This is a genomic window from Ochrobactrum sp. Q0168 (genome assembly GCF_016427605.1).
Taxonomy (GTDB): Bacteria; Pseudomonadota; Alphaproteobacteria; order Rhizobiales; family Rhizobiaceae; genus Brucella.
In genome coordinates this window covers 1-57227 of record NZ_JAELXQ010000010.1, presented here as the reverse complement: position 1 = coordinate 57227, position 57227 = coordinate 1, and the positions used below count along the sequence as shown (strand labels likewise).

The following is a 57227-nucleotide window of genomic DNA, read 5'->3' as shown; positions in this document are numbered from 1 at the left end:
ATAGGTATAGCCTGCACAGGTATTGTAGGTGCGGATGGATGGGCGCGACAACCCGCCCAGCAGCTGGTGGATGGGTTGTCCGGTGACCTTGCCAAAAATATCCCAAAGCGCGATGTCGATGGCGGAAGCGGCGCGAATTTCCACGCCGGAAGACCGAAAGCCGACATAGGGCTCCAGCAGAAGTTTGGAGATCCGGTCGATCTCCAGCGGGTTCTGGCCGATCAGTTGCGGAGCGATTTCACTATGGATATAGGCCGCCACGGCATTCGCGCCGCGAAAGGTCTCGCCCAGACCCACGATGCCTTCATCAGTGTGGACATGGACCCACAAGATGTTGTTCAGGTGCGGCAACTGCACGGTTTCGACAGCCGTGATCTTCATCATAGGCTCCTGTTCAGTCTGTCACGCTAATGCGCGGCTGGTTGACGGTTGCGCGCAACAATTTGCGTGGGGTTGACGAAGCGCAGTGCCAGGAGAAGCCATACCAGCGAAGTCACCATATAGATCACGGCCATGGCGTCGATGGATTGGACGGAGCGAACACCTGCTGCGAACACTGAATAATAGAGTGCCACTACGAGCGTTTGCGATGTTGGACCCGCGGTCAGGAAGGTCAGTTCAAACATGGCGACCGTCCGCACCAGAACCAGAAGCATGGCGGCGAGAACACCGGGCAGCAACATCGGCAGGAGCACATGGATGAAGAGTTTGAATGTCCCAGCTCCGAAGACCCGCGCCGCCGCTTCGACCTTGGGGTCGATCTGCTCAATGAACGGGATCATAACGAGAATGACAAAAGGTACGGTCGGCACCAGATTGGCAAGAACCACACCCCAGAATGTTCCACCGACACCGAATTTATAGAGAACGGTTGCAAGCGGTATCCCGAAGGTTATCGGTGGTACGAGTAAAGGCAGAAGGAAGATCAGCAATACGAATTTCTTGCCGGGGAAATCGCGTCGCGCCATGGCGTAGGCAGCGGTTACGCCGAGAATGCCAGATAGGATGACAACGGCAAAGACCACCTGAAACGTCACCAGCAAGACCTGATCAAGCTGGAACTCAGCCCAGGCCGCCGCGTACCATCGTGTGGTGAAGGCATCCGGCAACCATGTGCCAAGCCAGCGTGTGCCGAAACTTGACACGACGACCGCAGTAATAACCGCCAGAACGTTGAGGACAAAGAAGCCGGTCAGAAGCCAGACGGCAGTGATCCAGAGTTTTGAGAGAAGGGATGTATCGCGAACCATGTTTTATCCCTTCCCGCCAGCCGTTGAGCCACGATAGAAAAGTGAACGGCCGCCAAGAAGTGCGCCGACGACGAGTAACTGTACCGCTGCCATGATCATGGCAATCGAAGACGCCATAGAGTCGTCATATTGCTCGAACGCGGCCTGCGCCGCGGCAATGGATATGACGCGCGTGGGGCCGGATGGAGCGCCCAAAAGCACGGCGGACGGGAAAACAGCGAAAGCCTGAACGAAGGTGAGGCAGGCTGCGACGACCAGTCCAGGCACCAGCAAAGGCAACATCACATATCGAAAGCGCTGCCAGCTATTGGCTCCATGGGTGGCAGCAGCCCTCTCCAGCGCTGGATCAATGCCGGTGATGTAGGAAAGCGTCAGCAGAAACGTGAATGGAAAGACGGTGATGACGAGTGAGGTGAACACACCCCAGTAATTATTTGTAAGCTTCAACGGGCTATCGATCAGGCCGATGAAAATCAGTGTGCGACTGAACCAGCCTTGTGGACCAAGATAGTTGAGAAGGCCTTCTGCAATCAGAACTGTGCCAAGCGTGATAGGCAGGACAAGAATTGTCGTCAGCAACCGCTGACGCCGCATCAGACGAACGCGCATAGCGATGGGCACGGCGAATAAAACGCTGATAATTGTAACCGGTACGGCCAGCCAGAGGGTCGCGCCGATGGTTTTGTAAAGAAATGGATCGGAGAAGAACTTGGCGTAGTTGGCCAGCGCTCCACCTCCATCCAGCGGATTGAACGACAACACCAGCCCATAGAGAAACGGGTAGATGAAGACACCCACCACAAATAGCAGCGCTGGAAGGATCAGCAGGGTCACACCGTCGAAACCGCTATTGGCGAGCCTTTGTCGCAGATTGGGCGTCAATGGCGCATCGGTGTATCGCTCTTGAGCTATATCAACCATGCCTCAACCCTCCGCCGGAAAGACGAGCGCATTGGCCGCATCAATGCCGAGCGCGATCTGGCTGCCGGGTTCCACACCTTTCGGGCCGTGAAAGATCAATTCCAGACCGCTTTGCGTGCGTGCTGTGCCGACATATTCACGGCCGCGATACTCGATGGTTTCGACAATTGCCTGTAGAGTGTTTTGTTGGACTGAGCCTAAAACGACATCATCACCACGTGCCATTAATACGGCTTCGTCGCCAGTTTTTAGGGCGCCAACTGCACGTCCCGTCAACTCGCTACCAGCGACGTCAATGGTTGCTTGACCATTTTCAATGCGCATCACCCTACCGGGGAGGGCGTTTCTAAATCCCATGAATGCTGCGACATCTCTGTAGAGCGGCGCTTCATAAAGCTCGTGGGGTCTGCCGACCTGACGGATCTCGCCGTCGTGCAACACTACAATGCGATCTGCGAGCGAAAGGGCTTCGTCCTGATCGTGGGTGACGTAGATTGTGGTGGAACCGAGTTGATTGTGGATGCGGCGAATTTCGGCGCGCATTTCAAGGCGCAGTTTGGCGTCGAGATTGGATAGCGGCTCATCCATCAAAACCAAAGGAGGTTCGATCACGATTGCGCGGGCGATAGCCACGCGCTGCTGCTGGCCGCCTGAGAGTTGCCCAGGGAGCTTTTCTTCCTGTCCCTGCAAGCGCACCAAGGCCAGTGCCGCACGTGCGCGCTTTTCTATCTCGCTTCTGGCCAGTCCGCGCATTTTAAGGCCGAAGCCGACATTTTGCAGGACATTCATATGCGGAAACAGCGCATAGTTCTGAAAGACCATGCCAAAGCCGCGATCCTCCGGTTTCAACTGGTCGACGCGACGGTTATCGATATAAATGCCGCCGCCCGTCGTACCAAGAAGACCGGCAATACAATTAAGGGCCGTTGATTTTCCGCAACCGGAAGGGCCCAGAAGTGCGATAAATTCGCCTTTCCGGATGGTGAGGTTGATTTCCCTCAGCGCATTGAAAGTTCCGAATGAACGGCTCATCCGGTCTAGCCGGAGTTCTTGAAAGGACATTGACGCAAACACCATGATTGGTTTGACGATCATGGACCCTTCCGGACGAGCCGATGTGGCTCGGCCGGAAATGCCCGTTTAAGAGCGCATCCCGAAAAGTGTGAAATGGTTTTCGGAGAAGATGCGCGTTAAAACGAAGGCTTAGCTCGCCGCGACCTCTTCATCCCAACGACGAAAAGCGGCTACAAGCGCCTCCGGTTCAAGCGGCAATTCAATCGGATTTTTGGCGATCCACTCGGCATATTCAGGGCGCCCGAACTCCGCGATGATGTTCTGGCTTTCCTTCGGCGCCATCTCGATGGTGACGTCTTTCACCGCAGGCCCCGGATAGAAATAACCGGCATCGTAAGAGTATGCCTGCTGGTCCGGCTTCAGTGCGAATTTGATGAATTCCATCAGGACGGCGACTTTCTCTTCGGAAACGCCCTTTGGGATTGCAAAATAATGCGCATCGCAAACCCAATGGAAGCCCTCAAGCTTGCTGACACCCATTTCCTTCGGTACGACGCCCAGTGCGCGCGGATTGATATCCCAGCCGGTGGTTGTCACCGTCATATCGCGGGTGCCTTCGCCGAGCTCCTTCATCAGAGCTCCGGTGCCTGCCGGATAATATTCGATGTTCTTGTGCAGTTCCTTAAGATAGGCCCAGGTTTTGTCCCAGCCCTTTATCGGATCTTTTGGATTGCTGTCGCCGAGAAGATAGGGCAGCCCCATCAGGAACGTACGGCCGGGGCCAGAATTGGCAGGACGTGCATAAATGAATTTCTTCGGGTTTTCCTTCGTCCAAGCCAGAAGCTCTTCGACGGTTTTTGGCGCTGCCTTGACCTTGTCGGGGTGATACTCAAGAAGCGGTCCCGACGGGTAATAGGACACCACCACGCCTTTGCCCTTCGACATTTCCTGCATGCGCCATGCGGGCTCAAGATAGATCTCCTGGAGCTTGGGCAGGCCGTTTTCCGGCAAGGCGATGATATCGGTCCAGATATCATCGGCAAGTCCTGCCGAAAGCGCGTCAGGGCCGACAATGACCAGATCGATATCGATGCGGTTGGCGCGCTGCTGGGCCTTGATCTTGCCCGGCAGTTCAGGTGCTGGCGCTTTGTTGAAAGTAAAGCGCGAAACGAGTGCCTTTTGTTCGGATGCAAAATTATCAAAAATCGGTTGGGTCAAAGCGAGATTGCCCGCAGCATCGATAACATTTAGCGCTACAGGCGATGACGGCAGCTTTGCCGATTGAGCCCAAACACCTTTCGGCAGCATGATGCCCATGCCCGTTGCAATCCCGGCCCCCGCGATGAATGTACGACGTGAAATTCCCTTATTCATGTTCTCCTCCATCTTTGGTTCTGCGGCGCGCCCATCTTCTCCCTGTCAGGACGCCCTGATTTCATTTGTCAGACTAAGCCATCCGTCTCCCAACCCGCGACGATCTGCTGAAGTGTTTCGCGGTCATGCTTCTCAAGTTGCGGCAGGCCCGGAAGCCGGACTTTACCCACGGCAAGTCCCTGAATTTGCAGGGCTTCCTTGACGACCGTCACATTGGCGCCATTGCGGTATTTTGTGCGCATGGTTTCGAATTCGGCGATGCTTTCGACAAGCAAACGCGCGCGATCATAATCGCCTGCTTCCAGTGCATTCCAGACGGCAAGCGAACGCTCCGGCGCAACATTGACCAGTCCGGACGTGAAACCGCGACCGCCGAGCGCATAGAAGGGCAGGGCCCAGCTTTCCGCGAGGCCGCAAATCCAGGTCGCGTCCGTGCCCTTCGTCGCCCGGCAGCATTCAAAGAACAGCATCGTGTTTTGCGATGCGAATTTTACCCCCGCGACTTTTGGATGGGTGGCAAGCCGGACCATTTCATCAAACGGGATCAGATCAGAGCGGATATAGGCGACGATAGGTAGATCAATCGCTTCAGCAATCGCGATAAAATAATCAACCTGCGCATGGGGGGCTGCAAAGGGATCGAGCGGATGATGAATCATCACGCCGTCAGCACCGGCGGCGCTTGCCGCTTTCGCTACTTTTATGGCTTCCCGCACTGAACGACCAGCAGCGGCTGTGACCGCTGCCTTTCCGGCGGCAGCTTCAGTCGCTATCGATTGCAGGCGAATAACTTCGTCTTCGGTCAGGCTGTAGAACTCTCCAGTGTTACCACCGCTGACGATATTATGAACGCCCGCATCTGCGATGCGCGAGACAATTTTCGCCGTCAACACGGGGTCGATTTCGCCCTTTGCATCATAAGCGGTTGCATGCACGCCCGAAATGCCGCGAAGCACCTGGCGGTAGCCTGCTAGATCCATTGTTTCCTCCCAATAGACTGGTCAGAAGACCAGCTCGATATGCGTCTCCCCTGCCTTCACGATGTGCTCTCGCATCAACCGTTCGGCCAAATCCCCATTTCTTTTGGTTATCGCCAGCATGATGGCCTCATGCTCGCCGAAGGACTGCCGGCGAACATCGTCGCGTGACAGCACGGTCACGCGGGCTGCGTGGTCATACATGCGTTGCGCGTTTTGCAGCCGGCGCAGATATTCACAACCGGATGCTTCATGTATGCCGTCGTGAAATTTCTCGTTCAGTTCAATTAGTTCGTCGACATCGCCGGTTTCCACCGCCGCGCGCATTTCTTCAATGGTGGCGCGAAGGAATTCAAAGGCTTCCTCGCTTCCGTGTTTTGCAGCCTGTCGTGCAATGATGCTTTCCAGTGCTGCGCGCGCCAGCATCATTTCTTCCGCCTGTCGTTCGTTGAAGCAGACAAACGTGCCACGACGCGATTCAGTCCTGACCAGACCTTCGCCCTCAAGTTGCCTTAGCGCTTCCTTGAGCGGGCTGGTGCTGATGCCCAGATCGGCAGCTAGCTGGCGTTCGTTCAGTTTTTCACCGGATTTCAGACGGCCGGAAATAATCGCTTCCCGCAAACTGTCATGCACATGATCTCTGAGATTTCTCAGCTTAATCGGCTTGAGAGCTAACGCCTGCGAATCCAAAGTTCAAATCTCCCTGAAACTCCTCGGTGAAAGGCATAGCTGCTCATTTCGTGATATGTCAATATCTGATGTATCAGATTTTAAGTGACTGCGAACGATTAGCGATTGTCATGCACGCTGGCTTGCCATCCGCTGCACGGCCGAGCAGTGAATTGTTAGAAGTCTGATGATGTTGAAAATAAAAATGGCGCCGTGGCGCCATTAAAACAAGCCCGCCATAGGGCGATGTGGTTTTGGATTATTCGGTCAGTGCCAGACGCCGGCGAAGTCGCGCTGCTCTGCCGCCATTGACGTTTGCCGACAGCTTCTGAAATGCGTCGAGATAATTATCCTTGGTGCGAAGAATATGCGCGGTCAGTATCGTGGAGAGCTGGTCGCGCTTATTATCGGCAAAAAGGCTGATCATATGCGCATGATCCTTATAGGACCGATCCGGTTCACCTTCGGCGCGAATGGCGAGATGTGTTCTCAACGACGCCACGCGGCCTAGAATAAGATCATAGGCGTTTTTCAGATAGCGATTGCCGCAATGATGGAAGAAGGCGAGGTGAAATGCCGTATCAGCGCGGCCATAAGCCTGCATATCGCTGCTTTCAATGGCCTCGGTCATTGCCTGCAACTGTTTCTGCAGCTCACTGACCGCCAATGGCAGCGATTGTTGCGGCGTTAATGCAATAGCCTGCTTTTCCAGCCCAACGCGATAGTCGCAAAGTTCGGCAATGTCTTCGAGCGTCGGCGTGAAGACATAGGTGCCGGATTTCGGTACAATGATTACCAGCCCCTCCATCTGCAACAGATTGAGCGCTTCGCGAACAGGTGTCCGGCTGACTTCAAATGCCGAGGCCAAAGTGTCTTCGGAGAGGTTTTCCCCGAAATCAAGCTCGGCGTCGACAATGGCCGCACGAATTTTATCAGCGATCATCGGGACAAGACTCTTGCGGGGGGGCGTTTTCGGCTTTGTCATGCCAGCACACGGTCTCCTCAAAGAATTTCCGGCAGCGAATTTTTGATCGCTGCCGGTAATGTGGTCTAGTCGCGTTTAGCTTTCAAGCTCATGCAGAGGAAGAAGCTAATGATCGGAAATATTGCAAGTACCAGAAGCGAGATCGAAAAACTATCGGTCGCAGTTTTAACCCAGCCGACAATATAGGGACCAGTAAAACCACCGATCTGGGCAAAGCCATTGATAGCAGCCAATCCGCCAGCCGCTGCGGCGCCGGTGAGGAACTGCGTAGGCAAAGTCCAGAAAACGCCAAGGTAGGACCAGAGGAAGAAGGCGCAGATGCAGAGAAGCAACAGGCCCAGATAAGGGTTAGGTGCAAGCGCACTGGCCGCCAGGAACAGGCCGCCGAACAGGCCGGAGATAGCCGTGTGAATCTTGCGTTCGCCCGTGCGGTCGGAACTGCGCGAAATGAAGACGAGCCCGAATGCTGCGAAAATGAATGGCACGGCCGAGACGAAGCCAGACTGCAGGGTCGTCAGACCGAAGGTCTTCACGATCTGCGGTAGCCACATGATCACACCATAAACCGCGATGCCGTTGAACATGTAAACCAGCGTGAGAAGCCATACCCGGAAATCGCTGAAGATTTCGCGCAGGCTGTGTCGCGTGTCGGGCTGGGTGTTCTTCTCGTCTTCAGCAAGCTGTTCAAGAAGCCAGGCACGTTCGTCCGCCGTCAGCCATTTGCTGTCCTTTTGCGGTGAATCGACTAGATAGAAGAAGGTGATGACACCAAGAACGATGGCAGGAAGTCCTTCAAGAATGAACATTGCTTGCCAGCCATGCAGGCCGAACAGACCTTCGCCTGCATCGATCAGCCAACCGGAAATGGGGGCTCCGATAACAATCGAGAGCACGGTTGCGGCCATGAAGAGAGCCGTTGCGCGGCCGCGTTCTTTGGCAGGAAACCAGTAGGTCAGATAGAGGAGTACGCCTGGCGCAAAGCCCGCTTCGGCAACGCCGAGCAGAAAACGCAGGATATAGAAGGAGGTTGGTCCCTGTACGAAGGCCATAGCGCAGGAGACAATACCCCAGGTGACCATGATACGGGCGATCCATATCCGCGGACCGACTTTGTGCAGGATCATGTTGCTGGGGATTTCAAAAGCCAGATAGCCGATGAAGAAAATCCCCGCACCAAGACCGAACATGTATGGGGTCAGGCCGATGTCGTCATTCATGTGCAGCGCGGCGAAGCCGATATTCACGCGATCCAGATAGTTCACGATGAAGCAGATGAAGCAGAAAAGGACGATGCGCATATTGAGTTTGCGGATCGTTCGGTCGCGTAGACTTGTATTCAAATGAGCGCCGTCAGCACGGATTGCATCCGCCATGACATTCCTCCCTAAGCTTTGATGTCGCCCTCCGCGACACCTTTCGTCGCGTACCTATAGACCGGAAAGGAAGTACGCACAAGTGGCATACATAAACTAGAACCCTAGTTGACAATCGGACTTATCTGGTCATTCTTGCCGCCGACTGAAACATGACGCCATTTGTGGCGGGAGGGTTTAAATGCAGCAAACTCAATTGGCAATCGCCAGCTCGGGCTATTTCGTCGCCCGGACCGTTCTTGTCACTGGAGGCGCTTCGGGAATCGGACGAGCCGTTACCGACAAGCTGGTGGGGCTCGGTGCGAAAGTTGCGGTGTGGGACATCAATGCCGAGCGACTCGCTGAATGTCAGGCCATTCATGGCGACCGCGTATTGACCTCAACGGTCAATGTTGCAGAACAGTCGTCGGTTGAAGCTGCCATGGAAGCGCTTGTAATGTCGTTTGGTGGCATTGATCACCTTTTGAACAATGCCGGCATCATCGGACAGCGCATGACTGTCGAGGATATGAACGAGCCGGAACTCGACCGTGTTCTCAGCGTCAATCTGAAGAGCGCTTTTTATGTTTCCAGCGCGTTCATTCGCGCTCCTTCCAGTCGTGATGACCGCTCCGTTGTCAATTTGTCTTCTATTGCTGCGCGCACGGGTGGCATGGTCGGCAATATCGTTTATGCAACGACCAAAGGCGCAATCGCGTCTTTCACGGTCGCACTTGCCAAGGAACTTGCACCGAAGGCGCGTGTTAATGCGCTGGCTCCCGGCGTCATCAATACGGAAATTCAGCAGGATGTTTTTGCTGATCCGGCCAATATCGAAGCGATGGCCAATATGATCCCGCTGAAGCGGCTTGGCACTGCGGCTGAAGTTGCTGATGCTGCTGTTTGGCTCCTCTCCGGAGAGGCGTCCTATATCACCGGTGTCGTTGTGGATGTTTCTGGCGGCCGCTGAACAGGGAGGACATGATGAAAAACACAGCTGAAAAACTGAGAGCTGGCATTGAGTCCGGCCGTTTGCTTCAGGCGCCCGGCGCAGCCGATGCATTGACGGCACGACTGGTCGAGATGGCGCAATTTCCCGCCATTTATATGACCGGTTTCGGAGCGACGGCCTCGCGGTTGGGCTTGCCGGATATTGGTTTGCTGTCGCAAACCGAAATGACGACGCATGCGCGGGACATGGTTCGGGCGGTTGATATCCCGGTTATTGCCGACGCTGATACCGGTTATGGCGGTCCCGCCAATATCTGGCGAACGGTCGAGGAGTATATCCAGGCTGGTGTGGCTGCAATCCATCTTGAAGACCAGCAATTGCCGAAGAGATGCGGCCAGCGCTCTGGCGTCCGCGTTATCCCTGCGGAGGAAAACATACGCCGTCTGCGCTGTGCTGTCGAAGCGCGTGGTCAGCTCCCAATGCTGTTGATTGCACGGACGGATGCGATCCAGAGCGAGGGCATCGATGAGGCCATTCGCCGCGCAAAGCTCTATCAGGATGCGGGCGCCGATCTCGTGTTTGTCGACGGCATCAAGAAAATTGCCGACGTTGAGGCTGTTTCCAGGGGCGTGCAGGGTCCAAAAGTTGTCAGCATCGTCGACGGCAACGATACCACCGCGCTGACGGCAAAAGACCTGGAAGAGCTTGGCTTCAATGTCGCCTTCTATGCGCTTTCTGCTCTGTTCTCAGCGGTAAAAGCTGTTCGGGACACGCTTGATGTGTTGAAGGCGGAAGGCACTCCCCATAGCCGTGCAGAAGCCATGGTGACATATGGGGAATTCAGCGCGGTAACGGGACTAGCCGACTACGACGCTCTGGACGACCGCTACGGCTGGCCTGAACACAAGTAAATTAAGGTTGAGAGATTTTCCCGCCGGTCGCCGTTATCGCAACCGACGGGAAAAAGATTTACTAGCAAAGAATGCGACAAGCGACGGATTAAAAGGCCGGACCGGGTGTTGATGCTATAATGTAGCAGACATGGGAGGTCGTCATGATCCGCGCACTCTCTATTTCAGTGTTACTCTTCCTTTCGCCAGTATCGTCGCTGGCCGGTAGTCTGGAAGCCGTCAACGGACATTATACGATCCAGCATTCATCGGTGATCGGTTTTCGTGTCGGTCAGGTTGGCGGTGGCGGGCTGGCGGGTTCTTTCGCCGAATTTGCCGGTGAGTTTAATCTCAATGCTCAAAATCTGGCAAAGTCGTCTGTGTCCTTCACGCTCAAGCCCGCGAGTGTCGACGCGAAACAGACCCGCATCAGCGATTTTCTCAGATCTTCAGCGGTCTTTGATATTGAGCATTATCCGGTTCTCGTATTTCGATCGACAAAGATCACACAGACCGGGCCTCTGAACGCCCGGATCGATGGTGTTTTGACCGCCCGCGGCAAGTCACATGGCGAAACATTCTTTGCGTCCATGGTTGGTCACGATGAGAAGACCGTTACCTTTCATGTAACCGGCAAGGTTTTGCGGTCACCCTATGGAATGGATGTCGGCACACCGATCTATTCCAATGTGGTCGATTTCGAAATGGAACTGCTGGGTGCAAAATAATATTCGGTCATAGGGATTAAATTCATTCTTGCGGTGTTCTTCAAGACGGAGACTAAGACCAACCCGTAGAGGAGGACTATCATGATTAAAGTGACAGCGTTTTTGACAACTGCCGCTCTTGTCATCAGCATACCATTGGCCGCCCATAGCGAAGATTATGCTTCTGGTGCCGTCAAGACGATGAAAACAGCGAAGGGCGACGTTCTGACCGACGCCAAGGGAATGACCCTTTATGTGTTTGACAAGGACAATAAGGGGGCATCCAATTGTTACAATGACTGCGCGAAGAAATGGCCGCCTCTGGAGGCTTCCAAGGATGCAAAAATGGATTCCGAGTTCAGTCTCGTCACGCGCAAGGATGGCACGAAACAGTGGGCACATAAAGAAAAGCCGCTATACCTTTGGCAGGGCGACAAAAAACCCGGCGATGTGTCTGGTGACGGAGTCGGCGGTATCTGGCACATAGCCAAGGATTGAGTGCAGGAGCGGTTCGGGAATGTCGCGCTTTTTGGAGGAAATTGAGGAATGTGTTCCAGCGCTCAGGCGTTATGCCCGAGCGCTGACACATGACATCGATTGGGCCGACGATCTGGTGCAGGATTGTCTGGAGCGCGCAATTCGCAAAAGCAGTTTGTGGAAGCCGTCTGGTCCATTGCGCGCATGGCTTTTCCGCATCCTCGTAAACCTGTGGCGCAACGAGTTGCGTCACAGGCGCCGGGCTCCGGACAATGCGCCATTATCGAGTGTCATGGTCGAGCCACAGGTTCCAAGTGCATCTCCATCCCGGCTTGCTTTCGCTGAAACCGCCCGCGCAATACAAACACTGCCGTCCGAACAGCGCGAGGCACTTTTATTGGTCGCCGTCGAAGGTATGAGTTACACCGAGGCAGCTTCAGTGTTGGAGATTCCGCTTGGTACTTTGATGTCACGTCTGGGGCGAGCTCGCGCGACATTGCGCAGTCTTACAGAGGAGAACGGTTCGCATTTGAGGGCCTTGAAATGAAAAGCAAGTTGATCAGTGACGCTGAGCTACAGGCCTATGTCGATGGGCTGCTTTCGGATGAACGCCGCCAGGCGATAGATGCAGAGCTATCCGCTAATCCCCAACTGGCCTCCGAGATGGCAGCCTGGCAGCGACAGAATGAAACTTTGCAAGCGCTCTATGGCCATGTCGCTGAGGAGCCCGTACCAGCACGACTGAACCCGATGGCCATCAAAAGCGAAATTCGCGCGGCACGACTGGGTTCGTGGCGTATGGCCGCCGCGGCAGTGGTGTTGATCGCCGTAGGAGCAGGGGCCGGATGGTTTGGCCGCGGTGTTCTTGAGACCACACCATCGTCTTCGATGCCAATCGTGACGGAGGCAATGGCTGCCCACAACCTTTATACGAGTGAAGTCGTGCATCCGGTTGAGGTGAAAGCGGAGCAGGAGCAACATTTGTCGGCTTGGCTTTCCAAGCGACTGGAGCGTACTCTCGTCATCCCTGATCTGCGAACGGAAGGGCTTTCTTTGGTTGGCGGTCGACTGTTACCAGCCAATGGCGGGCCAGCGGCGCAATTGATGTATGAAGACACGAGCGGTAAGCGCGTGACCCTTTTTATTGTTCCATCTGACGAGAAAAAGGAAACATCGTTGCGTTATCTGACGCAGGGTAATCTGGAGGCGCTCATCTGGAGCGATAATACTCTCGATTGCGCACTTGTTGGCGACTTACCGCGCTCTCGCCTTCAGCAAATTGCCATGAGCGCCTACAAGCAGTTTGAGTGACCATCGAGCTGGTTCCGGGAGGGTGTTATGTGGCGCAACACACAGGCCGCTTATGGCTACGTCGCAAGGATACTGCACTGGTTGATCGCTCTGTTGATCGCCGGGCAGATCGGTCTCGGGTTCCTCACGCAGACTATGGCGAATAATCCGCTGATCCAGTTTTCGCTTTACCAATGGCATAAATCGCTGGGGTTTTTAATCCTAGGTCTAGCTCTGCTCCGGATGGTTTGGTTTGCCGCGAATTCCCATCCTTCGCCCAGTCCCGGTGTCAATCAGCTTGAATGGCGTGTTGCCAAAGCTGTTCACAGGCTTCTGCTGGTAATGACCATCTTGGTGCCCGTTACCGGCTGGGCAATTGTGTCGACTTCGCCGCTTGGTATCCCCAGCTATGTCTTTGACCTTTTCGTCATGCCCAATATGCCGCTGCCCGTGTCAGATGCCGATGAAGCACTCTGGTCTTGGCTACATTTAATATGCGTATACGTCATTATTGGACTAGTTGCGCTGCATGCAGGCGCAGCGCTTTATCATCATTTCATCCGGCGCGATGAAACACTGCGAAGAATGATCAAGCTTCCGTACTTCTCAAGGAAGGTCCTTTAAAGCCATTCGCAGCAGTGGAAGAAAGCGGGACATACCTCCAAAACGAAAACAGGTGACCTACGTTTGCGCAGGTCACCTGTTTGGTAGGTTCGGGGCAGGGGTTGTCCCGATGTGTGTTTGTTACGCCTTGCCGAGACGCTTGCGCAATTCGGTGTTTTCGGAGCGAAGCTTTGCAGCCAGTTCCTTGCGCAGCTTCAGGTTTTCAGCTTCGAGTGCTACAAGCGCCTTCAGATCGTCGCTCGTCGGTGATGCCTTTGCGGCTGCCGGAGCTGCGGTCTTTCCTGCAGCGTTCTTCCAGTTGTAATAGGTCTGCTCGCTGACTTCAGCATGCTGCAATGCAGCCTTCAGCGTGGTCTTGCCGCCCTTGGTGGCCTTTTCAACCGAAGCAAGAATGGAGGCGCGTTCAGCTGGCGTATATTTCTTCACCTTGCGGCCAGCCGGGGCTGCTACGGCTGCAACAACCTTGGCGGCCTTGGGTGCAGCTTTTGCTTTGGGAGCCTTGGCGGCNCCTGCAGCGTTCTTCCAGTTGTAATAGGTCTGCTCGCTGACTTCAGCATGCTGCAATGCAGCCTTCAGCGTGGTCTTGCCGCCCTTGGTGGCCTTTTCAACCGAAGCAAGAATGGAGGCGCGTTCAGCTGGCGTATATTTCTTCACCTTGCGGCCAGCCGGGGCTGCTACGGCTGCAACAACCTTGGCGGCCTTGGGTGCAGCTTTTGCTTTGGGAGCCTTGGCGGCCTTTACAGCCGGCTTGGCGGCCGCAGCTTTAGGCTCAGCCTTCTTGCGCGGTGCGCGGGTTTTCGGCTTGGCGCTCACAGGCTCTGCTGCTGCGGTCTGGTTTGCTTCTACAATGGTTTCATCAGCCATGTTCAGTTTCTCCTGAATTGATACTCGGGTCAGCTTTCCGGTTGCCGAATATATGGGACAATGCTTAATGCAACTATAAGTGCCATTACTTTGACAATTTGTGAAGAGATGCCCTCACATAAGGATGATGAGACGATCTATTATGAAGCAGGATTGATTGTTGAAAACTGAGGTTTAAATCTGTAGGTAGAGCACAGCACCTGTCGGGGCACCTCCACGGAATTTGATTGAGAAAGCTATTTTCGGATGAAGAATCCAATCCGCAATGTTGTCGTTGAATATAAGAACCGGCGTGCGCGCAAGAGCGGCAATGCGCTTTGGGGCAACCTTGATCTGAAGTCGATTGCACGGGAAGTGGAAGAGGATGCCAAGGCGCCAATATCTGCCGATCAGGTAACACCTGCCGTCTCCCCGATAGACAATGAGCCAGCCGCACTTGTCCACGCGCCAACGCCACGGATAGAAGCCAAGACTGAGCCCAAGATTCTCGTTGTCGATATGGCAGAACCTGTCGCCACAAAAGTGAGCATAGCCTCGCCAGAACCGGAAGTGCCTGCCGCAGTTGAAGCCAAGGTTTCTCCCGTCCCTGCCAAGAAAAAAACCAATGCTCCCCGTCGCTTGAAGCCGATTGCTGACAAGCCGGTGAAAGCCAAGCCAGTTTCCAAAGCCTCAGCTGACATATTGGATGAACTGGCTGCGCTTGAAGCAGAGAATGCCACGCTAAAACGGCAACTGGCCCAAAAGCTCAACACCGAAAATCAACAAATGCGGAAAATGCTTATCCGCATTGAGACCCAGATCAAACTCTAATCGCATTTATGACATGGTTTTTGGCTATCTGCCGAGAACCGGTGATGGGCATGTTTTCTCTAGTCGGTCGGCTTTCCTCAAAGCTCCGGCTATCGCTGCCATAAGGGCGATGGCGAGGCCATAGACCAACAGTGTTGTTTGCAGGCTGAGATAAGGCATGGCGATGCCAGCCACAACAACAGGCATGCCAAAAGCAAAGTAGCTGAGTGTAAAGATCGAGGCGAAAACCTCACCTCGGTCGCTGACTGGTGTTATTGGCACGATGCTCCGTAAACTTGCATAAAAACACGTTCCAAAGCCTGTTCCCGCGATGAAAAGTGCGATCAGATAGACGGCGATGTTGGATGAAAGAATACCAACGAGGGTGAAGATCGTTCCAACGGCGAGGCTGCCCGTGCCGTATAGCATAATGTTTCGCGGCGCGAACTTGCGCGCGACATAACTTGCGATCGCTCCCCCAATGGACAAGAGTGTGATGACGCTTGCTTGAGCAAGGTAGTCGTGGAAGCTGAAAATCTTGGACATGATAAGCGGCCCAAGCGCGAGGTAAAAGCCGCCGGTGGCCCATGCTGCAACGATCGCAGGTGCGCATTTCCAGAACATGTTCCTTACGCTTGATGGTAGTCCCAAGCGCGGTCGCAATGAGCTGAGGATTCCGCGATGCCGCGGCGAACTTTCGGGCAAGGTCCATATTAAGCCAGCCAGAACCAGACTGGTAAAGATAAGCCCGCCAAAAGCGTAGGTTCGCGGTTCTTCGAACATATCCATGATAAGGCCAGCTATCACTGCCCCGGCGGCCAATCCAAGAAGTGGCACAACGGAGTTGCAGATGGCAGCGATGCCGGGGAATCGGCTCGGTTCAAAATCGACCACAGTTGCCGAGGATGCCGTTATCAAAAGTCCGCAGGCGATACCTTGAACACATCTTGCAACCAACAATCCTGCAAGGCTTGTAGCTGTCATGAAATCGAAGGCGGATAGGGCGAGAAGTAGGAAGCCGATGTAAAGAACCGGACGTCGACCGATATAGTCAGAGCTTGCGCCAGCGATCAGTAGAGTGGTGAGTAAAGCGCCAGCATAGATGGCGAAAATACCCGTCATTGCAGCGGGCGAAAACCCAATCTCCTGCTGCAGCGCGGGATAAAAGGGAGAGGGCAAGCTTGCACTGGCCATCATGATAAATTGGCTGAGCAAAGCAATCGCGAAGCCGGATCGTTCGCTTCTTGAGATGTGAGTTTGATCGTTAGACATGGCGCTACCTGATGCAACCGCCGTGAAGCGGCTGGCCAATTGTTCGATATTATTCGAACTATTTTCTACTATGAGAACGATGATGGTTCAACTATATTCGAACCATGACGAAAGAAGTCCTATCTCACCCGGTTGATTTACCTCATCCGGATCGCGAGGAAATCGCGCTGGCTCAGGTGCTTTTTGCGCTTAGTGATCCGTCGCGCCTTGAAATTGTTCGGCAATTGAATGACGGACCACTGGAGATGGCGCGCTGCAATATGGGCGATCCGAATCTACCGAAATCGACGCGTTCGCATTTGATGAAGGTGTTGCGTGAAAGTGGTGTGGTCTGGAACAAGCCAAACGGTCGTGGCCGTTTACTGTCTTTGAGGCGAGAAGAACTCGACCAGCGTTTCCCGGGCCTTCTCGATGCAGTGCTCAATGCTGCAAGGACGTGAGCCGATGTGAATATCGGCTCACTGTTTCGTCCAAAGTCGCAGGCGGGTGGCGGCCTCTTCAGGCCGACGTCTTTTCGATGTTCAGGAACGAGCCATTGAATGCAATCTCGCTGAGCGGCTTGCGCGGGCTTGGAACTTCACGCTTTTGCAGGATTTCCGACAGCGTGGACTTATCGGCAATGCGGCCTATCGCTGCAATGGCTTCAATGGCGACATCGTCAGGTATAGCAAGCTCTGTCCGCGTGCGGTCGTGATCGAAGCCAGCCATCGCATGTGCATGCCAGCCCGATAAGGTCGCCTGGTAAGCAATCGCCGCCCAAGCTGCACCCGTATCGAAAGAGTGGGTTGAGGAGGGCTGCGCTTCGGTAGCGTTGGGCGCGGTGAACGTCTTCAGAGAGGCAAGCACGACGAGTGCAGACGCATTCTGCGCCCAACTGCGATTGAAATCGTTGAGAAGCGAGAGAAGGCTTTCCCACTGCGGTGTGTCGCAGCGGGCATAAATGAAGCGCCATGGCTGAGCATTATAGGCAGAAGGCGCCCACCGGCCAGCTTCGAGGATCGCTAGTAAACTAGCCTCGCTGATTGGCTCGGCAGTAAAGGCTCTCGGCGACCAGCGCTGAAGAAACAAGGGCTCGATCTGATGATCTGCCGTGCGTGAATTAGCGGTAAGTCCCATGATCTGATCTCCGGCTAAAAGACGCTTTTTAGTCGAGGAGAGCGATCATTCGAAGGTCGGTTTTTCCATTAAAGGCGATAAATGTAGAAAAGGTCGTCTTATCGAAACCAAAGCTTAGAGCGGGCGGCGTAAGGGTAAGAAGTTACTGGAATTGCTGAGATAGACGCTCTTTATACGGTGGTATCAAAGCGCCCCATGGCGGGGTGGCAGCTCATCATTCAGATAAAAATTGCCGATATGGTGATATTTCCATCGCACTGGATCATGCAGGGAATGGGTTCTCGCATTGCGCCAGAACCGGTCGTGACCGTAGGCCTCGAGCGTTGATCTGGAACCGCTCAATTCGATCAGCTTGTTGGCCGCAAACTGCGCTGCTTCGGTGGCATATGCCTTGACTTCCGCGACGGCGACAGAAGCCGCCGCGACCGTGCCTGCATCGGGATTTTGCGCCGCGATGTCAACCAGACGACCGGCACGCGCGAGAAGAGCGTCGGCGGCATGACTGCGGATGCTGACATCGCCGATAGCATGAATGGTGTGCGGGTCTTCATAGCCATGATCGATTGTGAGTTCGAAAAATGGTCGTGCGTGAGCGCGCACATAGGAGATAGTCTCGGCAAGCGCTCCACGCGCCAGCCCCGTTTGTACGGCGGCATGAATGATCTGCGCAAATGGGCCCATGACTGAGGCGCTTTCAAAGACCACGTCATGATCCACGACTTGAAAAGGGGTGATCTCCACGTTGTCGAAAGTTACCGTACCGCTTCCCGTTGAACGCTGTCCGAAGGATGACCAGTCATCGACGAGCGTGAGACCGGGGGTGTTTCTGTCGATAAAGACGATATGGACGCGCCCGTTCTGATCCTTGGCTACGGCAACGATGATATGTGCGAACAGAGAGCCGGTTGCATAGAATTTTTGACCGTTAAGAAGCAGGTTTTCGCCTTGCTTTCTGAAACTTGTTTTGAAATCGACCGGAGTCTTTGTGCCAATTTCTACGAAAGCGTTGCCCAGGCGCTCGCCGTCAAGGATGCGCTGGAAATAATGCTGCTTCTGTTCCTCCGTGCCGGCAAGACGAAGCGCCTCGACCATATAAAAGTGATTTTGCGGAATCTGGCCGATACTGGAATCGGCGGCAGATATAATAGCCGTCACCTCTGCCAGCGTGACCGCTGAAACGCCAGCGCCGCCATATTCCTTGGGAATCGTAATCGCCCATAGGCCGGATTGTGAGAAACGCTCGATTTCGGCCAGTGGCAGTTGCCGCTCGCGGTCGCGCAGGGCGGCGCCAGTGGCAAACTCGCTGGCCAGTTCGCGCACAATCGTGATGGCCTCGGCATCATCGGAAATGCGATGTGCCTTCGTTTGACGGGGTGGAATATGAGGCGCGGCTTTACCCGTGACGAGAGCTGCCGCACGATGCAGTTTGCGATCTTCATTGCTCATTTCAGACCTCAATTCCAGGCATGGCGCGGAGGATGAACGCCATTTAGATAATAGTTGCCCACATGATAGAATTTCCACCGAACCGGATCGTGCAGTGTATGGACGCGCGCGTTGCGCCAGTGACGGTCAAGACCATGTTCGGCAAGCGTGGAGCGTGTGCCGGCCAGTTCGAACAGCTTGTTGGTTGCGAGAATGGCGATTTCAGTGGTGAGCACTTTTGACTCGCCGGTCTTGATCGTCGCTTCCGAAACAGATTCCAATGATGGAGAATGCCGGGCTGCATCGATGGCACGACCGGCAATATCCAGAAGAGCTTCCGCCGCATGAAGGCGGATTTCCAGATCGCCGATGGCAGCAATGGTGAAGAGGTCTTCGCTCGCGCTTTCTTTACTGCTATCGATCCAGGGACGGCTCTTGGTTTTGACAAAGGAAATCGTGTCTTCAATTGCGCCCTTGCCAATACCCAGATCAATTGCCGATTGAATGATCTGCGAGACTGGTCCGCCAATTGTCGGATGGTCGAAAGAGACAACCTTGACGGCGCGCTCTTTGGGAACCCGAACATTGTCGATTTTTACAGAGCCGGAAGCGGTTGTGCGCTGTCCAAAACTCGACCAGTTATTCGTTACGGTCAACCCCGGCGCATCGCGGTCGGCAAAGACCAGATAGCCCTGACCTGTCTCGTCAACGGCGACAATAGGCACAACATGGGAGAGCAGGGCGCCAGTGGTGTAGAATTTTTCGCCGTTTACAATCGCGTCGTCGCCATCAAAGGCCACTTTGGTTTCAAAGGCGGCGACATTCTTGCTCTTCAGTTCCGAGAAGGCATTGCCATAGCGGATACCCTTCAAAGCCCAGTCGAAGAAGAGCTTCTTCTGTTCCTCGGTTCCGTCCAGTTCCACTGTTGCGACGATAGCCAGATGGTTCTGGGTGATCTGAGCGATAGCGGGATCGGCGGAAGCAATGAAAGAAATCACTTTGGCAAGGGTAGCATAAGAGACTTCTGGTCCGCCGTAGGTTTTGGGGACGTTGATGCTCCAGAGACCGCTTTGCGAATATTCGTCGAGTTCTGCTAATGGAAGCAAACCTTCACGGTCGCGCAAGGCCGCACCTTCGCGAAATCGTCTAGCAAGACGCTCTGCAATCTCAATGGCTTCAACGTCATTCTTTACAATGTGGGCCAACTCCGACGGCTTCGGTCGCGGCGGTATCGGATCCGTGGAATTGACACGCGGATGTACCGTATAATCGATATTTGTTTCTGCAAGAGTTCCCATTATCGTCCTCGATAGTGTGTCAGCTTCAGGAGCCTGTTTGTTGCAAAACGGGGTGCTGCGCTTCTGCGCGTTTAATGGCCTCGATATCGCGGTAGCGAGCGGCAGGGTGCGATGCACCAAGGCGAGACCCTTTACCAAAGAGCTTTTCGCGGAGCGTTCCCGTACGATATTCGGTTGGATAAACGCCGCGTCGCTGCAGTTCGGGAACGAGCAGTTCGACGATGTTCTCAAAAGTTTCTGGCGTGACCGCATAGGCAAGGTTGAAGCCGTCGACACCTGTTTCTTCCACCCATGCCTGCAACTCATTGGCAACAGTCTGCGGAGAGCCAACCACCACCGGCCCCATGCCCCCTATGCCGCCCCATTCGGCAAGTTCCCGTATTGTCCATCGTTTGTCGGGATCGCCTTCCGAGAGGCTATCGATCGCGGAATGGATGGCGTTTGTTTCAACTTTTCGGACAAGGTCTTCCGGCTGGTACCGGGAGAAGTCCACTCCGGTCCAGCCGGACATGAAAACGAGCGAACCATCGTAAGACACATAGTCGAGATATTCGCGAAACCGTGCACGCGCTTTCTCATCTGTTTCGTCAACGATGATAGTTAATAGATTGTAAATACGAATATCTTCCGGCTTTCGTCCAGCAGCTGCGGCACGTTCATGAACGTCCCGGACGTAATTGCGCAAAATCGTCTTGGTTTGCGAGGCGACGAAGATGCATTCTGCATGTTCAGATGCGAATTTCTTCCCTGGACCGGACGCACCGGCTTGATAGAGAACCGGCGTGCGTTGTGGTGACGGTTCGGTCAGACCATAACCCGGAACATCAAAATATCGTCCCTTATGCGCGATTTCGTGCACTTTCTCAGGCCGGGTAAAAATACGGTTGTCCCGATCGCGCACAACGGCATCATCTTCCCATGATCCTTCAAGTAGCTTGTAGATCACTTCGAGATATTCATTGGCGATATCATACCGGTTGTCATGCTTTTGCAGGCCCGACTGACCAATATTTTTAGCTCCGCTTTCCAGATAGGACGTAACGATATTCCAGCCAATGCGTCCCTTTGTGTGATGGTCTGCTGTCGCGATGCGTCGCGCGAAAGTGTAGGGATGCTCAAAGGAAGTGGAAGCAGTAATGCCGATGCCAAGATGCTCCGTTGCCAGCGCGATGGGAGCAGCCAGCTGGATCGGATCATTGACCGGGATTTGTGCCGCCTGATGCAGGGCATGATAGTTGTTGCCCTTATAAACATCGTAATAACCAACCACATCCGCGATGAATATGCCGTCGAAGATGCCGCGCTCCAGTGTGCGTGCCAGATTCTGCCAGTAATCGAGATCCTTATATTTCCAGGACCGGTCGCGCGGATGCGCCCATAAACCGGGAGACTGATGGCCAACGCAATTCATGTCGAATGCATTGAAATGGATCGTCTTGCTCATGAGCGCCTCCGTTTCATGATTTGCTGCAAACAAACCGTCTTAGGAGGAGCATCGCACAAGCGACGCAGGAGGGGAGATATTATATCTTTTTTATAGACTACTTCGGGGAAGGATTTTCCGCGTGGGCGACAGCGTTACGAAAGACGGGGAAAAGCCAGCACCAATCTCAGGCTTCGGAGTGCGCCGCCGCTGTTTCCTTTTTTAAAAGCAGCCCTTCAAGGAAAATACGAAATGTCTGGACAGCTTTTTCCGATATGACCTCCGGATCGTCTGCATTGGCGATCCATTGTGCTGCACGGCTGCTTGCCGCATTGATGAGACGTGCGCCAGCTTCCGGGTCGACAGCGACAATAATGCCAGCTTTTTGCAGATCGGCGAGACTGCGGGCAACTGTTGCAATACAGCCATTGGCATTCGGCCAGCCGGATGGGTCTCCAAGCACCGCTGGCCCGTCTCTGAACATGATGCGTTGGATTTCCGGCTCAAGAGCCATTTGGACATAGGCAACATTCTCGTCAACGAAGCCCTGCCAGGGCGTTTCAGCTTGCGAAGAAATTGCGCAAAGTCTGTCCGTCATTTCGGCATCAATCTGGCTGATGACAGCTTGCAGAAGCCCTTTCTTGTCGCCGAAGTGATGGTACAGCGCGCCACGTGTCAGACCTGCTGCGCCTGTGAAGTCATCCATTGAAGCGTCCGCATAGCCAACCGTTCCGAATGCCTGACGCCCGGCTGCAAGTAATTTTGCCCGGGTTTCCGCGATCATCTCGCTGCGGGGTTTGCGCATATCATTCTCCAATTTCGCATACGGTGCGTATATTAGTTGACATACGCCGTGTATCAACTAATTAATTAGCATACGCCACGTATGTAAGTGGTAAATCCTTATCATCAAGGAACACGTCCATGTCTAATCCTTATAGAGAGATTTTCCGAGCGCCGGGTGCCCTTGGATTTTCAGGCGCAGCAGGCTTCGCACGACTTCCAATGGCAATGGCCCCAATTGGAATTGTCGCGATGTTGTCTCTGACGCATGGAGAATATTGGCTTGGAGGCGCGGTTTCGGCGACATTCGCGCTGACCAACGCATTTCTCTCGCCACAGATCTCAAGAGCCGTCGACAAATTCGGACAGCGGGCGGTCGTCGGGCCATTTACTGTCATTTCCGTGGTCGCATTTGTAGCGCTCATTCTGGCCGCCAATCAGAAATGGCCAAACTGGACCCTGTTTGCATCTGCCTTTCTGGCGGGAACGATGCCAAGCATACCTGCGATGGTAAGGGCTCGCTGGACGGAAATCTTTCGAGAAAGGCCAGAGTTGAACACAGCCTTTGCCTTTGAATCCGCAGCCGATGAGCTGGTCTATATCGCTGGCGCTTCACTCTCAGTTGGCCTGGCTGTCGCGTTGTTTCCAGAGGCCGGGATGCTGATCAGCACGGTTTTTCTCGCACTAGGCACTATTGCGTTCCTTGCGCAGCGTTCGACAGAGCCGAAGGTTCGTGCTTCTGATCAAACAGGTCCGCAGCGTTCAGCTATCCGGCTTCGTTCTGTTCAGATTATAACGCTGGCTCTTGTGTTCGTTGGCTCAACCTTTGCGACCGCGGAAGTCAGTGCTGTGGCAATCACCAGAGAGCTCGGTCAGCCCAATATGGCAAGCCTGGTGATTGGTGTCTACGCCATCGGGTCTTTTGTTGTCGGGCTGACGCTCGGTGCGCTTAAGCCAAGAATTCAGTTACCGCTACAACTGCTGATCGCGGTCAGTGTACTCGCCGTTACAGCGGTACCCCTTTTGTTTGCCAGCTCGTCGGTTGCCTTGCTCGCTCTGGCCGTCTTCGTCAGCGGTGTTGCCATTTCACCCACCTTCATCACTGCTTTTGGTCTCATCGAGCGCCGGGTGCCAGAAACCATGCTGACCGAAGGGATCACATGGGTCATGACGGGGATTGGTATCGGCATGGCGCTCGGGGCGTTTATTGCAGGCTGGGTAGTCGACAATTTTGGCGCTGCGAACGGTTTTTGGGTGTCGATTGTGGCAACCGTGACAACCGTTCTGATCGTCGGATTAGGACAGCGAGCCTTGTCTGGTGAGCGGACAACATCGAGCTCGGATGTCAATTGTGTGGCTCAACCCGCCGAATAAAGCGGTTTGACTTCAAAAACTGCCCCTGACAGAAGAGTTGTCGGGGGCTAATCGTGTCAGGTTACGCGGCCTCTTTCAGCAAGAAAATCGAGAAGTACCCGGACCCTTGATGGCAGCGGGCCACCTTGACCGATGTAAACAGCATGGAACGCCTCCCGGTCATGCGGGTTTAAATGTTCCAGAACAGGCACGAGCTTTCCAGCGGCGATATCGTCGCGAACAGTGAATTCGGTCAAACGTGCAAGTCCTGTTCCACTGAGAGCCAGGCGCCGTACCGCTTCCCCATCACTGGCCTGAACGCGCCCGACCGTTGGAACGACGATGTTCTCACCGTTTTGGACCATCGGCCAACCATCTGTTGTGCGTATATATCCAAGACCAATGCGATTGTGCGAAGCGAGTTCTTCGAGCGTTTGCGGTGTGCCGAAACGGGCGAGATATGCAGGTGCACCAACCACGATCAGCGATGTTTCACCAAGTTTGCGCGCGACGAGACTTGAGCTTTTCAGTGGTCCCGCCCGCACTGCCACATCAATCCTCTCGGTCAGCAGATCGATAACGGTGTCGCTCAGCGTCAGATCAAGCGTGACGTCCGGATAAAGTTCCAGAAATGTGGGCAAAATCGGCGCCAGAACATGCGTTGCATAGGATGGACTGGTGCTGAAACGTATGCGCCCGACGGGCCTTTCTCCGACGCCTGCAACACGTTCGGCGTCTTCAATGTCGACAAGAATTCGGGTTGCGCGCTCGTAGAATGCACATCCCTCAGGCGTAAGCTGAAGCGCGCGCGTCGAACGATTGATCAGGCGTGCGCCAAGCCGCGCTTCCAATCGGGCGACAAGCTTGCTCACTGCGGAAGGCGTCATTCGGCAAGCTCTGGCCGCAGCTGAAAACCCACCTTGTTCCACTACGCTGACAAAGACTTCCATCTCGCCAGAACGGTTGATCTCTGATCTAGCCATTGGTCTTTTAATTCACAAATGATTTGAATTATTACAATCTATATCACAGGACGAGGGCGGTCTATTGTTTATTCATCAAGTGTTGCGGGCGCCACATTACCCCATCGTTTTGAAAGGCAATACCTTATGGAGTATCGTTATCTGGGACGTTCAGGCCTCAAAGTATCAACCTTGAGCTTTGGAGCGGGAACGTTTGGTGGAACAGGCCCCTTGTTCGGCGCATGGGGAAACACAGATGTGAATGAGGCACGCCGCCTCATCGACATATGTTTGGAAGCAGGTGTCAACCTGTTTGATACAGCGGATGTCTATTCGAACGGCGCTTCGGAAGAAGTTCTGGGCGCTGCAATCCGCGGACGGCGCGACAGTGTCATTATCTCAACCAAGATGAGCCTGCCGATTGGAGAAGGTCCCAATGATGCGGGTTCCTCTCGATTTCGGCTGATCCGTTCCGTGGAACAGGCGCTAAAACGACTCGGTACGGATTACATCGATCTTCTGCAACTTCACGCTTTTGATGCGCATACGCCCGTGGAGGAAGTCCTGTCCACGCTTGATATGCTCGTGCGGGCTGGCAAGGTCCGCTATGTCGGCGTATCGAATTTTTCCGGTTGGCAGATCATGAAGGCGCTCGCTGTTGCAGATCGTTATGGCTGGCCGCGCTATATTGCCAATCAGGTCTATTATTCATTGATCGGTCGGGATTACGAGTGGGATCTGATGCCGCTTGGAGCCGACCAGGGACTGGGCGCTTTGGTCTGGAGCCCACTTGGCTGGGGCCGGTTAACGGGGAAAATCAGGCGGGGCGAAGCTCTGCCTGAAGGCAGTCGTCTCCACGAGACCGCGAGCTATGGCCCGCCCGTGGAAACGGAGCATCTTTTCAATGTTGTCGATGCATTGGATGCCGTGGCGGGAGAAACCGGCAAAACGGTACCGCAAGTGGCGCTGAACTGGCTATTGTCGCGACCGACTGTGGCTTCGGTTATTGTGGGGGCCCGTAATGAAGAGCAATTGCGCCAGAATCTTGGTGCAGTTGGCTGGTCATTGTCTCCCCAGCAGATTGCAACACTCGATGCAGCCAGCGCAGTTACGGCACCATATCCGCATTTTCCTTACCAACGTCAGGCAGGTTTTGCCCAGATCAATCCGCCTCTTATTGCCGGGTGAGACCCTGCTATCTGCTCCATAGTGGTCATATGAAATGTCACCTTAAGCGACAACGTAGCTTGAGGTGACGAAACGGAGGGATCATGCTATAGGGGGCATAAGCGGGCTCGGGACAATCGTTGAAACGCCAAAGACGGGGAGGGTCATGGCGGACGAAAAGCGAAAAACGGTCCGGCAGCGTCTTGCCACGATCATCATTGCGGGCGTCGGTAGCGCATTGGCGAGTGTAATCTCCTATGCGACGGCCATCTATGAGGCCGCCAATCCGCAGCCGCTACAGGTCGTCACGGAAGGCGGAACGATCGATACCGGACAATGGAATATCACAGTATTCGATGCGCGGTTGAGCAATACGCCCCCAACTGGACGTCAGCCAATTGAACCCAAAAAGTTTCTTCTGATCGATTTTGAAGCGGATAACCGCTCGGCGGAATCGGCATTTGTCCCGATCAAATTGCTCATGCCTGATCCCCCGATAGCAGCGTTGATTAATCCGACGATCTATCTCGACAGAGACAAATTTGTTGCCGGCGCGATCCACCCAGGACTGCCGGAAAAACTGACACTTGCCTGGGAAGTTCCAGCCAATGTCACGTTGCCTGATGAAATAAGACTATTAGTCGGAAGCCAGATATACAAAAAGCGCGATAACCTCTATGGCGCATCCAACTGGCTTGATCGCGATCCCGTTGGCGTCGTCGAGCTGAAAGTAACCGACGCTGCACCCGGGGACAGCGGATGAGACGGATACTGCTGACCATCATTGCCGTAGTCGTTACTGTTGGTGCCTTGTACGCCATGCAGCATTCGACGCCATATTACAGTGATATCGTTTCGATGGTTAAAGTGAAGGGTGAACAGGGAAAGCCGCTCTCAACTGCCAAATTCACCATAGGTGTTGCGGATAGCTACATAGCAGATCAGCTGGTTACATCGAGTTTCGGAACTGATCGCAATTACACCAGCTCGGGTAAATGGCTGGTGCTCGAAGCTGCGGCCAGAGCGGACAAAGAGAGTATCAATCTGATGTCGGCCTTGTGGCAGGGACCGAGTGGAGCGCAATATTCGATGAGCCAACGGATCACCAATGCGTGGGGGTTGCTTGGGTCTGAAAGGCTGGAGCCGGGCATTCCGAGGCCCGTTCTTCTCATATTCGAATTGCCGGAACGTGAAATCAACGGTGGCTCTCTTCTCGTGGCAGAAAGCCTGATCACTCCGCTCGCGCAGCAGGCCGAGATTCGTATCAATTCTCTCGATGCAAGCCACACCCATCCCGCGATCCTGATCAAGCGCGGTGGTCGCATTCAACCTTGGGCGCTGGAGGTGCAATGATGGTGGAACAAGCCCGGCGCGAGAAAAGAAATTTCTGGATCAGCCTCGCACTGCTGTTGCTATTCATTCCGCTTGCGGTTCTGGTCCATTCACGCGGTGGCTATATAGAATGGGCGCAGAAGAAATTACGTCAACCGACAATAGCCGAACGCGGCGAAATGCCGGGCTATGCAGGTGCGAACTGGAAGCTTCTGGCGCTGACGCCGCTTCCCGGCGAGCTGCCGCAGACCAGTATGATTGTGGCGGAACTGGAACTCAATATTGATGATCCTGATCGGTTCAAGCAGGCAATGCCTTGCATTATTGCCCTGACGGATAGTCAAAACCGAAGCTGGAGCCCGACCTTTCTTACGGATCGCATTTTGCAAAAGTTGAAACCGGACGCGGCAGAAAAACAGCACTGTCTTAATCTCATTCAAAGCGCGGAGAAGGGAACCGTGCAAATTGCCGAAACGTTTCTTGTCCCCGCCGCTGCAAAGGATTTCACAGTCAAGATTGCGATGCAGGGCGAACCACAGCAGAGCGTGATTTTGAAGTAGTGCCCGACAACCCGCCTGCGACTGAATATTCAAGCACGCCTGCCAGAAGCGCAACCCGTACCGCATCAAGTAAGATTCCACCATCAAGTTCTGACGGGCTCCCGATCAAGATGACCAGAATATCGGAGATGCGTTGCCACGTTTCGATGCCATAAGGGCCGAGGCTATGGGTGATGGCATACCAGATCCATGCACCGGCCCAACTGATTGCTTTGTAAAACACAATGAAACTCAGCAAGGTTCCAAGTCCGGCCCCAAACACAAGTCTCAGGCAGGTCCAGACCGGTCGATATCGCGAACGATAACCGCCCAGATAGTGAGCCGCGAAGTCCTTTAACCAAACTCTTAAAGTGGCCCCTCGTGACGGCAGAGGAGGGACTGATGCCCGCTTTGCGGATAGATCATAACCATAGATAATGGATGTCATCACCAACCAGACCAGTGGCAGCAATGCATAAAAGAAGAGGTTCTTTGCCTGTTCTATGAAATCCGGTTCGCGAAATTCAACAGGGACAGAACTTGAAACCGCCGCATAGGCCTGTATTGAGAACCACGTCGCCTGAGCTTCGAGATATTCGAGAAACGAACCGGCTCCTAACCACGCGATAAAATCGTCTTTCCATTTGTCGAGGGCGTAAAGACCGATGAAAATCCAGCTTGCGTCAGCTGCTACGATCAGCAGGCGAAGCCACGGTGACTGCGTCTTGTCCGCGCTTTTCTTCGCAATCCAACGTATGAACCAGCAGAGGCAGATCGCCGCAATCAAACTGCGGGATCGTACAAGATCAAATATCTGAATTTTTTCCCCAAAGGCCGCGCGATCAAAAGCCTGTCTCGAATATTCGCGAATTGTGTCTCCCAGAAATCCCCAGGCGGCATAATAGGCAAAGAATGGCAGAATGGCTGCGGCTGTCACTATGAGTAAGTGGTCGCTGCGCTTATCGTCCTTTTGAGCGTTTGCTGCTGGAGCAGAATTTTCCCGCAAGGCTGTCAGTACAGGCAGGCCGGGTCGCAAAACTGCAAACATCGTGATGAAGACAAGGAGTTTAATCAGAACAACCAGCGACAGTATCACCATGCCGCCCAGAGGAAACTTGAGACCTGTCGCAACGGCTGCACCCATCAATAAGTCTCGCGCGATGTATCCAATCGCGCCAATCAGAAGCAGTTGCGGCCAAAACCTGATCAATAGCCGACCAGTCTGCGATAATAGGCCATCAATGTCTTTAAACACCGTCATTTTTGCAGTGTAACTGCTGCAGCAACAACCGTCAAAACCTATTCCAGCGGGATGAAAGCTCGTTTGGCTTTTGGTATGAGCCTTGCTATCGACTTTGATTGTTATCTGATTGATGAAATTATAGCCGTGGGAGATGAACGTTTCAAAGCCAAATCCAAGGCCGCGCTTGACGCCAAAATTTCACATGCGCGGGGGATCATGGTTTCGCATTCACTATCGCAAATCATACAGTACGGCGATTGCGGTATTATCATCCGTGATGGCCATATTGAGTATCATAACGATATTGCCTCGCTTCGAGACAGCTTTAGTGAAGCTTGATCTGGAAAATCGGACCGTTCCGGCCCGACTTTATGTTTTCAACGGGGTATTTATCAAAGGATGCGATGCGTGAGCGCGGTCGTCTAGCTCGCCTTCTTCGTGATCAGTGTTAAAGCCCCATTTTCCGATAGACTGGCTGCAATGACATCCTGCTCGTTCATGCCCTTTTGTTGAAGCGCTTCGCGCGCCTGAGGGAATGTTTTTACGGATGTTCGTAGCTTGGTAAGATCATCGGCACTCCGCTTTTCAACGACAGCCTGGACTTCCTTCTGACTTTCGGCGGGGAGTTCCTTGATGTCAACGACCGATACGGTTTGTATGGTTGGCGCTGTCGATGGTTGCTGGGTCGCAGGTGCTGAATTGGCCGGAGGCTGCGGTGCCTGTTGCTGAGCTATTGCGGCAGGGGTCAGGGCGACGAGAGTTACGAATGCAAGCGATGCAATTCTTGGCATCATCTTTCCTTTCCAGAATTTTTGCTTGAGGCGTTTTGGGGCGACGACGCCAGTGCACAGGTCCAATGTGACGGCAAAGAGTTAGTTTCGGGGCTATTCTGAGGTTAAACCATGTCCCGGAGAAGACGCGGAATGGATCACGCAATCATAACTCCACGGTTTCACAATTTGTGGGTGAAGTTCGTTCGGGCCGGATTTAATGTGTATATCATGACAAAAAACCGATATAACAGTTCAATCGATATTTTGTCATGATGGAGCCCGTGCGCGCATGTGGAAACCTGTATTGGAGTTGCGCAAAGGCGCAACCAAGCATCGACTCCTGACAGAAAAAATTGTCGACGATATAGAGAACGGCATTCTGCAACCGTCGGCCCAAATGCCGACCCATCGCGAGTTGGCGCACAGGCTTGGTCTCTCGGTTCAAACTGTCAGCATTAGCTATAAAGAGGCCGAACGACGCGGCTATCTACGCGGCGAGGTTGGTCGCGGAACATATGTCTGCAATCGTGTGACCGAGCGTGCTGATCGTTTCATGCTGGACCGTGACCCAAGCGGTACTGCCGATATGTCGATTATTCGGGCTGTCTATACAGAAGCGCATGAGCGGGCCTCAAAGCGTTTGTTCGAACAGTTGAGCCAATCCGAAAATGCCAGCTTCATGCGGCCATGTCGTCCAATCGCCGGTCTGGATCGTCACCGTGCAGTTGCGCAGGAATGGCTACGCGGACTTTCCGTTGATGTAGATCCGGGCCGTATTGTTATTACGAATGGAGCGGCGCATGGCTTGTTTCTTGCGGTAGCGACGATTGTTCAACCGGGTGAGGTTGTACTGACTGAACGCTTGACTGATCATGGTATTATCGGGCTTGCAAACGTGCTCGGCTTTACGTTACGCGGTCTGCCAATCGACGAACAAGGCGTCATTCCGGATGCCTTTGAAATGGCATGCAAAGCCGGAGATGTGCGTGCGCTTGTTTTGATCACAACTCTTGGCAATCCAACAAGTCATCTCATGTCCGCGCAACGCCGCATGGCGATTGCTGAAATCGCAGCCAGATATGACGTGTGTGTTATCGAAGACGAGGTTTACAAACCGATACTGGAAGAACGATTGCCCTCAATGCCGGAATTGCTTCCAGATCTCGGCTTTTTCGTCACGAGCTTCACAAAGACTGTAATGACGGGACTTCGTACCGGCTATCTCGTTGTGCCCTCGCAATATTCCATCCGTGTCGCGTCCATCTTGCGTGTGACCAGTTGGAGCGGGGTTAACCTTCTAGGCGAAATGGCAAGCCGCTGGATCGAGGACGGCACTGTCAATGAACTGCTCGAGATCCAACGCGGCGAGTTGAGAACAAGACAGGCGCAGGTCAGCGATATTCTGGGGCCTTTGATCGCGGGGAGCAATCCGCTGTCGTTATGCGCCTGGCTCAAGATTCCGCGCCACTGGTCGGAAGATGGGCTGGTGAGAGCACTGGCCAACAAAGGCGTTGCGGTAACGCCTTCAGATCCGTTTGTGGCTGGCGCTGATCGTGGTCACGGAGGTATTCGGATTTGCCTTGGCGGGCGGTTGTCCCGCACTGCATTGCGCAAGGCGCTCGAGACAATCCGAGAGACCTGCGCGCAACTTCCTCCTGTTTATGATGTCGGCGCCATCGCCTGACCTTACAGGACGGACTGAAGAAACTCCTTGGTTCGCTGTTCTTTCGGCGCTTGAAATATCTGTTCGGGCGTGCCCTGTTCGCAGATGCGTCCTTTGTCGAAAAAGCACACGCGATCAGAGACTTCGCGCGCAAAGCGCATCTCATGGGTCACCAGAAGCATGGTGAGATCGTGCTCCTGTGCGAGGCTGCGTATGACCGATAGCACTTCGCCGACTAGCTGGGGATCGAGCGCGGATGTCGGTTCATCAAAGAGCAGAACGCGAGGACGCATTGCAAGAGATCGTGCGATGGCGACGCGCTGCTGTTGGCCGCCTGATAGTTGTGATGGATAGTGATCCTTCTTGTCCGAAAGACCAACAAGCGATAGCAGGTCCAGCGCGCGCGCTTCGGCTTCGGCCCGCTTGAGCCCAAGGACATGAACCGGCGCTTCGATGATGTTGCGCAACACGGACATGTGAGGAAAGAGATTGAAGCTTTGAAACACCATTCCGACATGCGATCTGATCTTGCGTAGATGCGCTTCACTGGCATGAAACGGTTCCTTGCCGCCCGCTTCATGGTAGGGCATGCCATCTAATTCCAGGGTGCCTTCCTGAAAGGGTTCGAGGGTCATCAATATCCGAAGCACGGTAGATTTACCTGAGCCGGAAGGGCCGATGAGCGTGACTTTCTCGCCGGTGGTGACCGAGAAATTGAACTGATCCAATACGGTCAGTGCTCCAAAGCGTTTGACGACGTTCTGAAAGCGAATGATTTCCTGGGTCATTTGAGAGCGATCCCGTTCTTTGGAAGTTTGCGCTCAAGCACACGGATGGCTGTCGAGCAGATGAGCGTCAGGATGAGGAAGATCAGGCCAACCATTGACAATGGTACGAGATACTCGAACGTACGGTCACCAATCAGGTTTGCAAGATTGAGCATGTCGACAATGCTGACCACCGACAGAACCGGCGTTTCCTTGAGCATTGAAACCAGATAATTGCCCATGGCTGGGACAATGCGGGGAACTGCTTGCGGAATGACGATATCGCGATAGGTCCGCCATGGAGTTAAATTGAGCGCGCGCGCTGCTTCCCACTGTCCGCGAGGGATGGCCTCAATGCCGCCGCGATAGACTTCCGATGTGTAGGCCGAATATTGCAGGCCAAGTGCCAGTGCACCTGTCAAAAACGCGGGCAGGACGATGCCGTAGACCGGCAAAACGTAATAGAGGAAGAAGAGCTGGACCAAGAGTGGTGTATCGCGCAGAAACTCCACAACAACAACGGTGGGCCAGGATATGATCTTGAAACGACTACGGCGCAAAAGCGCGAAGACCAGTCCAAGTACCAAAGCGATGGCAAAGCCGGTTGCTGCGGCTTTCAGCGTGACGGTCAGACCGATGGCGAGGATCGGCAGGATTGATATGGCGAAGGATAGGGTGGACGAGGTGTCCCAGGCATAACCATATATCATGCGAAACCTCCAGCCATTGTCTGGCGTCGGAGACGGCGCTCCAACCATCGGATTGCGGTTGCAAGCACCAGGGCCATCGCGAAATAGCCAAGCAGTGTCAGGGAGTAAATGGTGACGCTATCCAGCGTCAGGTTGCGCAATCTCTGGGCCTGAAATGTCAAATCACTGATAGCGATAAGAGAGGCAAGGGCAGTGTCCTTGAGATTGTGGATAGCGAGATTGCCAAAGGCTGGCATCATTTCCACGATTGCCTGTGGCAAGACAATATGAAACAGCGTGTGCCGCTTGCCAAAATTCAACGCGCGCGCAGCTTCATGTTGGGCTTCCGGCACGGCCTGCAGTGCGCCACGCACGACTTCCGCGCCATAAGCACCTATATTCAGTCCCAGCCCCACGATACCGGTCGTGATCGGGTCAAAGGAAATGCCGATAAGCGGCAAAGCATAGTAGAGCCAGAACAGCTGCACGAGAAGCGATGTACCACGGAAGACTTCAATATAGATCACTGCAATGGCAGACAATAGCGGTCCACCTGCAAAGCGAGCTATGCCAGCAGCAAATGCGAGTATCGTGCCAATCACCATCGAGCTGAGAGCCAGAATGATGGTGACTTGGGCACCTTTGAAAAGGGCGGGTAGATATTCCGTCCAATGCATAGGGTCGTCTCCCGGGCAGAGAAAGGATTGGCCCCGCCGACCCCATTTAGACCGGCGGGTGCTGACAAGCTTACTTTGCGTTACAGAGCGCTGCTGTGTCTGCCGTGCGTGCAGCTTCTACGCTTTCTTCGCTAAGTCCATATGTTGTCAGTATTTTTTTATAGTCGTCTGTCTTCTTGAACTCGATAAGTTCTTTGTTAAAAGCCGCATAGAAGTCCTTGTCTTCAGGGCGGAAGCTGAAAGCGCCGAAGCTTCGTGCCGATTTGCCGTCAACGACGGGGTCAGTGAACGGATGAGCCTGTTCCAGCTGGGGGGAGTTCTCAACGAGCTTTGCAACCGTCAGTTCGGTTGCAGCATAGGCATCAGCTCTACCAGTTTGCACGGTGGATGGCGCATCGGCATTGCCTTGGATCATGACGATCTGCGACTCGTCTATCCCCATTCCATGCAGAAAGTCGATTTGATCAGCGCCCGACACAATCGCGACCTTCAAGGAAGGGTCTTTCTTGATATCATCGTATGAGTGGATGTTTTTCGGATTTCCCTTGGGCACCAAGAGGCCTTCGCCATAGCTGGAATTGGCAACCGTGAACTGCACCTGCTTGCAGCGTTCCGGCAGGACATTCTGTTCAGCCGCAACAAACTCAAAGCGCTTCGCTTTCAAGCCGGGAATGAGGGAGCCGAACGGCGTCACGGTCCAGTCGACTTCTTCGATGCCAAGCTTTTTAAAGATCGCCGCAGCGACATCGGGACCGATACCCTTGGCCGCGCCACTTTCATCCATATAGCCATAGGGCATCTCGTTGGCAGTTGCCCCACGCACAAAGCCAGCGCTTTTAAGGTCGTCAATCGTGACGGCTTGAGACGGCAAGGTGAGGGCAAGCGTAGCAGCCGCAGAAAGCAAAGTGGAAATCGTGTAAAGTTTCATGCGCATCGTGTTCACTCCTCTTTAAAATTACCGGTTTTGTTGGCACCGGCTTATTGCTTCAGTGTCTCTGTTGGCTCGCTAGCTTGCGACGGGCGCCTCGCAGATCGTGGCAATGACCGAGAGGCAATCGCCCATCTTGACGAGGCCTGGAAAGTGGCGTGCAGCCAGAACACCGTCGAGTGCAGCGCGATATTCCTGCGCCGCGCCGCCCGTTCGCGCGATGCTATGCACACGGGCAACGACATCGCCTTTGCGAACTGCGGAACCCAGATCGACAAGTGGCTCCAGAAGCCCATCTGTGTCTGCAAAGCCGAAACAATCCTGTGACGGCATATCAAGCCAGACAGTCGGCGAATATTCTATCTCACCTTCCAGAATGCTGGAATGACGCAAAAGGTTGCGAACGCCGCGTTTGGCAATAGTAGCCGTTAGGGCGGATATGGTACCACCACCGGCAAGCTCTGTTGTTACAAAGAGCTTCCCTGCTTCTTCCGCAGTTGTGTCATACATGCCAACGGCATCAATCTCGATCATGCGCATCGAATAGGGCGCGCAGAAAGCTTTCACAGCGGCGAAGCAATTCTTCTCCTGCACTTTGTTCGGCAAAGCATGAGCAGCCGCATAGGGCAGAAAATCCAGCGTGCGACCTCCTGAATGAAAGTCCAGAACGATATCGGCTTCCGGCAACAGATAGCGGGTGAAGTAGTCGGCAATTCTCTCCGTCACGGCACCATCAGGGCGGCCCGGAAAACTGCGATTGAGATTGCCTTTATCAATTGGGGAGGTGCGTGTACCAGCTTGAAAGGCCGGAAAATTCATCGCTGGCACGATGATAACGCGACCTTTGATCTGATCCGGCTTCAGGTTCGCTGCAAGATCATAGAGTGCAACGGGACCCTCATACTCGTCGCCATGGTTGGCGCCTGTAAGCAACGCTGTCGGACCGTCGCCGTTGCGGATCACGCAGATAGGGATCATCAACGAACCCCAGGCGGAATCGTCCCGCGACCAAGGCAGCCGCAAATGACCATGCTGAATCCCATCCCGGTTGAGATCGACACTCGGCGTGATTGGGGAAGGGCGGGAAGGGGGCGTTGTGTGCATCATGACAGACCTAGTCCTTGACCACCAGCTTGCGCGGTACGTTTGAAAGACATTCGACGCCGGTTTCGGTAATGACGATGCTTTCGGTGATCTCCAGCCCCATGGTTTCGAGCCAAAGCCCTGTCATGAAGTGGAAAGTCATGCCCGGCTGCAATTCAGTGCGGTCGCCGGATCTCAGGCTCATTGTGCGTTCGCCCCAGTCTGGTGGATAGGAAAGCCCAATCGAATAGCCTGTGCGATTGTCTTTCACGATGCCATATTTTTTCAGAACGTCGAAAAATCCGGCAGCAATATCTTCGCATGTACTGCCGGGACGGGCAGCTGAAAGACCCGCTTCCATCCCCTCCAATGTGGCCTTTTCGGCATCGAGAAATGCCTGCGTGGGCTTGCCGAGAAAGACCGTGCGAGACAGTGGACAATGATAGCGCTTGTAGCAACCGGCGATCTCAAAGAACGTGCCTTCGCCGGACTTCATCGGTAAGTCGTTCCAAGTCAAATGCGGAGCCGAAGCATCTGCGCCAGACGGCAAGAGCGGCACAATGGCCGGATAATCACCGCCAAATTCACCGACGCCACGCGTTCCCGCATCGTAGATTTCCGCCACCAGATCGCATTTACGCATGCCCGGTTCGATCGTGTCTACGATCCGCTTGTGCATGGCTTCAACAATACGGCCAGCCTTGCGCATATAGTCGATCTCTGTGGAGCTTTTGACGGCGCGTTGCCAGTTCACCAGCCCCTGCGCATCCTTGAAACGCGCGTTTGGCAGGTTTTTCTGCAAGGCATGATGGGCGGCGGCGGTATACCAGTAATTGTCGAACTCCACCGCGATTGTCTTGTTGCCCCACCCCTTGTCGTCCAGGATGGACGCCAGCAAATCCATCGGATGCCGCTCCAGCGACTGCACATAATGATCCGGGTAGCCAATGATGCTGTCATGACCGATCCAAGCCGTGCGCTTTGCGCCGTTTCCGTCCTGACCGCGCCCATACCAGATCGGTTCTCCATCCATCGCAAGAACGACACATTGATGGACATAGAAGGACCAGCCGTCGTAACCGGTCAGCCAGTGCATGTTGGATGGGTCCGTTACGATGATAATATCGAAACCCGCCTTTTCCATCGCGCGTCTGGTCTTGGCAATTCTGGCATCATACTCGGCGCGGGTGAAATTGAGTTCAACGCTCATTGATTGCCTCCAGCAGATTTGTTCGAGTCGATTTTGGTGCCCGCGTTGCGCTTGGTCGCCCGCTCAGTCGCAAGACGTGCAATAGCGGTGTCCTGAACCCCCGTACCCGTCAGGTCGCAGAATGTGATGTCTTCGGCATTGCGATGAAAAATACCGTCCTCGGAAATGATCTGTCCGAGTTCCGGCAAAGAAGCATCGGCTCTGACAATCCCGGCTTCAATTGCATGATGCAATTCGCCCAGTCTGCGCGTTTGGCTCAAGCTGTCTGCAACGTAGAGGACTGGACGGCGGAAGATCGCGGGATCTATTTCATTCTTGTGTTCAGCATCAGAACCCATTGCAGTGAGATGCTGCCCTGTCTCTAGCCAGTCGGCGTCGAGAAGCGGTGTTTCAGATGGAGTCGTCGTGACGATGATATCAACACCAGCGCAGGCTTTTCGAGCATCCTGCACAGGAATGACTGGGATACTGAGTTTCTGTTCCAGACTAGCGGCTACACTTTTCGCTTTGGTGAAGTCACGCGCCCAGATACGAGCTTCTTTGATCGGTCGCACCAGCGTCAAGGCTTCCAGCTGCAACTGGGCCTGAATGCCTGCACCGAAGATTGCCGCTGTGGTCGCGTCTTCACGCGCCAGATATTTTGCAGCAACTGCACCCGCTGCGGCGGTGCGCACATCTGTCAGATAGCCATTGTCGAGCAGCAAGGCTTCGATAAGTCCAGTCTTAGCCGAGAACTGGATCATTAAGCCGTTCGTTGAGGGCAAGCCAATGGACGGATTGTTGAAAAATCCGGGACTGATTTTGATGGCGAAACTGTCGAGGCCAGGAATATAGGCGGTTTTAACGTCGACTTCTCCGCGCTCAGAGGGGATATCGAGCCGGAGGATTGGCGGCATACTAACTTTGCCGCTTGCAAGCGCACGAAACGCATCCTCAACACAGGCAATGCTTTCCAGATCGAGGGTTATGAACTGACGGAGATCCCCTTCGCTCAATATCCGCATCTCGGCCATCAGGTCGCTCCTTCCACGCTGGCATTCATGATCATGCGATGCTGTCGGGGGTCTATATTGCCGCCAGAAACGATGATCGCAGTAGGCGTGGAAACTGCAATTTTCCCGCTGAGAAGCACCCCAATGCCAACGGCTGCAGCACCCTCAACAATCTCGTTCTCATGGATGGCCATATGCCTTATGCCAGCTGCAATCTCTTCCTCATCAAGAAGAACAACATCGTCCAGAAGGTCGCGGCACATGGCAAAAGTCCAGCGATTATCGAGGCCGATACCGCCCCCGAGCGAGTCCGCCAGCGTATCCACTTCCTCCACATTCACAGGCCTACCGGCAGCGAGACTTGCTTGCATCGCTGCACCACGTTTCATGGAAATGCCAATTATTCTAGCCGTCGGCTTATGCGCTTTGATTGCCGCAGCTATGCCTGATGCAAGCCCGCCACCGGAGAGTGGGATCAACACGGACTCGATCTCAGGTGAACTTTCAAGAAGTTCAAGCCCGATGGTTCCTTGACCCGCGATTACATGCGGATCATCAAACGGTGGGATCGAATTCATGTTGTCGTCGCGAACGAGACGCGCGACTTCTTCCATCGCATCATCTTGAGATTTTCCGACAATGCGAATGTCGGCACCCAGTCGATGGATAGCTTCGACTTTGTTTGACGGAACAAGCGAAGACAGGCAGATCGTGGCTTTGAGGCCTTGCAAGGAAGCTGCACGAGCCAATGCGCGACCATGATTGCCCGTTGAAGCCGTGACGACTCCGAAGTTTCTCTTCGACGCCGACAGGCTTAGAACAGCATTTGTTGCACCTCGCAATTTGAAGCTGCCGGTGGTCTGGCGATTTTCAAGTTTGAGGAATATGTCTGTTCCGGACAATTTGCTTAGAGCGTTTGAGCGGACAAGTGGAGTTCGCTCAACATGGCCTCGCAGCCTGTCACGGGCTTGTTCGATTTCCCTGATACTCACCGTTTCGGACACGCCTATAGCCTCTCAAAACCTGTTGAGGAACGGAAGGGCTGCGGCCAATTTGATTGGTGCTCAAACGCAGGGCGCAATAATGCACCATATGCGAAACCGTGTGGCCGCAAGCTCGTTCCCCGTGTCTTGATTATTTTCGTTGCAATATGTGTGAAAGACAGAAAAGATCATGTCAATGATTATATTGGATCATTACAATTAGATTTGCGCCGCTGTTTTGGGAACACGCCTTGCCAGCCCTGCTTGCTCATGCCAAGGAGTAGCGCTCCGAATTGGACAACCTCACTTGAACCGGATCAACCAAATGAAGTCCGCCTTGAAGCTCGATGCCGTTGATCTGCGCATTCTCGATGCCGTGCAGGAAAATGCGAAAATCACAAAACTTGCATTGGCGGAAAAGGTCGGCTTGTCGCCGACACCATGCTGGCTCCGTCTCCGCAAACTGGAAGAAGCGGGCATAGTAACCGGTTATCATGCGCACATTGCCTATCGGAAAGTCGCCCCCATCGCGCATGTCATTGTGCAGATTACACTTGGTAATCATCGTCAGAGCGACTTTGATCGGTTTGAACGTGCCGTTTCGGCGTTACCGGAAATCATTTCGTGTTGGTCTGTTGGCGGCGGCGTGGACTATTTTCTAATGGTCGCCGCGCGCGATATTGATGGCTATCAGAGGCTGATTGATCGCCTCTTGGACCAGAATATCGGTATAGAGCGCTATTTCACCTATATCGTAACCAAGCTGGTCAAGGACGCGAACGGCGCTGCGCCGCTATCGCTTCTTGCGGACCATCCGGCATAGACCAAGCGGACTACAAACGGGGGCAATATTGGTCCAAATCAGTTGTGTTGTGCTTTGCTTTGGTCCAAATCGACAGTGCTCCCATGAGATGCTTTTCCTGAATTGGGAGAAGCACCATGAATGCCGTTCTGGATCATCCTATACAACACCACGGGCTTAAAAGGCTCAGGGACAAGCATCTCTTTCGAGAGCTTGCCTATATCAACGGACGTTGGATGTCGGGCGAGAATGCGGAGACATTTCCGGTTGTAGATCCCGCAACTGGACAGCGCCTCGCACGTGTCGCAAGTTTGAATGAAACCCGGACGCTTACAGCGATTGATGTCGCGGAAAAGGCATTCCCTGAATGGTCACGGCGCCTCCCTCAGGATCGCGCGGGCATTTTGCGGCGATGGTACGAATTGATTGTTCAGAACAGGGACGACCTCGCAGTGCTCTTGACGCTGGAGCAGGGCAAACCGTTCTATGAATCCCTCGGCGAGATCGACTATGGCGCAGCCTTTATCGAGTGGTTCGCTGAAGAAGCAAAACGCCTGAACGGAGAAACAATAGCCAGCCATCTGCCCGATGCCGAAATGCTCGTGCGTCGTGAGGCTCTTGGTGTTGTGGGTCTGGTAACGCCGTGGAATTTTCCAAATGCCATGATTACCAGAAAAGCAGCTGCGGCTCTTGCTGCAGGCTGTCCGGTTGTCGTTCATCCATCGTCGGAGACGCCACTTTCTGCACTTGCACTGGCTGAGCTTGGCGAGAGAGCAGGATTTCCGGCCGGTGTTTTCAATGTAGTCACGGGCAAGGCCGCTCCAATCGTCGATACGCTTTGCAACGACACTCGTATACGTGCCTTGAGCTTCACCGGTTCTACCCACATTGGCACGTTGATTGCATCCAAATGCGCTGCGACCGTCAAACGCCTTGTCATGGAGCTTGGCGGGCATGCACCACTGATCATCTTCGACGATGCCGATCTCCAGCGAGCCGTAGACGTGGCCATGGCTGCCAAATTCGCCACTTCAGGTCAGGACTGCCTTGCTGCAAACCGCATCTTTGTTCAGCGCGGCATTCTCGCTTCCTTCACGGAAGCCTTTGCTGCGCGCATCGCTATGCTCAAAGTTGGTCAGGGTTTCGAGGATGGTGTGGATATCGGACCCCTGATGCACGAGCGGGCCGTCGCCAAGGCCGAAGAGCACGTTGAGGATGCGCGTGCGCGTGGAGCAGGTGTGGTTGTTGGCGGAAATCGTATGGGCGACAATACGCTGTTTTATGAGCCGACCTTGCTGGTCGATGTGCCAAATGAAGCTGCGATTATGCACGAAGAAACATTTGGCCCGGTTGCTGCAATTACTGCTTTTGAAACAGAAGATGAGGTCATCGCACGGGCTAATGCCACGGAATATGGCCTTGTCGCTTATGTCGTAACGGCAAACGGTGCACGGCAACTGAGGATGGGGCGTGCGCTCGAATACGGCATGGTTGCCATCAATCGCGCCAAAATCACCGGCGCTCCCATCCCCTTTGGCGGCTGGAAACAATCAGGATTGGGGCGCGAAGGGTCACATCATGGCATCCACGCGTTCACGGAACTCAAATATCTGTGCATCGATACCGCCGCATAAATGTGTCGCGAAGTGAAAGGAACTGACAGTGTTGAACACCAGCAATGAATTGACCGCTTGGGATCGCGATCATTTTTTCCATCCGTCGACACATATGGGCATGCATGCGCGTGGTGAAACGCAAACCCGCGTGTTGGCCCAAGGCAAGGGCGTGTTTATCACCGATGTGAATGGACGTAAGAGCCTCGATGCGTTTGCTGGTCTCTACTGCGTGAATGTGGGTTATGGCAGGACGGAAATCGCTGATGCGATCGCTGAGCAGGCTCATAAGCTTGCCTATTATCATGCCTATGTCGGCCACGGTACGGAAGTATCGATCACGCTTGCCAAGATGATTATCGACCGGGCACCAGCGCATATGAGCCGCGTCTATTTTGGCTTATCCGGTTCTGATGCCAATGAAACCAACATCAAATTGATATGGTACTACAACAATATTCGTGGGCTTCCCGAGAAGAAAAAGATCATCTCGCGCTGGCGCGGCTATCATGGCTCGGGTGTCATGACAGGCAGTCTGACCGGTCTTGCGACCTTCCATAACGCGTTCGATCTGCCACGTGCACCCATCTTGCACACACAGGCACCTTATTATTTCCGTCGTGAAGATCGCTCGATGAGCGAAGAGCAATTTTCGCAATATTGTGCTGATCAGCTTGAAGAAATGATCCTCGCCGAGGGGCCAGACACGATCGCAGCGTTCATTGGCGAGCCTGTGTTGGGAACCGGCGGGATTGTGCCGCCGCCAGCTGGCTACTGGCAAAAGATACAGGCAGTTCTCGACAATTACGACATTCTGCTCGTTGCAGACGAGGTCGTGACTGGTTTCGGTCGCCTGGGCAGCATGTTTGGGTCCGAACATTATGGAATGAAGCCTGACCTGATCACAATTGCCAAGGGATTGACGTCGGCCTATGCACCGCTTTCAGGTTCTATAGTCTCGGATCGCATGTGGGACGTGCTGGTCAAGGGGTCGGACAAGATGGGACCGATAGGCCATGGCTGGACCTATTCGGCGCATCCCATCTGCGCGGCTGCCGGTGTGGCAAATCTCCAGCTCATCGATGACCTGAAACTGGTAGAAAATGCCGGTTCTACCGGCGCTTATTTCCGTAACGCTCTCAACGATGCTATCGGCAATCACAAGCGTGTCGGAGATGTGCGCGGCGAAGGGCTGATGGCTGCCATCGAGTTTGTAGAAGATCGCGATGATCGCAAATTCTTCGATCCATCACTCAAGATTGGAGCGCAGATTTCGGCTGCTCTTCTTGCCAATGGGGTCATCGGGCGTGCAATGCCGGAAGGTGAAATTCTGGGCTTTGCGCCGCCACTCTGTCTGACGCAGGACGAAGCGGATCAGGTCGTTTCAGCAACAAAAGCAGCGATTGAAAGCGTTTTCACAAATCGCTGATGATTGAACTTCGCGGGGGCAACTTTACGATAAGTTGGCCCCGCATTGTTGACGATATTTCCGCATTCTGCGACATTCGCGTCATGCAAAATTCCATCTCCATTGATCAGGACTATCTCGTCGCACGGCTCAAGGCGCTTCTTGCGATACCAAGCCCAACGGGCTTTACAGATGAAGCCGTCCGCTATGTAGCACGTGAACTGGAAATGCTCGGTCTGGAGGTTATTCTGACCAGACGGGGTGCAATCCGGGCGCGCCGACCAGGCGTTTCCAGACGCCCGGCTAGGGGCATAGTGTCCCATGTCGACACATTAGGTGCTCAGGTTAAGTACTTGAAAGATAATGGCCGCCTTGAACTGGTCTCGATCGGAAACTGGTCTGCCCGCTTCGCGGAAGGCGCGCGGGTGTCCATCTTTTCCGGCAAGGGAACCTATCGCGGGTCAATCCTGCCGTTGAAGGCATCCGGTCACACTTTCAATGAAGAAGTGGATAGCCAGCCGGTCGGCTGGCCCTATGTCGAATTGCGGGTCGATGCACTGGCGCGCAATAAGGACGACCTTGTTCAGCTTGGCATTGATGTCGGTGATATTGTAGCTGTCGATCCTGCACCGGAGTTTATCGATAACGGCTTCATCGTGTCTCGTCATCTCGATGACAAGGCAGGCGTGGCCATCATGCTGGCCTCACTTGAAGCCATGCAGCGAGCTGCTGTCGAAACGCCCGTAGACACCTATTGGCTTTTCACGATCGGTGAAGAAGTGGGTGTCGGCGCATCGGCTGTGGTGGTTCCCGATATTGCCTCTCTCGTTGCCATCGACAACGGAACCACCGCGCCAGGGCAGAACTCATCCGAATTTGGCGTAACGCTTGCGATGGCTGACCAGACCGGTCCGTTCGATTATCACCTGACCAAGAAGCTCTACGAGCTTTGCGGCCAGCACGAAATTCAGGTGCAGAAAGATGTGTTCCGTTACTATCGTTCCGATGCCGCTTCCGCTGTTGAAGCAGGACATGACGTGCGCACGGCGCTATTGACGTTCGGTGTGGACGCGTCTCACGGATATGAGCGCATTCATTTGAGCGCTTTGACGTCGATTGCAAAATTGGCCGTTCATTACGCTATGAGCGACGTGGAAATAAAGCGCGATGCCGAGGAAACCGCCAAGGGATTGAAGGGCTTCACGCATCAGAAATCGACCAAAGCCGAGCAGGACTTGAAGCCAGAAGACACGCCTGCCGAATAGCAAAAAATCACCTGATATTGCGGGCCAGCTGAGGCCCAGCATTTTCTTCGGTTGGAAATTTATTATGATAATTCATTGATCCCATCGATTTTATGCCTATAAATTAGAGTTAGCTAATTGGCATAACGAAAGGGGATCGCTCTATGAGAAGATTATTTCGTGCTGCGCTGGCGGCAATGACGCTCGCAATTGCAGGATCAGCAATGCCGTCGCTGGCTCAAACGCCGCCAAACGTGCTGATCGTGGGACAGATTGCTGAGCCGCAATCGCTCGATCCCCATACGGTGACGGCGACCAATGATTTCCGTGTTCTCGTGAATATGTATGACGGTCTCGTGCGCTATAAGGATGGAACGCTTGAGGTTGAACCGGCACTCGCTGAAAGCTGGACAATTTCGGATGACGGTAAAATCTATCGCTTCAAGCTGCGTCAGGGTGTCAAATTTCATGACGGGTCCGATTTCAACGCTGAAGCAGTGAAGTTCAACTTCGACCGGATGCTGAAGGAGGATCACCCATTCTACAACACGGGGCCGTTCCCGCTCTCCTTCAATTTCTCGTCGATTGAAGCGGTCAATGCGATTGATCCGGCAACAGTCGAGTTCAAACTGAAGGAGCCATTTGCGCCGTTCCTGTCCAATCTGGCTTACCCAACCGGTCTGATCGTGTCGCCTGAAGCCGTGAAGAAATACGGTAAGGAATTTGGGCGCCATCCATCGGGAACAGGTCCGTTCAAATTTGCCGAATGGCAATCCGGTCAACGCGTTGTGGTGGAACGGAATCCCGACTATTGGGATGGTGCGCCAGCCTTGGAAGCCATCGTATTCCGCCCGATTACCGATCCAAATACCCGCGTCGCGGAGATGATGGCTGGTGGTCTTGATGTCATGGTGGAGGTCCCGCCAGACAACCTCGCAACCTTCAAACTGGACGGGAACTTCGCCGTTGCAGAGCAGGCAGGACCTCATGTCTGGTTCACGATTCTGAATGCAAAAACGGGGCCTTTCGCGGATAAAAAAGTGCGTCAGGCCGCAAATTACGCCGTCAACAAGTCAGCGCTCGTCGACAATGTTCTGCAAGGCTCGGCAACTGTGGCGGCCGGCCCCATTCCACCTGCTTTCAACTGGGTGGAAGACAATACAGAGCCTTATCCCTATGATCCAGAAAAGGCCAAAGCACTGCTGGCGGAAGCAGGCGTCACCAATCCGGAGATTACATTTTATGTGACGGAGGGCGGTTCCGGTATGCTTGATCCCATCACCATGGGAGCAGCAATACAGGCTGATCTTCAGGCCGTTGGGTTCAAGGTGAAAATCGAAACCTATGAATGGAACACGTTTCTGGGCCGCGTCAACACGGGTCTCGATGGCAAAGCCGATATGGCGGAAATGGCGTGGATGACCAATGATCCCGACACTGTTCCATATCTGACGTTGCGTACGGATGCCTTGCCGGACAAGGGCGGTTTTAATTCCGGTTATTACTCCAACCCGCAACTGGACACACTTCTCGAAAAGGCGCGCACTTCAACCGATCAGGCTAAACGGGGCAAGCTCTACGGCGAGGTCCAAGCAATCGTGCATGACGATGCGCCGTGGCTTTTTGTGGCCAACTGGAAGCAGAATGCGGTCACAACAGCGACTGTCAAAGGCTTCAAGCTGCAACCGTCCTTCCTGCTGCATCTGAAAAACGTGACAAAGGAGTAAGCCTCAAGCCCGTTTGCCGAAGTTCACGGCAGCAATTTCCCATGACATACAGGAGGGCTTGAAATGCCAGCCTATATTCTAAAGCGTCTTGCCGCGGTCGTCCCTGTCTTACTGGGGCTTTCAATCATCGTTTTTCTCGTGATGGCCATGATCCCCGGCGACACGGCTACCGCATTGCTTGGCTCCTATGCGACGCCTGAAAACGTTGAGCGGGTCAACCGCGATCTTGGTCTGGATAAGCCGCTGGTGCAGCAATATTTTATCTGGATCGGCAATCTGTTGCATGGCGATTTTGGTCGTTCCTTTGTGCTCAACAGGCCTGTCCTTGATGAAGTTCTGGAGCGATTTCACGCTACACTGATCCTGGCTGGTGTGGCGCTCTTCCTGTGTTCCATCGTGGGATTGCTGGCGGGGATTGTCTCAGCTGTCCGCCAGTTCGGCTGGGTCGACCGTGCAATAACCTTCGTGGTTCTGGCCGGAATTTCGATTCCATCATTCTGGCTCGGCCTATTGCTGATTTATCTCTTCGCAGTTCATTGGCGGGTGCTGCCGGCTTCGGGAATGTATGCCGTTTATGGCGGCGGTGATCTGAGGGACCTGCTCTGGCATCTGATTTTACCGGCAGGAACGCTTGCCGTTGTGGCGGCCGGCGTTATCGCGCGATTGACACGCAGCGCGATGCTGGAAGTCTTGCGACAAGACTATATCCGCACGGCTCGCGCCAAGGGGCTTAACGAGCGACGGGTGATCTACCGCCATGCGTTTCGCGCTGCCCTTGTCAGTGTTATTCCCGTCATCGGCATACAAGCCGGTTTTGTCCTTGGCGGTGCGGTTTATATCGAAACTGTATTTCAGTGGCCTGGCATCGGCGCGATGTTGGTGAAGGCCATTTCCACACGCGATATCCTGCTGGTGCAAGGTGGTGTTCTTGTGGTGGCTGCAAGCTACGTCATCTTCAATCTGGTTGCCGATATTCTCCAGACCATGCTTGACCCGAGGATTCGTTCATGAGTTTGCTGACACAAACCGCGGCGGGTCCCGCGCCGATACGTCTGACCTCATGGGGACTACTCATGAGTAACCGGTTGGCTGCTTTCGGATTCTTCCTGTTGATAGCAATCTGCCTTGTTGTTCTGGCAGCACCCATGCTGCCGTTGCCAAATCCAGATGCTACATCACCCGCGACACGTTTGCAGCCTTTATTCACGTCCGGCCACTTGCTCGGTACGGATCAACTGGGCCGGGATATTCTAAGCCGGGTTATCTGGGGTACACGCGTGTCGGTGGCGGTCGGCTTTGCCGCCACTTTAATAGCGGCCATCCTCGGTTCTTGCATTGGCCTTGTCGCTGGCTTTGTCGGTGGACGCACCGACAATCTGATGATGCGCGGCATCGATATGCTCATGGCATTTCCTTACATATTGCTTGCCTTGGCGATTGTAGCTGTCCTTGGACCCGGTTTGATGAATGCGCTTTTCGCAATAGCGGTCGTCAATATCCCGTTTTTTGCACGCAATGTCCGTGGTGTTACGCTAGGTCTTGCCCATCGAGAATTCATCGATGCGGCGCAGCTTTCCGGTAAAAGCCCACTCTCGATCCTGGCGAGCGAGGTTCTTCCAAATGTCATGCCGGTGATCGTTATCACCATGTCGACGACTGCCGGTTGGATGATCCTCGAAACGGCAGGGCTCAGTTTTCTCGGTCTGGGCGCGCAACCTCCACAAGCTGATCTGGGATCGATGCTGGGTGAAGGCAGGGCGCAGCTTTTCAATGCACCGCATGTCTCCATAGTCCCGGGCCTGATGATCTTCCTGCTTGTGATCAGCTTGAATGTGCTTGGTGACGGCGTACGCGATATACTCGATCCTCGCCTGCGGTCTGGAGCGCTTGCACGCCCCGGTGCCAGAACTGAGATAGCCCGTGATCGCGCCACGAAATCCGACGCGCCCGACGATGCGGTATTGTCGGTTGAGGCTCTGGAAACTGGTTTCGTCAGCGGTGGACGTTTCACGCCTGCAGTGAAGAATATTTCTCTCAAGTTGCACAAGGGCGAGTGTCTCGGCCTCATTGGAGAGAGCGGCTCAGGTAAAAGCGTTACAGCACTTTCCATCATGGGGCTGGTGGCATCGCCGCCCGGGCTTATTCGCAACGGCTCGATATTTCTGGAGGGCAGGGACGTTCTTTCCCTTCCGGAAACGGAACTTACGATCCTTCGCGGAAACAAAGTGGCCTATGTGTTTCAGGATCCGCTGACGACACTGCATCCGATGTATTCCATTGGATGGCAGGTTGAGGAAGCTATTGGAGCGCATCGTCGCCTCACCGCAGCCGAGCGACGCGAACAAGCAATAGCCCTGCTTGAGAAGGTTGGTATTCCAGACGCCAGAGAACGCGCCAGTCACTATCCGCATCAGCTTTCCGGGGGGCAACGCCAACGTGTCGGCATTGCGATGGCTCTCGCCAATGACCCCGATATCATCATCGCAGACGAGCCAACGACGGCGCTGGATGTGACTGTGCAGGCACGAATTCTTGATCTGCTGCGTGAGTTGCAACGCGAACGCGGCATAGCATTGTTGTTTATCACCCATGACTTTGGGGTCGTTTCAGAAATCTGCGACCGCGTTGCGGTGATGAAGGATGGCGAGATTGTCGAGACAGGTACGGCGAGGGCGGTCTTATCCAATCCGCGGCATGACTATACGCGCCGGCTCATTGCTTGCGTGCCGGAACTCGGACAAGGCCCGAGCTTTCTCGAAAAGGTAGCCAAAGTCTTCGGACGTGAGAATAAAGGCATAAAAGCATGAGTGAAATTGCAATCAGTGCACGGGAGCTTACCAAGACATTTGGTGGTGGGCGAACTCTCTTTGGCAGGAAACGCCATCAGGTCGATGCAGTCAAAAAAGTGTCTCTTGATCTGCGGCGAGGTGAAACCCTTGCCGTGGTAGGCGAAAGCGGCTCGGGAAAGAGTACGCTTGCGCGCATGTTTGTGGGGCTGACGGAACCGACAAGCGGGACCATGAAAATCGCTGACCGCGATGCGACTGATTTGCGTAGATCGGGCGCGCGTGCATTCGGCAAGGTCATTCAATATGTCTTTCAAGACCCCGTCGCCTCGCTCAATCCGCGTAAAACCATCAAACAGATCCTAGACGTTCCGCTCAAGCTTCTCGGCAAATACGACACAGCGCAGCGCACAAAGAAAATGTTACAATTGCTCGATGCGGTGCAAATGCCCAAAGACACGCTGGAACGCTATCCGCATGAGTTCTCAGGCGGACAGGCACAGCGTATTGCGATAGCGCGTACGCTCGCAGCGGAAGCCGAGATTGTCGTGCTTGATGAGCCAGTCAGCGCTCTTGATGTTTCGGTACAAGCTCAGGTTCTCTTGTTGCTAGATGAGCTTAAGCGGGAATTCGATCTGTCCTATCTTTTCATAAGTCACGATCTTGCTGTTGTAGAGGCCATTTCGGATCGGGTGGCAGTGATGTATTTCGGGGAAATTGTGGAAGAGGCTCCCGTTCGCGATCTTTTCGATCACCCGCAACACGCCTATACGCGACAATTGCTGGATAGCGCACCACGCATCAGGAAAGAGTAGAAGTGGCATGGTCAAAACGGGCCTTAAAAACAGCGGCGAAACACTGGAGCGTGTAAGCGCGAAGGCAACAAGGCCCAAGCGCAGGCCGGAAGAAATTGCGGACCGCATCAAGGATTTCATCAGAGCCAAAACATTGAAGCCTGGTGACCGCCTTCCACAGGAAAAGGAGCTGATCGACCAGTTTAAAGCTGCGAAGGGCACGGTTCGAGAGGCCATGAAAGCACTTGAAACGCAAGGGCTTATCTATACGCGAAGCGGGCCGGGCGGGGGTGCATTTGTGGCGGAGCCATCGGCGCGACATGCCATGGAAATGCTGGGCAGTTTTTTCTTCTTCGATCAGCCTAGCTTGAGCGAAATCTACTCGATACGCAAGTTGCTGGAACCGGAAATTGCGGCATTGCTGGCGGGCAAGCTCACACATGGTGATATTGTTCAACTTGAGAACACCATACGTCTTTATGATCGCCCGCCTGTCGATCTGGACGATCAATATCAACAGCGCGTGGCCGAATTGGATTTCCATTCACTGTTAGCGCAACAATGTCCAGACCGGCTGCTGGGCTTCGTTTCCGGGCTCACTCACCATCTTTTGCGCAACTTGCCTGTTGCCCGCGCCATCTATGCGGATCCAACGCCTGCGTCTCGTGAAGCTGGGCTGGTTTTTCAACATCGTCTGCTGGCCGCTCTTATCGATAACAGACGGGAGGATGCCCGGCTGATCGCTTACGAACATATGGTTTCCGCCGAAGATTATATGCTTTCAAAGGCCACGACCGTCGTCGGAAAGGTTTAGGAAAAGCCGATAAAAATGGGAACCATCCCGGCGCTGTTGCATTTGCAACTGGGAGGGCCGCCGCCAAAACAAACGCGACGGCCCCATTCGTGAGGGCATAGCCCGCAGATATAGCAAGCAGTTTTCGGGCTGTGCAAAGAGACGAAGCGGATTTGACGGCGTTACGGTCACAGATGCGCTCTCGTTATGACAATGGAGGTTTCGACCCTTTTTATGTGTGGAATTTGCGGAGAAGTCAGGTTCGATGGCGGCACGCCATCGGTTTCGGCAGTCTCGAAAATGGCAGATGTTTTGAGTCCCCGAGGGCCCGACGCATCTGGTATCGTCATCCGGGGCAATATAGGCTTCGGTCACAGAAGACTGAGAATTCTCGATCTTTCCGAAAAATCACAGCAACCCATGATCGATGCAGATCTAGGTCTGACATTGGTTTTCAACGGATGTATCTACAATTTCCGTGAGTTGCGCGCAGAGCTTGAAGCGAAGGGTTATCACTTCTTTTCCGATGGAGATACCGAGGTGATCCTGAAGGCTTGGCACGCCTGGGGAGAAAACTGCGTCTCTCGGTTTTTAGGCATGTTCGTTTTTGTAATCCACGAACGGGATACGGGACGGATCATTCTTGCCCGCGATCGTTTCGGGATAAAGCCGCTCTATCTCTCCGAGGTCAACGGCGTGTTGCGCTTTGCATCTTCGTTGCCAGCAATGGTAAAGGCTGGCGGCGTGGATACCTCAATTGATCGTGCTGCGCTCCACAATTACATGAGCTTTCACGCTGTCGTGCCGCCACCGCGTACGATCTATGAAGGCGTACGCAAGCTGCCCCCAGCAACGATGCGTATTTATGAGGCCAATGGCAGTTTCAAAGATCGCATCTATTGGCAAGCTCCTTATCGCCGCCTGCCGGGTGACAACGCGCTGAGCCGGGAGGAATGGCAGGAACAACTGTTGGACATGCTCCGCCTGGCAGTCAAAAGGCGCATGATTTCAGACGTTCCAGTCGGTGTTCTTCTTTCGGGCGGCGTGGATTCCAGCCTCATCGTAGGCTTGCTGGCGGAAGCAGGCCAGACTGGTCTTATGAGCTTTTCTGTCGGTTTCGAAGAAGCCAATGGTGAGAAGGGCGACGAATTCGTCTATTCGGACCTCATAGCCAAGCACTTCGGAACGGACCATCACAAAATCTTCGTTCCGTCAGCGGACCTTATGGACGCTTTGCCCGGAACGATCGCTGCCATGTCGGAGCCGATGGTTTCCTATGACAATGTCGGCTTCTACCTTCTCTCAAAAGAAGTGTCGAAACACATCAAGGTTGTCCAGTCCGGTCAGGGTGCTGACGAAGTTTTCGGCGGCTATCACTGGTATCCGCCGCTTGTGGATTCCAACGATGTGGTCCGTGACTATGCCGAGGGCTTTCGCGACCGCACGCATGCTGTGCTTGCCACACAATTGTCCGCAGACTGGATGCCTGAGCAGGATTACAGTCAGGCGCTTCTCGAAGAGAAGTTGCTTGAGGACGGTGCCGATATGCCTGTTGACCGTGCACTGAGGCTCGACACCAATGTGATGCTCGTGGATGATCCGGTCAAGCGCGTTGATAACATGACGATGGCGTGGGGACTGGAAGCGCGTGTGCCTTTCCTGGACCACGAATTGGTAGAGCTAGCAGCGCGCATTCCGCCAGAAGAAAAGCTACGCGATGGCGGTAAAGGCATTCTCAAGGACGTTGCCCGGAAAGTCATCCCAAGCGAAGTCATTGATCGCAAGAAGGGCTATTTCCCGGTACCGCAGCTCAAATATATCGCCGGGCCCTATCTCGATATGCTGCGCGATGCATTGTCATCCCAGAAGGCGCGCGAGCGCGGTCTTTTCCAGCGTGACTATCTTGAGCGCTTGTTCGCCAACCCATCAGACCACATCACGCCTCTGCGCGGGTCGGAGCTGTGGCAAGCAGGACTGCTGGAAATGTGGCTCCAGACGCAGGAGGCATGAATGCGAAATCATGGTGAGGAACAAATGACCCGGCAGAAAGTCAGGGGCGGTAAGGCTCTTTCGCATCGTCTGACACGCTTGCGCACGCCGGAAAGCGCTGGATTTTACCAGGAGCATTCGCATGGCGCCAACAAGGTAGAAGCTGATAGCAGACAACACAATGTGACCCTCGATTGCGGTTGGGGGCGACTGTTGTTTGCGCAGACATTTGACAGCAATCAGGCCATTGTCGACGCGATGCGAGCGGAGGCCCCGGCAAGCCGCGATATTTTATTTTATGTCAGCGATCCGCACGTGCTGTTGTCACTTGCACCCCACGAGATTTTTCTTGATCCTTCGCACACCTATCGTCTGGAACTGTCGACTTATCGGGCCGGAGGACGCCGCACGCGCGGCGTCACCATTCGCCGCGCCATTTCGGAAATTGATGCGGACGGCATCAACGGAGTTTACGCCGCGTGCGGCATGGTTCAGCTTCGAGCTGATTTCTTTTCTGCAGAGCGTGTAAACCGTGCAGTCACCTATTTTGTCGCTCAGGACGATGCCACTGGCGAAATTGTCGGCACGGTGACAGGCATTGACCATCAGCGCCTGTTCGACGATCCGGACCGCGGAGCTTCGCTTTGGTGCCTTGCCGTTCACCCACAGGCACGCCAGCCCGGCATCGGTGAAAAGCTGGTGCGTATGCTTGCCGAACACTTTCAGGCGCGTGGGTTGCGTCATATGGATTTGTCTGTGTTACACGACAATGAGAACGCCATTCGGCTCTATGAAAAGCTTGGTTTCAATCGTGTTCCGCTCTTTGCAGTGAAGTGCAAAAACGCGATCAATGAAAAGTTTTTTGCGTCCCGCCTCGAAGCGGTAGAAGCACTCAATCCCTATGCGCGGATCATTGTCGATGAGGCAATGCGCAGGGGTGTGCAAGTTGATGTTACAGATGCTGAAGGCGGCTTCTTTCGTCTTTCTTATGGCGGCCGTTCCGTTCACTGTCGCGAAAGCCTGTCAGAGATGACATCCGGTGTTGCCATGTCGATCTGCGACGATAAAGCCGTGACAAGGCGTGTCGTTGAAAAAGCGGGGCTGGTCGTTCCTGCACAGATTTCCGCAGACGAAAGCGTTGAAACGCAAGAATCTTTCTTGCGCCAACACGGGAAACTTGTCGTCAAGCCGGCGCGCGGAGAACAGGGGCGGGGCATTTCTGTCGGCATCTCAGACATGAAGCACCTGCAGACGGCGATCAAACAGGCTCGTACTGTTTGTGATCGCGTGTTACTGGAAGCCTGCTTCGAGGGTGAAGATTTACGGTTGGTCATCATCAACTATGAGCTGGTCGCAGCAGCAGTGCGTCGACCTCCACGTGTGGTGGGTGACGGAAAGACGACGGTGCGAAAACTCATCGAAATTCAATCACGTCGACGGGCTGCCGCTACTGGTGGTGAAAGTCGCATTCCTATCGACACCGAAACGAAGAGATGCCTTCAGGAACAAAGTTTGTCGCTCGATAGCGTGCTTGATGACGGTCGTGAGATCACCGTGCGCAAGGCGGCCAATCTGCATACAGGTGGAACCATCCATGACGTGACGTCGGTTGTCGATCCAAAGCTTGTTGATGCTGCTTGCCGTGCCGCACGTGCAATCAATATTCCCGTGGTCGGCATCGACTTCATGATCAAGCAACCGGACAAACCGGAATACATCTTTGTCGAGGCTAATGAGCGACCTGGACTTGCCAATCATGAGCCACGGCCAACAGCAGCCAAGTTTGTTGAATGTCTGTTTCCGCAACTCTACCGGGAGGGCTGAAATGATCGATCAATGTCAGCCTCGGTGCTACTGACACTTGGAACAGCATTCGGGAGGAGTAACAGAACCATAATACACTCTTCCCAAGGTTATTTCGCAGAAGATAGTGAAACGAAAACAGGTGGTCTGCATTTTAGCAGGCCACCTGTTTGTTCGTTTCGTTCAGCGCGATGTGCACTGATAGGTTAGGTCAGGTTCGGGGCAGGGGTTGTCCCGATAGTGTGTTTGTTATGCCTTGCCGAGACGCTTGCGCAATTCGGTGTTTTCGGAGCGAAGCTTTGCAGCCAGTTCCTTGCGCAGCTTCAGGTTTTCAGCTTCCAGTGCTACAAGCGCCTTCAGATCGTCGCTCGTCGGTGATGCCTTTGCGGCTGTCGGAGCTGCCGTCTTCCCAGCAGCGTTCTTCCAGTTGTAATAGGTCTGCTCGCTGACTTCAGCATGCTGCAATGCAGCCTTCAGCGTGGTCTTGCCGCCCTTGGTGGCCTTTTCAACCGAAGCAAGAATGGAGGCGCGTTCAGCTGGCGTATATTTCTTCACCTTGCGGCCAGCCGGGGCTGCTACGGCTGCAACAACCTTGGCGGCCTTGGGTGCAGCTTTTGCTTTGGGAGCCTTGGCGGCCTTTACAGCCGGCTTGGCGGCCGCAGCTTTAGGCTCAGCCTTCTTGCGCGGTGCGCGGGTTTTCGGCTTGGCGCTCACAGGCTCTGCTGCTGCGGTCTGGTTTGCTTCTACAATGGTTTCATCAGCCATGTTCAGTTTCTCCTGAATTGATACTCGGGTCAGCTTTCCGGTTGCCGAATATATGGGACAATGCTTAATGCAACTATAAGTGCCATTACTTTGACAATTTGTGAAGAGATGCCCTCACATAAGGATGATGAGACGATCTATTATGAAGCAGGATTGATTGTTGAAAACTGAGGTTTAAATCTGTAGGTAGAGCACAGCACCTGTCGGGGCACCTCCACGGAATTTGATTGAGAAAGCTATTTTCGGATGAAGAATCCAATCCGCAATGTTGTCGTTGAATATAAGAACCGGCGTGCGCGCAAGAGCGGCAATGCGCTTTGGGGCAACCTTGATCTGAAGTCGATTGCACGGGAAGTGGAAGAGGATGCCAAGGCGCCAATATCTGCCGATCAGGTAACACCTGCCGTCTCCCCGATAGACAATGAGCCAGCCGCACTTGTCCACGCGCCAACGCCACGGATAGAAGCCAAGACTGAGCCCAAGATTCTCGTTGTCGATATGGCAGAACCTGTCGCCACAAAAGTGAGCATAGCCTCGCCAGAACCGGAAGTGCCTGCCGCAGTTGAAGCCAAGGTTTCTCCCGTCCCTGCCAAGAAAAAAACCAATACTCCCCGTCGCTTGAAGCCGATTGCTGACAAGCCGATGAAAGCCAAGCCAGTTTCCAAAGCCTCAGCTGACATATTGGATGAACTGGCTGCGCTTGAAGCAGAAAATACCACGCTAAAACGGCAACTGGCCCAAAAGCTCAACACCGAAAATCAACAAATGCGGAAAATGCTGAACAGGTAAAGGCCGACGCGTCACTCTACGATACTGCAATTATCAATTCTTATGCATTTATCAATGAGCGCGCTCTACATTATATTTGTTAGTATCGTTTAGGCACTACTTGCTATCTTGAATTCGATTTGGGAAAATAAGCACATTTAATATAAAGCATTCCGGCGACCTGGGGAGCATTTCGACTTCTTCAGTATCGAAGAGGGCGGGGCATGGACGCAAAATCAGTTTATATCACAGTCATGCTGATCATTCTCGCAAATGGTGGCGTTCTGAGTGCCATCCTTTCGGATTTTCCTGCCGCTCTGCGACCAGCCGCCCGTATTTGGCAGTGGGCAACGCTTCTTGTGGCATTAGGCTGCGGGATTTTTGCAGCCGAAGTTTACTTGCCCAAAGATCTCACTGTCATTGTCGCCAATGTGGTTCTGGTTACGGCGCTCAGCATGTATCATCTTGCCATAAGAAGGTTTCACGGCTTGCCACTTTACTCAAATGTGTTGTTGGTGCCGCTTTTTGGAATGCTCGCATTTCTCTACTATGTAGTTTACGTCCCAGATATCAAAGCACGTGTGGTCATAGTATCGGTTCTCTGGGCCATCATTATGCTTGCATCCACGTCAATTCTGATCAGCAAAGAACATTCGGCGGAGTATCAATCCCGAAGCCGGTTTGCAATGTCGGTCATCTATATGATGGCCGCGTTCACGACGATACTGCGCGCGATTTTATATGTGTCGCTGGATACGAAAGCAAACTTCACAATCGCAGATAACACCCATTGGATGAATAGTGTCACGCCTGTCTTCTTATCGGTACTGCCTGTTATGGGGACAACAACATTTCTGCTGATGTGCTCCGATCAGGTGAAGCGCCGTTGGCAGAATGCCGCGTCTCGCGATTATTTGACTGATCTTCCGAACCGGCGCTCACTGATCGCTTATGGTACATCAATTATCGAAGCCAACGACGAGAATTCGAGGCATCGCGCAGTAGCGGTTCTGGACATTGACTGGTTCAAATCCATCAATGATACCTATGGCCATTTTGCAGGCGATCTTGTCCTACAAACTCTTTCACAGAGATTGAAAAGTGTCCTGGAAGCAGACGACTTCATCGCTCGGACTGGTGGTGAGGAATTCGTTATCATCTTTGGAGAGAAAAGTAGTCTGGACGCCGAAATAGCGGCGGAACATATCCGCAATGCAGTTGCTGAGAGCAGTTTCGCGATAGAAAATGTGTCCATATCTGTGACGGTTTCGATTGGACTGGTGACACGGAATGCGCCGACCAAATTTGATGATGTGATGATACGTGCAGATAAAGCACTGTACGCTGCAAAGAATAACGGACGCAACCGAACTGAAGTCGTTGCGATGGGTTAAAGCTGAAAGAGTTATCTGATCAGCTGCGGTGCGCACTCAGGCTTTCCTAAAGTTCCATAAGATAGATTATGTGACCCAATTGTGTAGCCGGGTACATTCTATTTTAAACTGCAACATGCCAATGAATTCATGATGTTAGCCATGGAGGAAATTGGATGTCGAATTGCTATTCACAGATCACTTTGCGTGAACGTCGCCGTCTTTTCGAGCTTAAACAGCTCAAAGTCCCTCTCGGCGATATAGCGCGGCTGATGGGTCGTCATCGCTCGACGATCTATCGCGAGATCAAGCGCAACAGCTTTCGGGACACGGAGATACCAGACTATAATGGCTATCATAGCGTTGTTGCCGACAACATCAGCAAAGACCGGAGAACACGGTTGCGCAAGCTCAGACGTTATCCAGAGCTGCGCAAGTTTGTCATTGAACAATTGGAAGCCCATTGGTCGCCGGAACAGATCTGCGGTCGATTGGTTAGCCATGGTGTGAGCGCGATACGTCTGTGTGCAGAAACAATCTATCGCTTCA

Annotated in this window: 58 protein-coding genes (1 of these 58 running past the window's edge); 30 read left to right on the top strand and 28 right to left on the bottom strand. The window is 53.8% G+C overall.

Annotation, left to right across the window (positions count from 1 at the left end; translation table 11 throughout):
* The 9 genes from JAU75_RS16735 to JAU75_RS16695 all read right to left on the bottom strand — a co-directional run.
* Positions 1-381, bottom strand: partial view of a mandelate racemase/muconate lactonizing enzyme family protein gene (locus JAU75_RS16735; RefSeq protein WP_199057617.1) — the start only. 819 nt of this gene lie to the left of the window's left edge; 381 of the gene's 1200 nt are visible here — the first part of the coding sequence; the start codon lies at positions 379-381; its stop codon lies off the left edge, out of view.
* A 26-nt stretch (positions 382-407) separates the two neighbouring features.
* On the bottom strand, positions 408-1250 hold the full coding sequence (locus JAU75_RS16730; RefSeq protein WP_199057616.1) for an ABC transporter permease subunit: 843 nt from the start codon (positions 1248-1250) through the stop codon (positions 408-410).
* A gap of 3 nt (positions 1251-1253) precedes the next feature.
* Positions 1254-2171 (bottom strand): carbohydrate ABC transporter permease, encoded by a 918-nt coding sequence (locus JAU75_RS16725; protein WP_199057615.1) that lies wholly within the window; start codon positions 2169-2171, stop codon positions 1254-1256.
* Positions 2172-2174: 3 nt separating this feature from the next.
* Positions 2175-3248 carry an ABC transporter ATP-binding protein gene (locus JAU75_RS16720; RefSeq protein WP_199057673.1) on the bottom strand — a complete coding sequence of 358 codons (1074 nt, stop codon included), beginning with the start codon at positions 3246-3248 and terminating at the stop codon, positions 2175-2177.
* A gap of 126 nt (positions 3249-3374) precedes the next feature.
* Positions 3375-4502, bottom strand: coding sequence for an extracellular solute-binding protein (locus JAU75_RS16715; protein WP_247880526.1), 1128 nt, complete (start codon positions 4500-4502; stop codon positions 3375-3377).
* Positions 4503-4627: 125 nt separating this feature from the next.
* Complete coding sequence (locus JAU75_RS16710) at positions 4628-5539, bottom strand: dihydrodipicolinate synthase family protein (protein ID WP_199057613.1); 912 nt, start codon at positions 5537-5539, stop codon at positions 4628-4630.
* A gap of 21 nt (positions 5540-5560) precedes the next feature.
* On the bottom strand, positions 5561-6169 hold the full coding sequence (locus JAU75_RS16705) for a GntR family transcriptional regulator (protein WP_078340692.1): 609 nt from the start codon (positions 6167-6169) through the stop codon (positions 5561-5563).
* Between the two features lie 295 nt (positions 6170-6464).
* A complete protein-coding gene (locus JAU75_RS16700) occupies positions 6465-7190 on the bottom strand; it encodes a GntR family transcriptional regulator (protein ID WP_199057612.1) in 726 nt (241 codons plus the stop codon).
* 65 nt (positions 7191-7255) lie between these two features.
* Positions 7256-8563: an MFS transporter gene (locus JAU75_RS16695; RefSeq protein ID WP_199057611.1), complete on the bottom strand. Its 1308-nt coding sequence runs from the start codon at positions 8561-8563 to the stop codon at positions 7256-7258.
* Positions 8564-8744: 181 nt separating this feature from the next.
* Here JAU75_RS16695 and JAU75_RS16690 point away from each other — a divergent pair, with 181 nt between their 5' ends.
* From JAU75_RS16690 to JAU75_RS16660, 7 genes are all read left to right on the top strand, one after another.
* Entirely contained in the window at positions 8745-9512 is a 768-nt protein-coding gene (locus JAU75_RS16690) for an SDR family NAD(P)-dependent oxidoreductase (protein ID WP_199057610.1), read from the top strand.
* Between the two features lie 14 nt (positions 9513-9526).
* On the top strand, positions 9527-10405 hold the full coding sequence (locus JAU75_RS16685; protein ID WP_199057609.1) for an isocitrate lyase/PEP mutase family protein: 879 nt from the start codon (positions 9527-9529) through the stop codon (positions 10403-10405).
* Between the two features lie 143 nt (positions 10406-10548).
* Positions 10549-11112, top strand: coding sequence for a YceI family protein (locus tag JAU75_RS16680; RefSeq protein ID WP_199057608.1), 564 nt, complete (start codon positions 10549-10551; stop codon positions 11110-11112).
* Positions 11113-11193: 81 nt separating this feature from the next.
* The gene (locus tag JAU75_RS16675; protein ID WP_199057607.1) at positions 11194-11589 is read left to right on the top strand and encodes a hypothetical protein; all 396 of its coding nucleotides are present in this window, start codon (positions 11194-11196) and stop codon (positions 11587-11589) included.
* A gap of 19 nt (positions 11590-11608) precedes the next feature.
* Positions 11609-12115, top strand: coding sequence for a sigma-70 family RNA polymerase sigma factor (locus JAU75_RS16670; RefSeq protein ID WP_199057606.1), 507 nt, complete (start codon positions 11609-11611; stop codon positions 12113-12115).
* On the top strand, positions 12112-12879 hold the full coding sequence (locus JAU75_RS16665) for an anti-sigma factor (RefSeq protein WP_199057605.1): 768 nt from the start codon (positions 12112-12114) through the stop codon (positions 12877-12879). Before JAU75_RS16670 ends, JAU75_RS16665 begins: the two co-directional genes overlap by 4 nt.
* 27 nt (positions 12880-12906) lie before the next feature.
* On the top strand, positions 12907-13482 hold the full coding sequence (locus JAU75_RS16660) for a cytochrome b (protein ID WP_199057604.1): 576 nt from the start codon (positions 12907-12909) through the stop codon (positions 13480-13482).
* Positions 13483-13602: 120 nt separating this feature from the next.
* Here the strand turns inward: JAU75_RS16660 and JAU75_RS16655 are convergent, their stop codons facing one another.
* Positions 13603-14346 carry a transposase gene (locus JAU75_RS16655; protein ID WP_199057603.1) on the bottom strand — a complete coding sequence of 248 codons (744 nt, stop codon included), beginning with the start codon at positions 14344-14346 and terminating at the stop codon, positions 13603-13605.
* Positions 14347-14592: 246 nt separating this feature from the next.
* On the opposite strand from JAU75_RS16655, the gene JAU75_RS16650 reads away from it, so the two are divergent.
* Positions 14593-15156, top strand: coding sequence for a hypothetical protein (locus JAU75_RS16650; RefSeq protein ID WP_199057602.1), 564 nt, complete (start codon positions 14593-14595; stop codon positions 15154-15156).
* Positions 15157-15180: 24 nt separating this feature from the next.
* Here JAU75_RS16650 and JAU75_RS16645 read toward each other — a convergent pair whose 3' ends face one another.
* A complete protein-coding gene (locus JAU75_RS16645) occupies positions 15181-16407 on the bottom strand; it encodes an MFS transporter (protein ID WP_199057601.1) in 1227 nt (408 codons plus the stop codon).
* Between the two features lie 104 nt (positions 16408-16511).
* On the opposite strand from JAU75_RS16645, the gene JAU75_RS16640 reads away from it, so the two are divergent.
* Complete coding sequence (locus tag JAU75_RS16640; RefSeq protein WP_199057600.1) at positions 16512-16847, top strand: helix-turn-helix transcriptional regulator; 336 nt, start codon at positions 16512-16514, stop codon at positions 16845-16847.
* 58 nt (positions 16848-16905) lie between these two features.
* Here JAU75_RS16640 and JAU75_RS16635 read toward each other — a convergent pair whose 3' ends face one another.
* The 5 genes from JAU75_RS16635 to JAU75_RS16615 all read right to left on the bottom strand — a co-directional run bounded on the left by JAU75_RS16635 (position 16906) and on the right by JAU75_RS16615 (position 22474).
* Complete coding sequence (locus JAU75_RS16635) at positions 16906-17523, bottom strand: nitroreductase family protein (RefSeq protein ID WP_199057599.1); 618 nt, start codon at positions 17521-17523, stop codon at positions 16906-16908.
* A 183-nt stretch (positions 17524-17706) separates the two neighbouring features.
* Positions 17707-18969: an SfnB family sulfur acquisition oxidoreductase gene (locus JAU75_RS16630; protein WP_199057598.1), complete on the bottom strand. Its 1263-nt coding sequence runs from the start codon at positions 18967-18969 to the stop codon at positions 17707-17709.
* Positions 18970-18977: 8 nt separating this feature from the next.
* Positions 18978-20246, bottom strand: a complete 1269-nt coding sequence (locus JAU75_RS16625) for an SfnB family sulfur acquisition oxidoreductase (protein ID WP_199057597.1) — start codon at positions 20244-20246, stop codon at positions 18978-18980.
* Positions 20247-20271: 25 nt separating this feature from the next.
* Entirely contained in the window at positions 20272-21690 is a 1419-nt protein-coding gene (locus tag JAU75_RS16620) for an LLM class flavin-dependent oxidoreductase (RefSeq protein ID WP_078340962.1), read from the bottom strand.
* A gap of 166 nt (positions 21691-21856) precedes the next feature.
* Complete coding sequence (locus tag JAU75_RS16615) at positions 21857-22474, bottom strand: TetR/AcrR family transcriptional regulator (RefSeq protein WP_078340961.1); 618 nt, start codon at positions 22472-22474, stop codon at positions 21857-21859.
* 119 nt (positions 22475-22593) lie between these two features.
* Between JAU75_RS16615 and JAU75_RS16610 the strand changes: the two genes are divergently transcribed.
* The gene (locus JAU75_RS16610) at positions 22594-23826 is read left to right on the top strand and encodes an MFS transporter (protein WP_199057596.1); all 1233 of its coding nucleotides are present in this window, start codon (positions 22594-22596) and stop codon (positions 23824-23826) included.
* Between the two features lie 56 nt (positions 23827-23882).
* Here the strand turns inward: JAU75_RS16610 and JAU75_RS16605 are convergent, their stop codons facing one another.
* Positions 23883-24788, bottom strand: a complete 906-nt coding sequence (locus JAU75_RS16605; RefSeq protein ID WP_078340959.1) for a LysR family transcriptional regulator — start codon at positions 24786-24788, stop codon at positions 23883-23885.
* 126 nt (positions 24789-24914) lie between these two features.
* Between JAU75_RS16605 and JAU75_RS16600 the strand changes: the two genes are divergently transcribed.
* From JAU75_RS16600 to JAU75_RS16585, 4 genes are all read left to right on the top strand, one after another.
* On the top strand, positions 24915-25955 hold the full coding sequence (locus JAU75_RS16600) for an aldo/keto reductase (RefSeq protein ID WP_078340958.1): 1041 nt from the start codon (positions 24915-24917) through the stop codon (positions 25953-25955).
* A gap of 145 nt (positions 25956-26100) precedes the next feature.
* Complete coding sequence (locus tag JAU75_RS16595; RefSeq protein ID WP_078340957.1) at positions 26101-26697, top strand: hypothetical protein; 597 nt, start codon at positions 26101-26103, stop codon at positions 26695-26697.
* A complete protein-coding gene (locus JAU75_RS16590; RefSeq protein WP_199057595.1) occupies positions 26694-27287 on the top strand; it encodes a hypothetical protein in 594 nt (197 codons plus the stop codon). Before JAU75_RS16595 ends, JAU75_RS16590 begins: the two co-directional genes overlap by 4 nt.
* A complete protein-coding gene (locus JAU75_RS16585) occupies positions 27284-27826 on the top strand; it encodes a hypothetical protein (RefSeq protein ID WP_078340955.1) in 543 nt (180 codons plus the stop codon). The genes JAU75_RS16590 and JAU75_RS16585 overlap by 4 nt, the downstream gene beginning before the upstream one ends.
* Here JAU75_RS16585 and JAU75_RS16580 read toward each other — a convergent pair.
* Positions 27777-29066, bottom strand: a complete 1290-nt coding sequence (locus tag JAU75_RS16580) for a hypothetical protein (RefSeq protein ID WP_199057594.1) — start codon at positions 29064-29066, stop codon at positions 27777-27779. The two genes, JAU75_RS16585 and JAU75_RS16580, sit on opposite strands and share 50 nt — an antisense overlap.
* Before the next feature lie 75 nt (positions 29067-29141).
* Between JAU75_RS16580 and JAU75_RS16575 the strand changes: the two genes are divergently transcribed.
* Positions 29142-29387: a hypothetical protein gene (locus JAU75_RS16575; RefSeq protein WP_199057593.1), complete on the top strand. Its 246-nt coding sequence runs from the start codon at positions 29142-29144 to the stop codon at positions 29385-29387.
* An 83-nt stretch (positions 29388-29470) separates the two neighbouring features.
* Here the strand turns inward: JAU75_RS16575 and JAU75_RS16570 are convergent, their stop codons facing one another.
* Positions 29471-29839 (bottom strand): hypothetical protein, encoded by a 369-nt coding sequence (locus JAU75_RS16570; RefSeq protein WP_078340974.1) that lies wholly within the window; start codon positions 29837-29839, stop codon positions 29471-29473.
* Between the two features lie 271 nt (positions 29840-30110).
* Between JAU75_RS16570 and JAU75_RS16565 the strand changes: the two genes are divergently transcribed.
* Entirely contained in the window at positions 30111-31505 is a 1395-nt protein-coding gene (locus JAU75_RS16565) for a PLP-dependent aminotransferase family protein (RefSeq protein ID WP_199057592.1), read from the top strand.
* Positions 31506-31507: 2 nt separating this feature from the next.
* Here the strand turns inward: JAU75_RS16565 and ehuA are convergent, their stop codons facing one another.
* The 8 genes from ehuA to eutB all read right to left on the bottom strand — a co-directional run bounded on the left by ehuA (position 31508) and on the right by eutB (position 38834).
* Positions 31508-32272, bottom strand: a complete 765-nt coding sequence (gene ehuA, locus JAU75_RS16560; RefSeq protein ID WP_199057591.1) for an ectoine/hydroxyectoine ABC transporter ATP-binding protein EhuA — start codon at positions 32270-32272, stop codon at positions 31508-31510.
* Positions 32269-32961 carry an ectoine/hydroxyectoine ABC transporter permease subunit EhuD gene (gene ehuD / locus JAU75_RS16555; RefSeq protein WP_078340950.1) on the bottom strand — a complete coding sequence of 231 codons (693 nt, stop codon included), beginning with the start codon at positions 32959-32961 and terminating at the stop codon, positions 32269-32271. Before ehuD ends, ehuA begins: the two co-directional genes overlap by 4 nt.
* The gene (gene ehuC / locus JAU75_RS16550) at positions 32958-33617 is read right to left on the bottom strand and encodes an ectoine/hydroxyectoine ABC transporter permease subunit EhuC (protein ID WP_199057590.1); all 660 of its coding nucleotides are present in this window, start codon (positions 33615-33617) and stop codon (positions 32958-32960) included. The genes ehuD and ehuC overlap by 4 nt, the downstream gene beginning before the upstream one ends.
* 70 nt (positions 33618-33687) lie before the next feature.
* Entirely contained in the window at positions 33688-34551 is an 864-nt protein-coding gene (gene ehuB / locus JAU75_RS16545) for an ectoine/hydroxyectoine ABC transporter substrate-binding protein EhuB (RefSeq protein WP_078340948.1), read from the bottom strand.
* A gap of 72 nt (positions 34552-34623) precedes the next feature.
* The gene (doeB, locus tag JAU75_RS16540; protein WP_199057589.1) at positions 34624-35652 is read right to left on the bottom strand and encodes a N(2)-acetyl-L-2,4-diaminobutanoate deacetylase DoeB; all 1029 of its coding nucleotides are present in this window, start codon (positions 35650-35652) and stop codon (positions 34624-34626) included.
* A gap of 7 nt (positions 35653-35659) precedes the next feature.
* Positions 35660-36838, bottom strand: a complete 1179-nt coding sequence (doeA, locus tag JAU75_RS16535) for an ectoine hydrolase DoeA (protein WP_199057588.1) — start codon at positions 36836-36838, stop codon at positions 35660-35662.
* Positions 36835-37851, bottom strand: a complete 1017-nt coding sequence (locus tag JAU75_RS16530) for a cyclodeaminase (RefSeq protein WP_199057587.1) — start codon at positions 37849-37851, stop codon at positions 36835-36837. The genes doeA and JAU75_RS16530 overlap by 4 nt, the downstream gene beginning before the upstream one ends.
* Entirely contained in the window at positions 37851-38834 is a 984-nt protein-coding gene (eutB, locus tag JAU75_RS16525) for a hydroxyectoine utilization dehydratase EutB (protein WP_199057586.1), read from the bottom strand. Before eutB ends, JAU75_RS16530 begins: the two co-directional genes overlap by 1 nt.
* A 316-nt stretch (positions 38835-39150) precedes the next feature.
* Here eutB and JAU75_RS16520 point away from each other — a divergent pair, with 316 nt between their 5' ends.
* The 11 genes from JAU75_RS16520 to ngg all read left to right on the top strand — a co-directional run bounded on the left by JAU75_RS16520 (position 39151) and on the right by ngg (position 53793).
* Positions 39151-39636, top strand: coding sequence for an Lrp/AsnC family transcriptional regulator (locus JAU75_RS16520; RefSeq protein WP_176168374.1), 486 nt, complete (start codon positions 39151-39153; stop codon positions 39634-39636).
* A gap of 116 nt (positions 39637-39752) precedes the next feature.
* Positions 39753-41249, top strand: coding sequence for an NAD-dependent succinate-semialdehyde dehydrogenase (locus tag JAU75_RS16515; protein WP_199057585.1), 1497 nt, complete (start codon positions 39753-39755; stop codon positions 41247-41249).
* Between the two features lie 28 nt (positions 41250-41277).
* Complete coding sequence (locus tag JAU75_RS16510) at positions 41278-42657, top strand: aspartate aminotransferase family protein (protein ID WP_199057584.1); 1380 nt, start codon at positions 41278-41280, stop codon at positions 42655-42657.
* A gap of 83 nt (positions 42658-42740) precedes the next feature.
* Positions 42741-43901 carry an osmoprotectant NAGGN system M42 family peptidase gene (locus tag JAU75_RS16505; protein ID WP_199057583.1) on the top strand — a complete coding sequence of 387 codons (1161 nt, stop codon included), beginning with the start codon at positions 42741-42743 and terminating at the stop codon, positions 43899-43901.
* A 143-nt stretch (positions 43902-44044) separates the two neighbouring features.
* Positions 44045-45607 (top strand): ABC transporter substrate-binding protein, encoded by a 1563-nt coding sequence (locus tag JAU75_RS16500; RefSeq protein WP_199057582.1) that lies wholly within the window; start codon positions 44045-44047, stop codon positions 45605-45607.
* A 63-nt stretch (positions 45608-45670) separates the two neighbouring features.
* Positions 45671-46618 carry an ABC transporter permease gene (locus JAU75_RS16495; RefSeq protein WP_199057581.1) on the top strand — a complete coding sequence of 316 codons (948 nt, stop codon included), beginning with the start codon at positions 45671-45673 and terminating at the stop codon, positions 46616-46618.
* Positions 46615-48414, top strand: coding sequence for a dipeptide/oligopeptide/nickel ABC transporter permease/ATP-binding protein (locus JAU75_RS16490; protein WP_199057580.1), 1800 nt, complete (start codon positions 46615-46617; stop codon positions 48412-48414). Before JAU75_RS16495 ends, JAU75_RS16490 begins: the two co-directional genes overlap by 4 nt.
* Positions 48411-49208 (top strand): ATP-binding cassette domain-containing protein, encoded by a 798-nt coding sequence (locus JAU75_RS16485; RefSeq protein WP_199057579.1) that lies wholly within the window; start codon positions 48411-48413, stop codon positions 49206-49208. Before JAU75_RS16490 ends, JAU75_RS16485 begins: the two co-directional genes overlap by 4 nt.
* Positions 49209-49215: 7 nt before the next feature.
* On the top strand, positions 49216-50001 hold the full coding sequence (locus JAU75_RS16480) for a GntR family transcriptional regulator (RefSeq protein WP_199057578.1): 786 nt from the start codon (positions 49216-49218) through the stop codon (positions 49999-50001).
* 213 nt (positions 50002-50214) lie between these two features.
* Positions 50215-51990, top strand: coding sequence for an N-acetylglutaminylglutamine amidotransferase (locus tag JAU75_RS16475; RefSeq protein ID WP_199057577.1), 1776 nt, complete (start codon positions 50215-50217; stop codon positions 51988-51990).
* The gene (gene ngg, locus JAU75_RS16470) at positions 51991-53793 is read left to right on the top strand and encodes an N-acetylglutaminylglutamine synthetase (RefSeq protein WP_078340934.1); all 1803 of its coding nucleotides are present in this window, start codon (positions 51991-51993) and stop codon (positions 53791-53793) included.
* A 228-nt stretch (positions 53794-54021) separates the two neighbouring features.
* Here ngg and JAU75_RS16465 read toward each other — a convergent pair whose 3' ends face one another.
* Complete coding sequence (locus JAU75_RS16465; protein WP_199057576.1) at positions 54022-54537, bottom strand: transposase; 516 nt, start codon at positions 54535-54537, stop codon at positions 54022-54024.
* Positions 54538-54783: 246 nt separating this feature from the next.
* Between JAU75_RS16465 and JAU75_RS16460 the strand changes: the two genes are divergently transcribed.
* From JAU75_RS16460 to JAU75_RS16450, 3 genes are all read left to right on the top strand, one after another.
* A complete protein-coding gene (locus JAU75_RS16460; protein ID WP_199057575.1) occupies positions 54784-55326 on the top strand; it encodes a hypothetical protein in 543 nt (180 codons plus the stop codon).
* A 203-nt stretch (positions 55327-55529) separates the two neighbouring features.
* Positions 55530-56699: a GGDEF domain-containing protein gene (locus tag JAU75_RS16455; RefSeq protein ID WP_199057574.1), complete on the top strand. Its 1170-nt coding sequence runs from the start codon at positions 55530-55532 to the stop codon at positions 56697-56699.
* A 155-nt stretch (positions 56700-56854) separates the two neighbouring features.
* Positions 56855-57227: helix-turn-helix domain-containing protein (locus JAU75_RS16450; protein ID WP_199057573.1), on the top strand; the 373-nt coding region annotated here is incomplete at its 3' end.

Bases quoted from the DNA above. Each gene is read 5' to 3' on its own strand.
- JAU75_RS16730 (WP_199057616.1), bottom strand. From the start codon at position 1,250: ATGGTTCGCGATACATCCCTTCTCTCAAAACTCTGGATCACTGCCGTC.
- JAU75_RS16725 (WP_199057615.1), bottom strand. From the start codon at position 2,171: ATGGTTGATATAGCTCAAGAGCGATACACCGATGCGCCATTGACGCCC.
- JAU75_RS16720 (WP_199057673.1), bottom strand. From the start codon at position 3,248: ATGGTGTTTGCGTCAATGTCCTTTCAAGAACTCCGGCTAGACCGGATG.
- JAU75_RS16715 (WP_247880526.1), bottom strand. From the start codon at position 4,502: ATGGGCATCATGCTGCCGAAAGGTGTTTGGGCTCAATCGGCAAAGCTG.
- JAU75_RS16710 (WP_199057613.1), bottom strand. From the start codon at position 5,539: ATGGATCTAGCAGGCTACCGCCAGGTGCTTCGCGGCATTTCGGGCGTG.
- JAU75_RS16700 (WP_199057612.1), bottom strand. From the start codon at position 7,190: ATGACAAAGCCGAAAACGCCCCCCCGCAAGAGTCTTGTCCCGATGATC.
- JAU75_RS16695 (WP_199057611.1), bottom strand. From the start codon at position 8,563: ATGGCGGATGCAATCCGTGCTGACGGCGCTCATTTGAATACAAGTCTA.
- JAU75_RS16690 (WP_199057610.1), top strand. From the start codon at position 8,745: ATGCAGCAAACTCAATTGGCAATCGCCAGCTCGGGCTATTTCGTCGCC.
- JAU75_RS16685 (WP_199057609.1), top strand. From the start codon at position 9,527: ATGAAAAACACAGCTGAAAAACTGAGAGCTGGCATTGAGTCCGGCCGT.
- JAU75_RS16680 (WP_199057608.1), top strand. From the start codon at position 10,549: ATGATCCGCGCACTCTCTATTTCAGTGTTACTCTTCCTTTCGCCAGTA.
- JAU75_RS16675 (WP_199057607.1), top strand. From the start codon at position 11,194: ATGATTAAAGTGACAGCGTTTTTGACAACTGCCGCTCTTGTCATCAGC.
- JAU75_RS16670 (WP_199057606.1), top strand. From the start codon at position 11,609: ATGTCGCGCTTTTTGGAGGAAATTGAGGAATGTGTTCCAGCGCTCAGG.
- JAU75_RS16665 (WP_199057605.1), top strand. From the start codon at position 12,112: ATGAAAAGCAAGTTGATCAGTGACGCTGAGCTACAGGCCTATGTCGAT.
- JAU75_RS16660 (WP_199057604.1), top strand. From the start codon at position 12,907: ATGTGGCGCAACACACAGGCCGCTTATGGCTACGTCGCAAGGATACTG.
- JAU75_RS16650 (WP_199057602.1), top strand. From the start codon at position 14,593: ATGAAGAATCCAATCCGCAATGTTGTCGTTGAATATAAGAACCGGCGT.
- JAU75_RS16645 (WP_199057601.1), bottom strand. From the start codon at position 16,407: ATGTCTAACGATCAAACTCACATCTCAAGAAGCGAACGATCCGGCTTC.
- JAU75_RS16640 (WP_199057600.1), top strand. From the start codon at position 16,512: ATGACGAAAGAAGTCCTATCTCACCCGGTTGATTTACCTCATCCGGAT.
- JAU75_RS16635 (WP_199057599.1), bottom strand. From the start codon at position 17,523: ATGGGACTTACCGCTAATTCACGCACGGCAGATCATCAGATCGAGCCC.
- JAU75_RS16630 (WP_199057598.1), bottom strand. From the start codon at position 18,969: ATGAGCAATGAAGATCGCAAACTGCATCGTGCGGCAGCTCTCGTCACG.
- JAU75_RS16625 (WP_199057597.1), bottom strand. From the start codon at position 20,246: ATGGGAACTCTTGCAGAAACAAATATCGATTATACGGTACATCCGCGT.
- JAU75_RS16620 (WP_078340962.1), bottom strand. From the start codon at position 21,690: ATGAGCAAGACGATCCATTTCAATGCATTCGACATGAATTGCGTTGGC.
- JAU75_RS16615 (WP_078340961.1), bottom strand. From the start codon at position 22,474: ATGCGCAAACCCCGCAGCGAGATGATCGCGGAAACCCGGGCAAAATTA.
- JAU75_RS16610 (WP_199057596.1), top strand. From the start codon at position 22,594: ATGTCTAATCCTTATAGAGAGATTTTCCGAGCGCCGGGTGCCCTTGGA.
- JAU75_RS16605 (WP_078340959.1), bottom strand. From the start codon at position 24,788: ATGGCTAGATCAGAGATCAACCGTTCTGGCGAGATGGAAGTCTTTGTC.
- JAU75_RS16600 (WP_078340958.1), top strand. From the start codon at position 24,915: ATGGAGTATCGTTATCTGGGACGTTCAGGCCTCAAAGTATCAACCTTG.
- JAU75_RS16595 (WP_078340957.1), top strand. From the start codon at position 26,101: ATGGCGGACGAAAAGCGAAAAACGGTCCGGCAGCGTCTTGCCACGATC.
- JAU75_RS16590 (WP_199057595.1), top strand. From the start codon at position 26,694: ATGAGACGGATACTGCTGACCATCATTGCCGTAGTCGTTACTGTTGGT.
- JAU75_RS16585 (WP_078340955.1), top strand. From the start codon at position 27,284: ATGATGGTGGAACAAGCCCGGCGCGAGAAAAGAAATTTCTGGATCAGC.
- JAU75_RS16580 (WP_199057594.1), bottom strand. From the start codon at position 29,066: ATGACGGTGTTTAAAGACATTGATGGCCTATTATCGCAGACTGGTCGG.
- JAU75_RS16575 (WP_199057593.1), top strand. From the start codon at position 29,142: ATGAGCCTTGCTATCGACTTTGATTGTTATCTGATTGATGAAATTATA.
- JAU75_RS16570 (WP_078340974.1), bottom strand. From the start codon at position 29,839: ATGCCAAGAATTGCATCGCTTGCATTCGTAACTCTCGTCGCCCTGACC.
- JAU75_RS16565 (WP_199057592.1), top strand. From the start codon at position 30,111: ATGTGGAAACCTGTATTGGAGTTGCGCAAAGGCGCAACCAAGCATCGA.
- ehuA (WP_199057591.1), bottom strand. From the start codon at position 32,272: ATGACCCAGGAAATCATTCGCTTTCAGAACGTCGTCAAACGCTTTGGA.
- ehuD (WP_078340950.1), bottom strand. From the start codon at position 32,961: ATGATATATGGTTATGCCTGGGACACCTCGTCCACCCTATCCTTCGCC.
- ehuC (WP_199057590.1), bottom strand. From the start codon at position 33,617: ATGCATTGGACGGAATATCTACCCGCCCTTTTCAAAGGTGCCCAAGTC.
- ehuB (WP_078340948.1), bottom strand. From the start codon at position 34,551: ATGCGCATGAAACTTTACACGATTTCCACTTTGCTTTCTGCGGCTGCT.
- doeB (WP_199057589.1), bottom strand. From the start codon at position 35,652: ATGATGCACACAACGCCCCCTTCCCGCCCTTCCCCAATCACGCCGAGT.
- doeA (WP_199057588.1), bottom strand. From the start codon at position 36,838: ATGAGCGTTGAACTCAATTTCACCCGCGCCGAGTATGATGCCAGAATT.
- JAU75_RS16530 (WP_199057587.1), bottom strand. From the start codon at position 37,851: ATGGCCGAGATGCGGATATTGAGCGAAGGGGATCTCCGTCAGTTCATA.
- JAU75_RS16515 (WP_199057585.1), top strand. From the start codon at position 39,753: ATGAATGCCGTTCTGGATCATCCTATACAACACCACGGGCTTAAAAGG.
- JAU75_RS16505 (WP_199057583.1), top strand. From the start codon at position 42,741: ATGCAAAATTCCATCTCCATTGATCAGGACTATCTCGTCGCACGGCTC.
- JAU75_RS16500 (WP_199057582.1), top strand. From the start codon at position 44,045: ATGAGAAGATTATTTCGTGCTGCGCTGGCGGCAATGACGCTCGCAATT.
- JAU75_RS16495 (WP_199057581.1), top strand. From the start codon at position 45,671: ATGCCAGCCTATATTCTAAAGCGTCTTGCCGCGGTCGTCCCTGTCTTA.
- JAU75_RS16490 (WP_199057580.1), top strand. From the start codon at position 46,615: ATGAGTTTGCTGACACAAACCGCGGCGGGTCCCGCGCCGATACGTCTG.
- JAU75_RS16485 (WP_199057579.1), top strand. From the start codon at position 48,411: ATGAGTGAAATTGCAATCAGTGCACGGGAGCTTACCAAGACATTTGGT.
- JAU75_RS16480 (WP_199057578.1), top strand. From the start codon at position 49,216: ATGGTCAAAACGGGCCTTAAAAACAGCGGCGAAACACTGGAGCGTGTA.
- JAU75_RS16475 (WP_199057577.1), top strand. From the start codon at position 50,215: ATGTGTGGAATTTGCGGAGAAGTCAGGTTCGATGGCGGCACGCCATCG.
- ngg (WP_078340934.1), top strand. From the start codon at position 51,991: ATGCGAAATCATGGTGAGGAACAAATGACCCGGCAGAAAGTCAGGGGC.
- JAU75_RS16465 (WP_199057576.1), bottom strand. From the start codon at position 54,537: ATGGCTGATGAAACCATTGTAGAAGCAAACCAGACCGCAGCAGCAGAG.
- JAU75_RS16460 (WP_199057575.1), top strand. From the start codon at position 54,784: ATGAAGAATCCAATCCGCAATGTTGTCGTTGAATATAAGAACCGGCGT.
- JAU75_RS16455 (WP_199057574.1), top strand. From the start codon at position 55,530: ATGGACGCAAAATCAGTTTATATCACAGTCATGCTGATCATTCTCGCA.